The sequence below is a fragment of the Streptomyces sp. NPDC049954 genome (assembly GCF_040656295.1).
In the GTDB taxonomy this organism is placed as follows: domain Bacteria; phylum Actinomycetota; class Actinomycetes; order Streptomycetales; family Streptomycetaceae; genus Streptomyces.
Genome location: NZ_JBFALS010000008.1, coordinates 362209 through 417517 on the forward strand (window position 1 = coordinate 362209; position 55309 = coordinate 417517).

56 protein-coding genes and 1 riboswitch (2 of these 57 running past the window's edge) are annotated in these 55309 nt (G+C 73.4%); of the genes, 23 read left to right on the top strand and 33 right to left on the bottom strand.

The genetic code is table 11. The features are described from left to right. Window positions 1-156, bottom strand: partial view of an NAD(P)-dependent oxidoreductase gene (locus tag AB0J21_RS21080; protein ID WP_363147556.1) — the beginning only. 738 nt of this gene lie to the left of the window's left edge; 156 of the gene's 894 nt are visible here — the first part of the coding sequence; the start codon lies at window positions 154-156; the stop codon falls past the left edge of the window. 341 nt (window positions 157-497) lie between these two features. Between AB0J21_RS21080 and AB0J21_RS21085 the strand changes: the two genes are divergently transcribed. Continuing rightward, on the top strand, window positions 498-716 hold the full coding sequence (locus tag AB0J21_RS21085) for a hypothetical protein (protein ID WP_363147557.1): 219 nt from the start codon (window positions 498-500) through the stop codon (window positions 714-716). After that, entirely contained in the window at window positions 713-1339 is a 627-nt protein-coding gene (locus AB0J21_RS21090; RefSeq protein ID WP_363147558.1) for a DNA-3-methyladenine glycosylase I, read from the top strand. Before AB0J21_RS21085 ends, AB0J21_RS21090 begins: the two co-directional genes overlap by 4 nt. Window positions 1340-1366: 27 nt before the next feature. Here the strand turns inward: AB0J21_RS21090 and AB0J21_RS21095 are convergent, their stop codons facing one another. Next, entirely contained in the window at window positions 1367-3271 is a 1905-nt protein-coding gene (locus AB0J21_RS21095; RefSeq protein ID WP_363147559.1) for a discoidin domain-containing protein, read from the bottom strand. Between the two features lie 454 nt (window positions 3272-3725). On the opposite strand from AB0J21_RS21095, the gene AB0J21_RS21100 reads away from it, so the two are divergent. Next, window positions 3726-5243, top strand: coding sequence for an MFS transporter (locus AB0J21_RS21100; RefSeq protein WP_363147560.1), 1518 nt, complete (start codon window positions 3726-3728; stop codon window positions 5241-5243). A gap of 65 nt (window positions 5244-5308) precedes the next feature. Here the strand turns inward: AB0J21_RS21100 and AB0J21_RS21105 are convergent, their stop codons facing one another. The 15 genes from AB0J21_RS21105 to AB0J21_RS21175 form a co-directional block, all read right to left on the bottom strand. Further along, a complete protein-coding gene (locus AB0J21_RS21105) occupies window positions 5309-5614 on the bottom strand; it encodes a YciI family protein (protein ID WP_363147561.1) in 306 nt (101 codons plus the stop codon). A 375-nt stretch (window positions 5615-5989) separates the two neighbouring features. After that, window positions 5990-6517 (bottom strand): hypothetical protein, encoded by a 528-nt coding sequence (locus AB0J21_RS21110; RefSeq protein WP_363147562.1) that lies wholly within the window; start codon window positions 6515-6517, stop codon window positions 5990-5992. Window positions 6518-6748: 231 nt separating this feature from the next. Next, window positions 6749-7411 carry a methyltransferase domain-containing protein gene (locus tag AB0J21_RS21115; RefSeq protein ID WP_363147643.1) on the bottom strand — a complete coding sequence of 221 codons (663 nt, stop codon included), beginning with the start codon at window positions 7409-7411 and terminating at the stop codon, window positions 6749-6751. Between the two features lie 71 nt (window positions 7412-7482). Further along, window positions 7483-8190, bottom strand: coding sequence for a TIGR04282 family arsenosugar biosynthesis glycosyltransferase (locus tag AB0J21_RS21120; protein ID WP_363147563.1), 708 nt, complete (start codon window positions 8188-8190; stop codon window positions 7483-7485). Beyond that, window positions 8187-8921, bottom strand: coding sequence for a glycosyltransferase family 2 protein (locus AB0J21_RS21125; RefSeq protein ID WP_363147564.1), 735 nt, complete (start codon window positions 8919-8921; stop codon window positions 8187-8189). The genes AB0J21_RS21120 and AB0J21_RS21125 overlap by 4 nt, the downstream gene beginning before the upstream one ends. Before the next feature lie 101 nt (window positions 8922-9022). After that, window positions 9023-10090 carry an NAD-dependent epimerase/dehydratase family protein gene (locus AB0J21_RS21130; RefSeq protein WP_363147565.1) on the bottom strand — a complete coding sequence of 356 codons (1068 nt, stop codon included), beginning with the start codon at window positions 10088-10090 and terminating at the stop codon, window positions 9023-9025. Between the two features lie 119 nt (window positions 10091-10209). Further along, on the bottom strand, window positions 10210-11070 hold the full coding sequence (locus tag AB0J21_RS21135; protein ID WP_363147566.1) for an ABC transporter substrate-binding protein: 861 nt from the start codon (window positions 11068-11070) through the stop codon (window positions 10210-10212). A gap of 184 nt (window positions 11071-11254) precedes the next feature. After that, entirely contained in the window at window positions 11255-11812 is a 558-nt protein-coding gene (ssuE, locus tag AB0J21_RS21140) for an NADPH-dependent FMN reductase (RefSeq protein WP_363147567.1), read from the bottom strand. Window positions 11813-12027: 215 nt separating this feature from the next. Continuing rightward, window positions 12028-12111: a putative leader peptide gene (locus tag AB0J21_RS21145; protein WP_363147644.1), complete on the bottom strand. Its 84-nt coding sequence runs from the start codon at window positions 12109-12111 to the stop codon at window positions 12028-12030. 130 nt (window positions 12112-12241) lie between these two features. Continuing rightward, window positions 12242-13255 carry a zinc-dependent alcohol dehydrogenase gene (locus tag AB0J21_RS21150; protein ID WP_363147645.1) on the bottom strand — a complete coding sequence of 338 codons (1014 nt, stop codon included), beginning with the start codon at window positions 13253-13255 and terminating at the stop codon, window positions 12242-12244. A 196-nt stretch (window positions 13256-13451) separates the two neighbouring features. Next, entirely contained in the window at window positions 13452-13727 is a 276-nt protein-coding gene (locus tag AB0J21_RS21155) for a type B 50S ribosomal protein L31 (protein WP_363147568.1), read from the bottom strand. A 66-nt stretch (window positions 13728-13793) separates the two neighbouring features. Then, entirely contained in the window at window positions 13794-14282 is a 489-nt protein-coding gene (locus tag AB0J21_RS21160) for a DUF5709 domain-containing protein (protein ID WP_363147569.1), read from the bottom strand. Between the two features lie 541 nt (window positions 14283-14823). Then, window positions 14824-15051: a hypothetical protein gene (locus AB0J21_RS21165; RefSeq protein WP_363147571.1), complete on the bottom strand. Its 228-nt coding sequence runs from the start codon at window positions 15049-15051 to the stop codon at window positions 14824-14826. A 525-nt stretch (window positions 15052-15576) separates the two neighbouring features. Beyond that, entirely contained in the window at window positions 15577-16761 is a 1185-nt protein-coding gene (locus AB0J21_RS21170; protein WP_363147572.1) for a helix-turn-helix transcriptional regulator, read from the bottom strand. Between the two features lie 1236 nt (window positions 16762-17997). Then, window positions 17998-19224, bottom strand: coding sequence for an acyl-CoA dehydrogenase family protein (locus tag AB0J21_RS21175; RefSeq protein ID WP_363147573.1), 1227 nt, complete (start codon window positions 19222-19224; stop codon window positions 17998-18000). A 150-nt stretch (window positions 19225-19374) separates the two neighbouring features. Between AB0J21_RS21175 and AB0J21_RS21180 the strand changes: the two genes are divergently transcribed. After that, on the top strand, window positions 19375-20046 hold the full coding sequence (locus AB0J21_RS21180; RefSeq protein ID WP_363147574.1) for a TetR family transcriptional regulator: 672 nt from the start codon (window positions 19375-19377) through the stop codon (window positions 20044-20046). Window positions 20047-20060: 14 nt separating this feature from the next. On the opposite strand, the gene def is transcribed toward AB0J21_RS21180, so the two are convergent. Beyond that, window positions 20061-20612 carry a peptide deformylase gene (gene def / locus AB0J21_RS21185; RefSeq protein WP_363147575.1) on the bottom strand — a complete coding sequence of 184 codons (552 nt, stop codon included), beginning with the start codon at window positions 20610-20612 and terminating at the stop codon, window positions 20061-20063. A gap of 204 nt (window positions 20613-20816) precedes the next feature. Between def and AB0J21_RS21190 the strand changes: the two genes are divergently transcribed. The 5 genes from AB0J21_RS21190 to AB0J21_RS21210 all read left to right on the top strand — a co-directional run bounded on the left by AB0J21_RS21190 (window position 20817) and on the right by AB0J21_RS21210 (window position 25459). Next, a complete protein-coding gene (locus AB0J21_RS21190; protein WP_363147576.1) occupies window positions 20817-22055 on the top strand; it encodes a MurT ligase domain-containing protein in 1239 nt (412 codons plus the stop codon). 26 nt (window positions 22056-22081) lie between these two features. Further along, window positions 22082-22810 carry a glutamine amidotransferase gene (locus tag AB0J21_RS21195; RefSeq protein WP_363147577.1) on the top strand — a complete coding sequence of 243 codons (729 nt, stop codon included), beginning with the start codon at window positions 22082-22084 and terminating at the stop codon, window positions 22808-22810. A 311-nt stretch (window positions 22811-23121) separates the two neighbouring features. Beyond that, on the top strand, window positions 23122-24147 hold the full coding sequence (locus tag AB0J21_RS21200) for a 6-phosphofructokinase (RefSeq protein ID WP_363147578.1): 1026 nt from the start codon (window positions 23122-23124) through the stop codon (window positions 24145-24147). A gap of 119 nt (window positions 24148-24266) precedes the next feature. Beyond that, on the top strand, window positions 24267-25214 hold the full coding sequence (locus AB0J21_RS21205) for a cytochrome c oxidase assembly protein (protein ID WP_363147579.1): 948 nt from the start codon (window positions 24267-24269) through the stop codon (window positions 25212-25214). Between the two features lie 86 nt (window positions 25215-25300). Beyond that, complete coding sequence (locus tag AB0J21_RS21210; protein ID WP_363147580.1) at window positions 25301-25459, top strand: hypothetical protein; 159 nt, start codon at window positions 25301-25303, stop codon at window positions 25457-25459. 118 nt (window positions 25460-25577) lie between these two features. Here AB0J21_RS21210 and AB0J21_RS21215 read toward each other — a convergent pair whose 3' ends face one another. Beyond that, window positions 25578-26093, bottom strand: a complete 516-nt coding sequence (locus tag AB0J21_RS21215) for an SSI family serine proteinase inhibitor (protein WP_363147581.1) — start codon at window positions 26091-26093, stop codon at window positions 25578-25580. A 741-nt stretch (window positions 26094-26834) separates the two neighbouring features. On the opposite strand from AB0J21_RS21215, the gene AB0J21_RS21220 reads away from it, so the two are divergent. Together AB0J21_RS21220 and AB0J21_RS21225 are read left to right on the top strand one after the other, a co-directional pair. Continuing rightward, window positions 26835-28886, top strand: a complete 2052-nt coding sequence (locus tag AB0J21_RS21220) for an ABC transporter ATP-binding protein (RefSeq protein WP_363147583.1) — start codon at window positions 26835-26837, stop codon at window positions 28884-28886. Between the two features lie 127 nt (window positions 28887-29013). Next, window positions 29014-29526, top strand: a complete 513-nt coding sequence (locus AB0J21_RS21225) for a DUF3592 domain-containing protein (RefSeq protein ID WP_363147584.1) — start codon at window positions 29014-29016, stop codon at window positions 29524-29526. A gap of 90 nt (window positions 29527-29616) precedes the next feature. Here the strand turns inward: AB0J21_RS21225 and AB0J21_RS21230 are convergent, their stop codons facing one another. Together AB0J21_RS21230 and AB0J21_RS21235 are read right to left on the bottom strand one after the other, a co-directional pair. After that, a complete protein-coding gene (locus AB0J21_RS21230) occupies window positions 29617-29982 on the bottom strand; it encodes a hypothetical protein (RefSeq protein WP_363147585.1) in 366 nt (121 codons plus the stop codon). A 121-nt stretch (window positions 29983-30103) separates the two neighbouring features. After that, window positions 30104-31891, bottom strand: coding sequence for a hypothetical protein (locus AB0J21_RS21235; RefSeq protein WP_363147586.1), 1788 nt, complete (start codon window positions 31889-31891; stop codon window positions 30104-30106). A gap of 321 nt (window positions 31892-32212) precedes the next feature. Between AB0J21_RS21235 and AB0J21_RS21240 the strand changes: the two genes are divergently transcribed. Continuing rightward, window positions 32213-32476 carry a DUF4190 domain-containing protein gene (locus AB0J21_RS21240; RefSeq protein ID WP_363147587.1) on the top strand — a complete coding sequence of 88 codons (264 nt, stop codon included), beginning with the start codon at window positions 32213-32215 and terminating at the stop codon, window positions 32474-32476. A 22-nt stretch (window positions 32477-32498) separates the two neighbouring features. On the opposite strand, the gene AB0J21_RS21245 is transcribed toward AB0J21_RS21240, so the two are convergent. From AB0J21_RS21245 to AB0J21_RS21280, 8 genes are all read right to left on the bottom strand, one after another. Next, the gene (locus tag AB0J21_RS21245; RefSeq protein ID WP_363147588.1) at window positions 32499-33314 is read right to left on the bottom strand and encodes an urease accessory protein UreD; all 816 of its coding nucleotides are present in this window, start codon (window positions 33312-33314) and stop codon (window positions 32499-32501) included. Beyond that, on the bottom strand, window positions 33311-33994 hold the full coding sequence (gene ureG, locus AB0J21_RS21250; protein ID WP_363147590.1) for an urease accessory protein UreG: 684 nt from the start codon (window positions 33992-33994) through the stop codon (window positions 33311-33313). The genes AB0J21_RS21245 and ureG overlap by 4 nt, the downstream gene beginning before the upstream one ends. A 61-nt stretch (window positions 33995-34055) precedes the next feature. After that, a complete protein-coding gene (locus tag AB0J21_RS21255; RefSeq protein ID WP_363147591.1) occupies window positions 34056-34730 on the bottom strand; it encodes an urease accessory UreF family protein in 675 nt (224 codons plus the stop codon). 73 nt (window positions 34731-34803) lie between these two features. Then, window positions 34804-36546 carry an urease subunit alpha gene (locus tag AB0J21_RS21260; RefSeq protein ID WP_363147592.1) on the bottom strand — a complete coding sequence of 581 codons (1743 nt, stop codon included), beginning with the start codon at window positions 36544-36546 and terminating at the stop codon, window positions 34804-34806. Next, entirely contained in the window at window positions 36539-36898 is a 360-nt protein-coding gene (locus AB0J21_RS21265) for an urease subunit beta (protein ID WP_363147593.1), read from the bottom strand. Before AB0J21_RS21265 ends, AB0J21_RS21260 begins: the two co-directional genes overlap by 8 nt. A gap of 11 nt (window positions 36899-36909) precedes the next feature. Beyond that, entirely contained in the window at window positions 36910-37212 is a 303-nt protein-coding gene (locus AB0J21_RS21270; protein ID WP_363147594.1) for an urease subunit gamma, read from the bottom strand. 470 nt (window positions 37213-37682) lie between these two features. Continuing rightward, window positions 37683-37958, bottom strand: a complete 276-nt coding sequence (locus tag AB0J21_RS21275) for a type II toxin-antitoxin system Phd/YefM family antitoxin (RefSeq protein ID WP_363147595.1) — start codon at window positions 37956-37958, stop codon at window positions 37683-37685. Window positions 37959-37979: 21 nt separating this feature from the next. Further along, window positions 37980-39176 carry a Rieske 2Fe-2S domain-containing protein gene (locus AB0J21_RS21280; protein ID WP_363147597.1) on the bottom strand — a complete coding sequence of 399 codons (1197 nt, stop codon included), beginning with the start codon at window positions 39174-39176 and terminating at the stop codon, window positions 37980-37982. A gap of 1097 nt (window positions 39177-40273) precedes the next feature. Here AB0J21_RS21280 and AB0J21_RS21285 point away from each other — a divergent pair. The 4 genes from AB0J21_RS21285 to AB0J21_RS21300 all read left to right on the top strand — a co-directional run bounded on the left by AB0J21_RS21285 (window position 40274) and on the right by AB0J21_RS21300 (window position 43222). After that, the gene (locus AB0J21_RS21285; RefSeq protein ID WP_363147599.1) at window positions 40274-41029 is read left to right on the top strand and encodes a hypothetical protein; all 756 of its coding nucleotides are present in this window, start codon (window positions 40274-40276) and stop codon (window positions 41027-41029) included. 222 nt (window positions 41030-41251) lie between these two features. Further along, window positions 41252-41884, top strand: coding sequence for an ATP-dependent Clp protease proteolytic subunit (locus AB0J21_RS21290; RefSeq protein WP_363147600.1), 633 nt, complete (start codon window positions 41252-41254; stop codon window positions 41882-41884). Window positions 41885-41891: 7 nt separating this feature from the next. Further along, window positions 41892-42206: a hypothetical protein gene (locus AB0J21_RS21295; RefSeq protein WP_363147601.1), complete on the top strand. Its 315-nt coding sequence runs from the start codon at window positions 41892-41894 to the stop codon at window positions 42204-42206. 339 nt (window positions 42207-42545) lie between these two features. Next, a riboswitch (cyclic di-AMP (ydaO/yuaA leader) is annotated at window positions 42546-42739 on the top strand. Window positions 42740-42742: 3 nt separating this feature from the next. Further along, entirely contained in the window at window positions 42743-43222 is a 480-nt protein-coding gene (locus tag AB0J21_RS21300) for a C40 family peptidase (protein ID WP_363147603.1), read from the top strand. Window positions 43223-43408: 186 nt separating this feature from the next. Here the strand turns inward: AB0J21_RS21300 and AB0J21_RS21305 are convergent, their stop codons facing one another. Next, a complete protein-coding gene (locus tag AB0J21_RS21305) occupies window positions 43409-43846 on the bottom strand; it encodes an ATP-binding protein (protein ID WP_363147605.1) in 438 nt (145 codons plus the stop codon). Window positions 43847-44208: 362 nt separating this feature from the next. Here AB0J21_RS21305 and AB0J21_RS21310 point away from each other — a divergent pair, with 362 nt between their 5' ends. Both AB0J21_RS21310 and AB0J21_RS21315 read left to right on the top strand, forming a co-directional pair. Then, on the top strand, window positions 44209-45108 hold the full coding sequence (locus tag AB0J21_RS21310) for an LLM class F420-dependent oxidoreductase (protein ID WP_363147606.1): 900 nt from the start codon (window positions 44209-44211) through the stop codon (window positions 45106-45108). 214 nt (window positions 45109-45322) lie between these two features. Beyond that, window positions 45323-46300, top strand: a complete 978-nt coding sequence (locus AB0J21_RS21315) for an amidohydrolase family protein (protein ID WP_363147607.1) — start codon at window positions 45323-45325, stop codon at window positions 46298-46300. A 33-nt stretch (window positions 46301-46333) separates the two neighbouring features. Here AB0J21_RS21315 and AB0J21_RS21320 read toward each other — a convergent pair whose 3' ends face one another. Then, the gene (locus AB0J21_RS21320) at window positions 46334-46906 is read right to left on the bottom strand and encodes a flavin reductase family protein (RefSeq protein ID WP_363147608.1); all 573 of its coding nucleotides are present in this window, start codon (window positions 46904-46906) and stop codon (window positions 46334-46336) included. A gap of 334 nt (window positions 46907-47240) precedes the next feature. Here AB0J21_RS21320 and AB0J21_RS21325 point away from each other — a divergent pair, with 334 nt between their 5' ends. Next, on the top strand, window positions 47241-48440 hold the full coding sequence (locus tag AB0J21_RS21325; protein ID WP_363147609.1) for an acyl-CoA dehydrogenase family protein: 1200 nt from the start codon (window positions 47241-47243) through the stop codon (window positions 48438-48440). Here AB0J21_RS21325 and AB0J21_RS21330 read toward each other — a convergent pair. Further along, window positions 48424-49833, bottom strand: coding sequence for a helix-turn-helix domain-containing protein (locus tag AB0J21_RS21330; RefSeq protein ID WP_363147610.1), 1410 nt, complete (start codon window positions 49831-49833; stop codon window positions 48424-48426). The two genes, AB0J21_RS21325 and AB0J21_RS21330, sit on opposite strands and share 17 nt — an antisense overlap. Window positions 49834-49866: 33 nt before the next feature. Continuing rightward, on the bottom strand, window positions 49867-50550 hold the full coding sequence (locus tag AB0J21_RS21335; protein WP_363147611.1) for a GntR family transcriptional regulator: 684 nt from the start codon (window positions 50548-50550) through the stop codon (window positions 49867-49869). Between the two features lie 183 nt (window positions 50551-50733). Between AB0J21_RS21335 and AB0J21_RS21340 the strand changes: the two genes are divergently transcribed. The 4 genes from AB0J21_RS21340 to AB0J21_RS21355 all read left to right on the top strand — a co-directional run. Next, window positions 50734-51705: a VOC family protein gene (locus tag AB0J21_RS21340; RefSeq protein ID WP_363147612.1), complete on the top strand. Its 972-nt coding sequence runs from the start codon at window positions 50734-50736 to the stop codon at window positions 51703-51705. Window positions 51706-51714: 9 nt separating this feature from the next. After that, window positions 51715-53724, top strand: a complete 2010-nt coding sequence (locus AB0J21_RS21345; RefSeq protein WP_363147613.1) for an acetoacetate--CoA ligase — start codon at window positions 51715-51717, stop codon at window positions 53722-53724. Window positions 53725-53823: 99 nt separating this feature from the next. Then, window positions 53824-54276, top strand: coding sequence for a GNAT family N-acetyltransferase (locus AB0J21_RS21350; RefSeq protein ID WP_363147614.1), 453 nt, complete (start codon window positions 53824-53826; stop codon window positions 54274-54276). Window positions 54277-54522: 246 nt separating this feature from the next. Continuing rightward, a protein-coding gene (locus AB0J21_RS21355) for a hemolysin family protein (RefSeq protein ID WP_363147646.1) crosses the window boundary here: on the top strand, window positions 54523-55309 show its 5' portion. Its footprint extends 569 nt past the window's final position; only the first 787 of its 1356 coding nucleotides appear in the window; it begins with the start codon at window positions 54523-54525; the stop codon falls past the right edge of the window.

Sequence of the window (55309 nt, forward strand, 5' to 3'; positions counted from 1 at the left end):
GGCGACCTCGGCGCCGTCGCCGGCCAGGGCTTCGGCCTTGGCCCGGGTGCGGTTCCACACGCGGACCGGGAGCCCGGCGCGCAGCAGGCTGCGGGCCATGCCGGATCCCATGATTCCGGTGCCGAGCACGGCGACGACGGGGGTGGTGGCGGTCATCAGGGCCTCCGTGGGGTGGGAACGGCGAGGGGAGCGCCCAGGGGGGCGTCTCCTGCCCCCACCCTGCCACCGCAGGCGCGGGCACGGCGCAGAGGCGCGGGCACGGCGCAGGGGCGGGGCGTGCCCTCTCACCGTGTCGGCGCCGCCCGGCACCCCGGGCCCGCGGACCCGGGACCGGAGCCTCAGCTCCCCCGGGCGGACGCGGCGCCGCCGGTGGTGTGCGGCCGTTGTCAGTGGCGTACGGCAGGCTGGGACGCGGCCCGTCGATGACGGGCTGTCAGGCGTGGCCCGTCCGGGTCGCGCGCGGCCGGGACCACCGAGGACGGGGAGCGGAGCACGTGATGACGGTGCACGGAGTGACGGAGGCGAGGACGGAGGCGGCGCGGGCCTGCCTGCGGCTGCGGCAGGCGGCCCGGGCGGTGCTCGACGACCCGGGGACCGCGCCTCTGGCGGCGGCGCTGCTCGCGGGCCCGATGGCGGAGGCGGACGCCGCGCTGCGGTCCGCCGGCCTTTCGGGGAACGAGGGCGAACTGTGCGAGCTGCTGGGGCTGCCCGGATGAGCGGCGCGGGAGCGGGGCGCGTCGCCGCCACCGGTGCGGCGCCGCTGGAGCCGCCGCCGGGAGCGGGGCGCTGCGGCTGGGCGAGTGGCACCTCGGAGCTGATGACGGCGTACCACGACCGGGAGTGGGGCAGACCCGCGCACGACGACGCCTACCTGTTCGAACTGCTGGTCCTGGAAGGCGCGCAGGCGGGCCTGTCCTGGTCGACGGTGCTCAACAAGAGGGAGAACTACCGTCGGCTGCTGGACGGTTTCGACGTGCGCCGGGTGGCTGAGTACGGGCAGCCGAAGCTGGACGCGCTGCTCACCGATCCGGGGATCGTGCGCAACCGGCTGAAGGTCGCCTCGCTCGTGAAGAACGCGCGGGCCTTCCTCGCCGTGCGCGAGGAGCGCGGTTCCTTCGACGCGTATCTGTGGCAGTGGGTGGGCGGGAGACCGGTGGTGAACACGCGTGCCTCGGGCACCTTCCCGCCGGCGCGCACGGAGTTGTCCGACCGGATCAGCAAGGATCTGAAGAAGCGGGGGTTCACCTTCGTCGGGACGACGATCACCTACGCCTTCCTCCAGGCGGTCGGCGTGGTGGACGACCACGCGGAGGACTGCTGGGTGCGCCGGGGGAACTGACCGCTCCCCCGGCGCGGCGGGGCGGGGTCAGTCCTTCTGCTCGACGCGGACCCAGTCGATCTCGGCCTGCACCCCGCCCTGGGCGACCCGGTCCACGCTGGACTGGGGCAGCCCCCAGTAGGGCTCGGTGACCTTGTTCCAGCCCGCCGGGTAGGCGCCGCCCAGCGCCATGTTGAGGATGACGTACTGGTCGTGGTCGAAGACCCACTGGCCGCGCGTGGACTCCAGCTTGTTGCGGCTGGTCTCCTGCACCACGCGGTCGTCGACCGTGAAGGTCATCCCGGTCGGTTTCCACTCGACGCCGTAGGTGTGCCAGGCGTCGGACCGGGTGTCGGGGTAGGTCTGCTGGGCGCCGATGTTGCCGTCCGCCGAGTAGCCCGGCCCGTGCAGGGCGCTGGAGGTCCAGTCGCCGTAACCGATGTTCTCCATGATGTCGGTCTCGCCGGAGGCGGGCCAGGAGACCTTCGGGTCGTCGACGTTGCTGCCGAGCATCCAGAAGGCGGGCCAGAAGCCGTCGCCGACCGGCAGCTTCATGCGGGCGCTGACCTTGCCGTAGGTGAAGTCGAACGTCGTGTTGGTGTCGATGCGGCCGGAGGTGAAGTCGTAGGTGGTGCCGCCGGCCTCGGTGCAGCCCTTGCAGTACTTGGTCTTGAGCTGGAGCACCCCGTCCTGGGTGGAGATGTTGTCGGGCGAGTCGACGTACGCCTGGGACTCGCCGTTGACCGGGCCCATTTCGGTGCCCGTGCGCACGACGCGCCACTTGGAGCGGTCGAGGCCGTCCCCGGTGAAGTCGTCGAAGAAGGTGGTGCGGTAGTCCCCGCTTTGCTCGCCGGGGAGCGCCGGGTAGGCGGCGTCGGCGCTGCCGCCGGTTCCCCACACCTCGAACTCGTAGAGGGAGTAGCCGAACTGGGCGGTGGCGGGCGCCGGGTTGTAGAAGGAGCGGCGTTCCTTGCCGAGCATCCTGACGTACCGCCCGGTGGCGGGGGTGGGCAGCTGGACGGTGTCGTGCTTCCCGGCCGACTGGCCCGGGGTGCCGATGTCGGCGCGGCGGGCCTCGACCTCGGCGGCGGACAGCTCGTGCACGGTGCGCCAGTTCTCGTTGTCGTCGGAGACCTGGATCGCGTAGTCGACGGCGAAGGCGGACTCCCAGTAGAGGTCGACGCTGTCGATCGTGGAGGACGCGCCGAGGTCGACGGAGACCCAGCGGTCCGCGTTCCAGTCGCTGGACCAGCGGGTGGCGTCGCCCGTGAGGCCGTCCGGTTTCCCGCCGTCGGTGACGAAGGCCGGCGAGTTGCCCGCGCTCTGGTAGACGTCGCTGTAGGCCGGGTGGTGCAGCGCGAGGTTGGCGCGGGTGGTGGTCGCGGGGGCGGGTTCCCCGCCGTACACCTTGAGGGCGGACAGCGCGTAGCCGCCCCCCGCGGACCGCTCGACCCCGCGCATCCGGACATAGCGGCCGCGCACCTCCTGCGGGTAGGTGTGGGCGGTGACGCTCTCGCCGGTGCCCTGGTCCTCGGTGAAGAAGGGTTTCCAGTCGCTGCCGTCGTCGGAGGTCTCCACGACGTACTTCTTGCCGAAGTCGGCGCCCCAGTCCAGGACGACGCGCTCGATGCGCAGTCTGCTGCCGAGGTCGACGCTGATCCACGCGTCGTCGGCGGCGTCACTGGTCCAGGTCGTGGCGTCGTTCCCGTCGAAGGCCGCCTGGGCGCTGCCGCCGGAGGCGGAGACAGCGGCCGGATCGGCGCTGTACGCGGCGGCGGCGAGGTCGGTGTCCCAGGCCGCGGCGGCGCGGGCGGCGCCGGCTCTCGGGGTGGCGGCCGGGTCCGCGACGGCGGGCACCGCGAGCAGACAGGCCGCCGACAGGGTCGCGAGGGCGACGGTCAGCGTACGGGAGGTGCGTGCGGAGCGAGGGGTACGGCTCGTGCGGGATGGCATGCGGCTCTCCTAGCGGGAGGTGGGGGGCGCCTCTCCATCGGTACGCGTGCGGTGCGCGGGTGCGGTCGGCAGGTGGGGGTGCCGTTCGGCCCGTGGTGGTACGGATCGGCTGTGCGCGGCCGTTTCGGGGTGTCGTCGTGCCGGCCACGACGCAAGCGCACGCGACACGGGTACAGGCGTTGGAGCGTGAGTAAACACAGCCCCCGAGAAACCGTCAATACTTCACACCGGGATGGCGCGATCCTGAACTGGAGGCCTAACAAAGCCTGTTGACCGTTCACTTCCTGAATGCGGGGCTGCGAGGGGGCCGGAGCCCGGCAGCGGCCCTGCGGGGCGTGCGGTCACGGCTCGGCGGACACGGCGGCCGCCCTCTCCCGTCCGGCCCCTCCCCGCTCGCCGCGTCACCGCGCCGCGCCTAGCGTGGGCAGCTCTGAGCTTCGAAGGGCTGACCAGCATGGATAGCGGACCTGAAGACACGGGCAGGGCAGCGGGCCCCTCCGGGCCGGAAGCCTCCGACGGCGACCCGGGCAGGGGCGGATCGCACGAGCACCGCTGGCTGATCCTGAGCGTCATCGGCATCGCCCAGCTCATGGTGGTCCTCGACGCGACCATCGTGAACATCGCGCTGCCCTCCGCCCAGCGGGAGCTGGGGTTCAGCAACGGCAACCGGCAGTGGGTCATCACGGCGTACGCGCTCGCCTTCGGCAGCCTCCTGCTGCTCGGCGGGCGGATCGCCGACCTGGTCGGCCGCAAGCGGGTCTTCCTGATCGGGCTGGCCGGTTTCGCGGCGGCCTCGGCGGTCGGCGGGGCCTCGCAGAGTTTCCTGATGCTCGTCGTGGCACGCGCCGCGCAAGGCGTGTTCGGGGCGCTCCTCGCGCCCGCCGCGCTGTCCCTGCTGACGACGACGTTCACGGACGGCAAGGAACGCGCGAAGGCCTTCGGCATCTACGGGGCCATCGCCGGTGCGGGTGGTGCGGTGGGTCTGCTGCTGGGCGGGGTGCTGACCGAGTACCTGGACTGGCGCTGGTGCCTCTACGTCAACCTGCTGTTCGCCGTGGGCGCGATGCTGGGCGGGGCCCGGCTGCTGTACTCGGGCAAGCCGACCGGGCGCCCGAGCCTCGACCTGCCGGGCAGTCTGCTGGCCTCGGGCGGCCTGTTCTGCATCGTCTACGGCTTCTCCAACGCCGAGCGTCACCACTGGGGCTCTCCGCTGACCTGGGGGTTCCTCGCGGCGGGCGGGGTCCTGCTGCTCGCCTTCGCGTGGTGGGAGAAGCGGGTGGCGCATCCGTTGCTGCCGCTGCGCGTGGTGCTGCACCGCAATCGCGGCGCCTCGTTCCTCGCGATGTTCATCTCGGGCGCCGGCATGTTCGGGGTGTTCCTGTTCCTGACGTACTACCTCCAGCAGATCCTGCACTACTCCCCGATCCGGACCGGGTTCGCGTTCCTGCCGATGGTCGCGGTGCTGATCGTCACCTCGGTGACGGTGACCAACTTCGTCCTGCCACGCGTGGGACCGAAGCCGCTGGTGCCGACCGGGATGGGGCTCGCGGGCGCCGGGATGGCGTGGCTGACGGGGCTGAACCTGTCCAGTTCCTACGCCGCGCACGTGCTGCCGCCGCTGCTGGTGGCGGGCCTGGGGCTCGGGCTCGTCTTCGCCCCGGCGATGAACACGGCGACCTCCGGGATCGCCTCCAGGGACGCCGGGGTGGCCTCGGCGATGGTCAACACCTGCCAGCAGGTAGGCGGTTCGGTCGGCACCTCGCTGCTGAACACGCTCGCCACGACCGCCGCCGCCAACTACGTCGTCGGCAAACGGCCCAGCCGTCTGCTCCCGCTCCAGGCCCAGATGCACAGCTACACGACGGCGTTCTGGTGGTCGGCGGGCTTCTTCGCCCTGGGGCTGCTGATCACCGTGTTCCTGTACCGCTGGGGGAGGCTGCCCGCCGGTGACCAGACGGTGCCGAGCGCCTGAGCACGGCCGCACCCCGCGACCACCGCGTGTCGGCGGCAGCGGGGCACGGCTGTGCCGGACGTCCCTCAGTTCGCGACGTCGAAGGCCCCGGCGAGCGGTCCGTTGACCGGCTTCCACTCCTCGACCCGGACCTCGGCCACCAGGCCCTCCAGCCGGAAGGGGTCCTGCTCGGTGTGGGCGCGGGCCTCCTCGGCCGATGCGGCGCGCAACAGCAGCAGAGCGCCGTCCTGGGGGCCGCCCGCGAGCGGCCCCGAGACGAGGTTGACGCCCTTCTCGGCGAGTTCCGTCAGGTAGGCGCGGTGTGCGGGACGCGTCTCGTCACGCCCCGCGCTGTTGTCGGTGTACGTGTAGAAGACGGCGAAGACTGCCATCGGTGATCGTTCCTCTCGCTGAAGCCTGCGTACGCGCGGCGGCCTCCTTCGAAGCGGCTCGCCCGGCGTCGTCGTCCATGATCCCAGTCGCCGCTCCTGCGTCCCGGTCCGGGTGGAACAGGCGCAGCAGGGCGCCGACGAGGACGGCGGCGGCCGCCAGCGCGTACGCCGTCGCGGCGATCGGGTCGGGACCGGGCACCGTACGCGAGGTGACGTAGGCGGCGGCTCCCGCGACGGCGACGCCCAGCCAACTCCCAGCGGCCGTCGAGCGCGACGAGACCGACGACGAGCAACGCGTACCAGGGGTGGCCGGGGGTGAGCAGCAGGAAGGCGCCACCGGTCACGAGCAGCGCCCCGCGCCAGGGGCGCAGCGGGTCACCGCGCCACAGGACGTACCCGGCCAGGGCGAGCAGGACGAGGACGACGGCGAGGGGCGCCCAGTCGGCGGGCAGCACGCGCCGGGTCCTCGGGGGCGGCGAGGCCGGGCCGTTCGTGGTCCGCGCACGCGGGGCCGACCGGGAACAGCCAGGGGTCGCGCAGCGCGGCGAGGGCGGGGTCGGCGGGGGTGTGGTCGTACGGGGAGATCCCGGCCGCCTGCACGCGTCCGTCCCACGCGTACCGGGAGGAGTCGGTGCTGGTGGTGGGCGGGGAGACGAGTCCGGTCACGGCGACGGCGATCCCTCCGGTGAGCACGACGGCGGCGACCGCGCGGACCGGGACCTTGCGCAGGGCCAGGGCGGCGCCGCCGAACAGCAGCCAGCAGGCCCCGTACTGGTACGAGAGGAGTGCGGCGTCCTCGGGGAAGGTGTCGCCGCCGAGCGTCACGACGAGGGTGACGCACAGGGCCGCGAGTACGGCGGTGGTGGCGGCCAGGGCGGGAGCCGGGGTACGGAACGCGGTCACGGGGCCAGACTGGCAGCGGCACGGCGGCGTGCGGTGGCCCACCGGGCCGGTGTCCGCGATTGGCCGGGGGTTCCTGCCCCGGTGGAGCAGCCCGGGTGGTGTCCTCGCGCGTCCGCCCTTTCGCTGCGCCTCCCTGCGTGTCGACTCGCCCGGTGTGGTGGCGGCGGGCGCGCTGTTCACGCGGGCGGCGCGGAGTGGGCCTCCCCGGGGACAGCGCGCCCGCCGCAGCCGTCAGGGAGCGGCCGGATCAGCCGCCGGGGCGCGGCGCAGCGCCACGAAATGGCGGCCGGCCGCCGTCCACCGCTCCGCCTCGGCCCAGCCCGCCTCCCGCGCGTACCGCAGCAGCGCGGGAGTGCCGACGCGGGCCCAGGGGAAGGGCGCGCCGTGCTGGTCGCTGCCGTTGCCCACCCGGACCAGGACACGCTCGTCGAGGTCGAGCGGTGCCGTCTCGACGATGAGGAGACCCTGCGGTGCGACGAGTTCGGCGCTGCGTCCGAGCAGGGCCACGGGGTCGCCGCCGATGCCGATGTTGCCGTCGATGAGCAGCGCGGTGTCCCAGCGGCCGGTGCCGGGCAGCGGGCCGAAGACGGAGCGGCACACGGCCCCCGCCCCGGCGTCGAGGGCGCGGGCGACCGCGTCGCGGCACAGGTCGACGCCGAGCGCGGTCCGCTTGCGTTCGGCGAGGGCGACGAGGAAGCGGCCCGGTCCGCAGCCGATGTCCAGGACCGTGCCGTGGCAGCGGTCGAGGACGGTGGTGTCGGCGGCGTCCGGGGCTGCGCACCAGCGTTCGACGTCGAGCGGCAGCAGCCAGCCGTCCTCGCGGCGCAGGAAGAGCGGCCCGCGCCCGGTGCGCACGGCTTCTCCCCACGGGTCGTCACTGCCGCTCCAGGGCAGTCCGGCGGGCGCGTCGACGAGGCCGGTGCGGGAGCCGGGCAAGGCGGTCTCGCGCGAGCGGGCGGGGGCGCTCACCGGTTCGACTCCCGCCGGGCGGCGGCCGCGCGGCCGGGTGCGGGGACGGCGTACGCGGCGTGCCGCGCGGCGAAGGCGGTCCACGGCGCCTGTGCGGCGACCTGGTCGGCGTCGGCCGCCGTGTCCACGTCGCTGAGGGCGGGCAGCCGGCCGACGCGCAGCCCGGCCGCTGTCAGCCGCTCGTACTGGCGGGCTCCGGTGTCGGCGCGCGACATGGGTACTCCGCGCAGCAGCGCCGGGTCGGGGTCGGCGAGGCCGAGGGCCCAGAAACCGCCGTCCTCGGCGGGCCCGAACCAGGCGTCGTGGTGGGTCCAGGCGTCCGGGGCGAGGGCCGGGGCGAGCAGGTCCGGGGTGATCTGCGGGGTGTCCATGCCGACGAGGAGCGTCGGCCCGGTACACGCGCCGAAGACGGCGGCCAGCCGCTCGTCGAGGCCGCCCGCGCACTGCGGGACGACGGTGAAACCGGGCGGCAGCCAGGGCCCGGGGGCGCCGTCGAGGGCGAGGACGCGGCGCGCGGCGGGCAGCGCGGCGACGCAGTCGAGCGTGTCGCGCAGCGCGGCCTCGGCGAGCGCGGCGGCCTGCCGCGGCGTGTAGGGCGGGGTCAGCCGGGTCTTGACGCGGCCGGGCACGGGTTCTTTGGCGATGACGACGAGGGTCGTCCCGGCCCGCCGCGCGGGGCGGGGGACGTGGGGGGCGGTGCTCACGGGGTACGGGCCTCCTCGGCGGTCGGTGCCCGGCGCGGGGCGGGCGGTTCCACGGCGTTCAGCACGGCGCGCATGTCGTGGACGGCCTGCCAGGTGCCGCGCCAGGTGCCGGTGACCTTGGAGGTCCCGGTGCGCGGCAGGTAGGGCACGTCCTGTTCGAGGACCCGCCAGCCGGCGTCGGCGGCGCGCACGACCATCTGGAGCGGGTAGCCGCTGCGCCGGTCGCTGAGGCCGAGGGAGAGCAGGTCGGTGCGGCGCGCGATCCGCATCGGTCCGAGGTCGCGCAGCCGCAGCCCGGTTCTGGAGCGCAGCATCCGGGCCAGGGCGGCGTTCCCGAGGCGGGCGTGCAGGGGCCAGCTGCCGCGTTCGGGACGGCGTCGGCCGAGGACGAGATCGGCCCGGCCCTCCGTCACCTGCCGGGCGAGGGCGGGCAGCAGCGCCGGATCGAGCGAGGCGTCGCAGTCGCAGAACGCCACCAGCTCGGCGGTCGCGGCCTGAAGCCCGGCGTGGCAGGCGGCGCCGAAGCCCTTCCGGGACTCCCGGACGACGTGGGCGCCGAGCCGCGCGGCGATCTCGCCCGAGCCGTCGTCGGAACCGTTGTCCACGACGACGGCCCGCCAGCCGCGCGGTACCCGGCCCAGCACCCAGGGCAGGGCGCCGGCCTCGTTGAGACAGGGCAGGACGAGGTCTACGGAGCCGGCCTGGGGCCCCGGTGCTGTCGAGTCGTTCACCCCGACACCGTACGAAGCGGAATCCGACATTTCCGGCTCCCGCTCCTGACGAAACGAGGACGGCACACCGTTGGGGGTGCGGCGGCCTTCGGTCGCGCCCCTCAGCCGGGCACGGCCTCGCGCATGGGCTCGGCGGCGAACTCCGCGACGCCGTCGGCGAAGGAGACCTCGGGGCGCCAGCCCAGTTCGGTGCGCAGCCGGCCGGAGTCGGCGGTGATGTGCCGTACGTCGCCGAGGCGGTACTCGCCGGTCACGACGGGGGCGGGGCCGCCGTGCGCGAGGGCGAGGGCGCCGGCCATGTCGGCGATGGTGCGCGGGGTGCCGCTGCCGGTGTTGTAGGCGGTGAGGCTTCCGGGCGGGCGCTGCTCCAGCGCCTCCAGGGCCGTGACGTTGGCGCTCGCGACGTCCCGTACGTGGACGAAGTCCCGGCGCTGGGCCCCGTCCTCGAAGACGCGCGGGGCCTCGCCCCGGGCCAGCGCCGAGCGGAAGAACGAGGCGACGCCCGCGTACGGGGTGTCGCGGGGCATCCCGGGCCCGTAGACGTTGTGGTAGCGCAGCGACACGGAACGGCCGCCGGTGGCGCGGGCCCACGCGGAGGTGAGGTGTTCCTGGGCGAGTTTCGTCGCGGCGTACACGTTGCGCGGGTCGGCGGGGGCGTCCTCGGGCACGAGTCCGGGCACCAGGGGCGCGGCGCACCGGGGGCAGCGGGGTTCGAAGCGGCCGGCGCGCAGGTCGTCCTCGGCGCGCGGTCCGGGGCGTACGGTGCCGTGCCGGGCGCAGTCGTAGCGGCCCTCGCCGTACACGACCATCGAGCCGGCGAGGACGAGGCGGCGCACCCCGGCCTCGGCGGCGGCGGACAGCAGCACGGCGGTTCCGAGGTCGTTGCAGCCGACGTAGTCCGCGGCGTCGGCGACCCCGTTGCCCAGGCCCACCATCGCGGCCTGGTGGCACACGGCGTCGACGCCGCGCAGGACGAGCGCGACGGCCTCGGGGTCGCGGACGTCGGCGTGGTGGAAGGTCGCGCCGCGCGGGGCCGGTACGGCGGCGGCGTGGGGGTGGACGGCCGGCAGGAGGGCGTCGAGCACGACGGGCTCGTGCCCTCGGGCGGTGAGTTCCGTGACGATGTGCCGGCCGATGAAGCCGGCGCCTCCGGTGACTAGTACGCGCATGCCGCCCGACCTTAGGGTCCCGCATGGGGCGTCGGCCGCAGGACGCGCGGGCGTCTTCGCGGGCCGGAGGAGGCCGGTCCGCCGTCCGGGAGCGGACCGGCCTCCTCTCGTTCGCGCGCTCAGACCGCCGACAGCCCGTCCGCGACCTCCTGGAGGAAGGTGGCGCACGCGCCGGCCGCCGGGGCCAGTTCGGGGTTCCAGGGCAGGACGGGCCTGTCGTGGGTGAGGGACCGCCAGTCGGTCACCCCGGTCAGTTCGGCGGCTGGGACGGCGTTGCCGCGCGCGTCGGCCAGGATCAGGTCGGCGCCGAGGCGCGCGGCGTGGTCCCAGCCCGCCGTGAGCCAGTTGACGCCGGGGCCGGGCCCCGGGTCGACCAGACGGACGCCCAGTTCGCTCAGATGACGCAGTTCCGGCCAGGCTTCCGGCCGGGCGAGGTGCACCTGCTGGGGCCCGGCCGCGGACAGGACGAGGACCCGTGGCGCCCGGGGCCGGCCCGCCGCGCGGCGTACCGCCTCGCGCGCGGCGTCGAGAGCGGCCTGCCCGCTCGTGTCGGGCACCGCGCCGAGGGAGGCGGCGAGTTCGGCGAAGCGGTCCACGATGCGGGACAGGGAGGTCTGCCCCGCGACCGAGAGGGCGACGACCGGGACGCCGAGGGAGCCGGCCGTCCCGTCGTCCACGGCGTACGCGAAGTGCTCGTCGTACGTGACGTCCACGATCAGCTCGGGTGCGACGGCGCCGAGCGTCTCCGCGTCGAGGGTCTTTCCCGCGCCCAGGTAGGGCACGTCGGCCGGGAGCCGGCCGGCCTTGACCGGGTCGACGCTGTCACCGTCGTGTCCCGAACCGTAGACACCGGCCGGGGTGATGCCGTGTTCCCACAGACCGGCGCCGGCCCGCAGGTACGCCACGATCCGCTCCGGACGCCGCCCGGCCGTCGAACGGACCCCCCGGTCGTCGGTGAACTCCCATATCGTCGCGGACATTCGCTCCACCCCCTCCTGGCCCCTCGGACGGGGCCGAGGGCCGGACATCGGCCCGGCTCCCAGCGTCCGCCGTATCCCCCGGCGCTTCAAGGGGCCCGAAGACGCGGCGGCAGGAACTCGCCCCCGCGGTGACTTGTTCCCACCATCGCGCCGGACCGGCCGCCCTCATCGGGGCAGGCGTCGGCTACCCGGCGGGGGTGAAGAGGTGGGCGCGGCCGTGCAGCGCGACCGAGAAGGCGTCCACGACCTGTTCCAGCGCCTCGGAGGCCGCGGGGGCGACCGTCACCGTCCCGTCGGGACCGGTCGCGATGTCCTTGTCGAGGGTGAACCAGCCGGGCACGACGTGGGTCGCCCCCATTGAGGTGAGCACGGGCCGCAGCGCGTAGTCGATGGCCAGGACGTGGGCGACGGAACCGCCGGTGGCGAGCGGCAGTACGGTCTTCCCCGTCAGCGCGTACTGCGGGAGGACGTCCAGCAGGGCCTTGAGCAGCCCCGAGTAGGCGGCCTTGTAGACGGGCGTGGCGACGACCACCCCTTCGGCCGCCTCGACCAGGGCGGCCAGTTCCCGCAGCGCGGGGTGGCCGAGGTCGCCGCCCAGGAGCGCTTCGGGGGGCACGGTGCGGGCGTCGAGGGGTATCACCTCGTGCCCCTGGTCGCGCAGCCGCGCGTCGAGCAGGCGCAGCAGACGGGCGGTGCGGGAGACCGGGGACGGACTGCCGGAGACGGACAGGACGGTGGCCATGGGGGCAACCCTTCGGTTCACGGAGAAGCGCACGGTGGCGGCCCGCGGTACGGCGCGAGCCGTCTGGGCAGGGCGGCGCAGACGCACGGGGGCGGCGGTCGACGGTGACGGTCGCCCGCACGGACGCCGGTACGCGCCGGCCCGGGAGAGCGGGCCCTGCGGAGGCGGGGCGGGGAAGAGAGGAGGACGCCGGGGAGAGGGGCGCGGCGGCGCCGTCAGCGGGAAGGGCGACAGCCCGCGCTGGAGACCCGCGCGAGGTCGACGTGACGTCGTCGCGTGAGGTCCCGTCCGGTGGTCATGTTCTCGACTAAAGCAGCAGGGTGCGCCGCCGGTCAAGGACACCTTCCCGGGGGCTGGACGCGCGGGGCGGTCGCACGCCACGCCAATCGACCGCGCCACAAGGCGAGTTGTGCGCACGGAGAACACGCTTCAGCGCAGATCGAAGACGATTCTCGCCGTCATCCGGCCCGACATCAGCTCGTCGATCGCGAGGTTGACGTCCTCCAGCCGCCGGGTCTCCCGGAGCACCCGGGTCCGGCCGAGCCGGTGCAGCCGGAACACCTCGGCGAGGTCCTGCCGGGTGCCGACGACGGAGCCGGTCACCGTCCTGGCGTCCAGAACCGTCTCGGACACGGGCCGTTCGAGGGAGCCCCCGGCGGGCAGGGCGACCAGGACGAGGGTGCCGTTGCGGCGCAGCGCCCGGCAGGCGGCGAGGAAGGACTCGTCGCTGACGGCGAGGCAGATCGCGGCGTCGGCGCCGCCGAGCCTGCGCACCTCGTCGGCGACGTCCTGGGTCCGTGCGTCCAGGACGTGGCCGGCGCCCAGTTCGCGGGCGAGCGCGAGCTTCTCGTCGGTGATGTCGACGGCGACGGTCTCGGCGCCGGAGATCCTCGCGTACTGGAGCGCGAGGTGACCGAGGCCGCCGATGCCGGACACCAGGACCCGCGAGCCGGGGCACGCTCCGGAGACCTTGACGGCCTGGTACGTGGTGAGACCGGCGCAGGTGAGGGGCGCGGCGTCGAGCGGGTCGATGCCCTCGGGCACCGGCATCACGTAGTCGCCGTCCGCGAGGGCGTACTCGGCGTGGGTGCCGTCCACCGAGTAGCCGGTGTTGGCCTGCTCAAGGCAGAGCGTCTCCCGGCCGCTGACGCAGAAGTCGCAGCGTCCGCAGGCGGAGCCGAGCCAGGGTACGGCGATCCGGTCGCCGACCGAGAGGTGCCGCACCCGCTCACCGGCCGCCTCGACGATGCCGACGCCCTCGTGTCCGGGGACGAAGGGCGGACCCGGTTTCACCGGCCAGTCGCCGTGCGCCGCGTGGACGTCGGTGTGGCACAGCCCGGAGGTCTCCATCCGTACGAGCACCTGGCGCCCCGCCGGCTCCGGCACCGGACGGTCCTCGACGACGAGGGGGGCGGTGAAGCTCTCGACCACGGCGGCCTTCATGGTGCTCCCCTCCCGGCGCGCCGCGGTCTCCGGGACGTCCGCCGTGCGCCCCGGTCCGGGGGCGGTGCGGGCGAGGTGGAGCGCGCGGGCAGGGTCCACCGCCCGCAGCGCCGCTCTCAGTCCCGGGACAGACATGGGAAACACCTCTGTCCGTACCGGCCGGACGGGCCAGGGGCCCTCTCCGTCCGGGCCGGCCCTAGATGGTGGGGTCCTCGCCCGTGTCCCGGCCGCCCGCGCCGTAGCGCCGCTCGTACTTGGCGACCTGGCCCTCGGAGTCCACGACGCGGGCCTTGCCCGTGTAGAAGGGGTGGCTCTCCGAGGAGATCTCCACGTCGATCACGGGATAGGTCTCGCCGTCGTCCCACGCCAGCGTCTCGGCGCTGTCGGCGGTGGAGCGGGTCAGGAAGGCGTAGCCGGCCGCACGGTCCCGGAAGATCACGGGGTGGTAGTCGGGCTGCTTGTCCTTCTGCATCGCTGCGGCTCCTTCGGTGGGTACGTGGCGCTCCGGGTGGCGGGCGGCGGATCGGTCCGGGCGGAGTCAGTCGAGCCCTTCCGGCTCCTCGTCGTCGACGAGGTGGACGGCGGCCTCCTCGGCACCGGCCGCCGCGCCGTCGATGCCCACGTCGGAGGCGATCATGTCCTTCTCCGCATCCTCCCGCGCCCCTTCGTCGGGCGCCACCAGACGGCCGGAGCGGCCCTCGCCGACCTCGTCGTCCCGGACCTCGCCGTCGGTGTCCCAGGTGTCGCCGAGGCCGTCCCCCTCGGGAACGGTGACGTCGGGCACCTCTTCGGCGAGCCGTTCGTCGAGGCTCTCGCCCTCTTCCTGCTCCTCCTGGGTGGTGCCGTCCTTGTCCACGGCGAGCGGGCGTTCGTTGGGCGAGTAGCCCTCGTCCAGCGGGTCCTTGACATCGGGGTCGAACAGGGTGTCCTCGTAATCGAGCTGGACGGCCTCGTCCTGGTCCATGGCCTGTTCGTCCGAGCCGTCCGGCTGGTACACGTCGTCGCCCCGCGCGTCGTCACTGTCCACGAGCGGTACCTCCCACTGTTCGGTTCACGCCGCCGGCGCCTGCTTCCTCGGTCCCTGGCCAGCCTGGTCCGCCCGGGGCGGCGCGGCGAGCGCTTCGGGACCGAACGGGTGAGCGCACCGGTCGGCCGTACGCCCCGCCGGTACCCGCACATCCGCAGCTCACGCGTCCGCTCCGGCCGCGAGAGGACAGCCCCTCCCTGCGACACGCGTCACAAGGAGGGGGCACGGTTCGAGGGAACAGTCCGAAATGGTTTAGCGTTCATGCATAAGTGCCGGGAACGGAGACTCCTCCCCTCCTGGCCACCCCAGAGCGGCCCCTGCCGGTTCCCCCCGTCCGGCAGGGGCCTTTTACTGCCTGGTCGCTGGTGCTCTTGCCGTCCACTGCCGCTCGGGCGCGGGTCGGGCAGTGAGGCGCGTGGTCGTTATCTCGACAAAATCCCGGTGCCCGGTGCGTGGCACGTGCCGCCACGCGCGTGCGTCGCCCGGCCCGGCCCGCCGGTCTCGTCCACGGGGGCCGAGATGGTTTACGCGGTGCGGCGGATCAGACTTCGAGCCATGACGTCCCCGGCTTCGGCAGGCTGTCCTTGGCGGCGGCGATCTCCTCGCGCGAGGCCGGGGCCAGGTCCTGTCGACGGCAGACGGCACCGAGGTGGGCGAACTGGACGTACCGCTTGCCGTCCCCGAGGTCCTTGGTGACGATGCCCGTGCCCCAGGCCCAGGCGGTGTGCCGGTAGTACTGGCCGACGGGCTCGGTGAGGATGATCTTCATGGCGCCTCCAGCGTGCGATTCCTGTACGGGCTGTCGAGGTGGCCGGGGAAACGGGACGGCGCGCCGTCCCGGCCGAGCGGGGGTATCGGCAGGTCGCCCGCGTCAGTCACGTGGGCGACGGAGGGCCGTACTCGGCTTCGGTCCCCGCGACGTCGGAGCGCGGCCACCGCTTCAGCCGCCTTACGAGGCCGAGCCCGCGCACGGCGGACAGGCCCGTGGGTACCAGAGGGCGAAGTGGGTGGCGCTCGGCCGCTGCCGAACGCCGAGGTCGACCTCGGCGCCGGGCTTCAGAGGTCCGGCACACCAGACGCAGGCGGCGCCCCGTGATTGCGACTCGCTGAGAGCGTCGATATGTGGGAGTTCCCGGGGCGACGGGTCCGGTGCATAAGCATGATCCGGCCGGTCAGCCGCGTGTCGAGTCATGGTCGGCTCCATGTCGAGGGGCTGGTGACGACATGGTGGAGCACGCACAAGGCCCCAACTATCCGCAATTGCGGATAATTGGGGCCAAGGGGTTACGTGCCGTCAAACTCCCAGCCAGGACCCGTAGGAGAGAAAGCTGTCGGGCAGCTGCCTCTTCGCCGCTTCCAGCCCCGCGTAGGTCTCCCGAACGGTCGGGTGGTAACGGGCCTGCTGCGGGGCCGTCTTCCTGGCGGACAGCAAGTTCGCGAATGCGGCGGGCAGGTCGCCCGTCCACATCTGGGCGCGGGCCAACTCGGCGTAGTGGTGAGAGCGGCGGGACGCCGGCCACTCGCGGGGGAACTGGATGCCGCGTCCCGCCTGGGCGGCGGTCGCGTACTCGTCCAGTTCGGCAGCCACCGACACCCGGTGCACGTGGACGTTCGTCGGCCCGAAGGACAGCCAGTGCACCTTGACCGCTTCCCCGGTGTGCGTGGCGATCCGCTCGGCCTCGCCGAGGTGAAGTTCGGCGCGCTGCTTGTCCTGTCCGCGACCGGCCATGACCGCCGCGCCGAGATGCAGTTGCCCACTGAGGACGTCGCGCTCCCGCCCCGGATCGGCCTGCTCCAGAGTGGACAGGCCGAGGGAGATGAGCCGGTCACCGGTGCGGTACCGGCCCTCACGCAGATAGGTGAGGGCGCGCATGTAGCGGTACATTCCCCCGACCACCGCGTCGCCGCCACGCTGCGCGGCCCAGCCCATGCGCTCAAGGGCGATCGCCGCGAGATCGCCGAAGCCCAACTTGCTCGCCACGTCGTAGGCGGTGCGATATGTGGAGGCGAGGAGCAGCCACCCTTCGGTGCTGCGTGTGGTGTGCGCTGCGGTCGTGGCTTCCTGAATGAGTCCTGCGACCTGACCGGCGGCCCTCTTGATTTCCCCGGCACGGACTATGGCGAGCAGACCCTCGGCGTCTTCGGCGAGGAGCCGGTGCGGGCGGGGCGTGATGTCGGGGTCGACACCGAGGTCGTAGACGTCGAGCGCCTCCCGGATCGGGCGGATCAGAACATCCAGCTCGTCTTGCCGGAGCTCGGCGGTGTAGGGCTGGCCGGTGACGGTGGCAACCTCGACCCGGAGGGCGCGCGCGACGCTGGCGATGATGTGCGGGCTGGCCGCCGTCACGCCTTGCTCGACCTTCGCGAGGGTGGAGTAAGGGACGGTGGACAGGTCGGCGAGGGCTCTCTGGGTGAGGTGCCTCTCCAGGCGGAGACGCTTGATGCGTGCGCCGGTGTGGTCATGAGGGAGAGCGTGCATACTGGCTCCAGTTCTGACTCGACACCAGAACGGTACCCGCTGCTGGCGCGGCAGGTGCCATCCGAAAGCCTCCTCGCCCAGGGACCGTTGAGGCCTCGCGCTGCCCGGCGTCGGTGCGGCTCCTTCCGGCCTCGCCCCTCCCCGTTTATCGCTTCGCCGTGCCCTACCGCGCTGGTGCACGCCGAGAACCACGGCTTGGCCGCGAGGGGGGTCGTCGGCGGCGGAGCGGGTCCGGTACGCACTACCCGCCGAGGGAGGGGCCAGCGGACCCAGTCGACCGGACAGTGCGCTCAGGCGGATCGAGCAGCCCGGAGCACCGACTCACGTGAGTCGGTGCTCCGGGCTCGGACTGCCACCGGGCCATGGGAGCCGGCGACAGGAGCACCCCTGAACGTTGAGGTATGCGCTCGGAGGAGAACCGCTAGTCGACTCACGGTCCTCGCCTCACCTACCCCCTTGACCTGCACTTTCGCGGCCGCGCGAAGCGTGCATCGCCTTGCGGGCCTCGCGAGAAATTTTATTATGCGCACATGTTCTCCTGCGCGAGTGACTCACGCTGGTCTACCGTGAAGCACGGATACCCAAGGCTTGGACTCTTGCACTTGGGGAAGAGGCAGGGGGCGCGCTCAGCGCACCCCCTGCGGTCGAGTTGGCTCCGGAGTGGCCTCCGGTGCGTGTCAGTGCCTGAGCAGATCGAGTACGAGTCGAACTGCTGACATCAGGAATGACCCGAGCGCCAGGCCCCTCCGGGCCCAGCGCCGCCACGACGGCGCCCGCAGCTTCCGCAGCGGCCGCTTCCAGCGCGGCGGTTCCTTCGCTTCTTCCACGCTCACCTCCGATTCGTGATCACGTGTGCGATCAGAGGTGTGCTTGCAGCAACGAATCACCGCCTGGAAGCGAGCCTAGAACGGGTGGCTCGGGCGTGTCCTGGGAATGATGAGGAATCCTCGAACAGATTCGCCACCGGCATATGCCAGTTGCATCACGCGGACTCGCCTCGCTCGTCTGCTCCGCGGTCCGCTTCTGGGCCAACTTGCAGGCAGGGCCCCCTGGACGGTCCTACCGCGCGGCGTCTCGGCGCGAGGCACAGGGGGGTGGACACGACGTAGACGGCGTCCTCGCGCGGCCGCCGCTCCCGTCGCTCGACTCCTTCAACTTCTTGACACGCAGTGGCAGGCGTCAACGGCTGGCGTGCGCGGCGCCGTTGAGTAAGCAGCGTCCACAGCCCGCCCTGTCCTACCGGATCGGGACCCCCGCCAGGGTGCGGGCGATGACCAGGCGCTGGATCTCGCTCGTGCCCTCGAAGATCGTGTAGATGGCGGCGTCGCGGTGCATGCGCTCGACCGGGTACTCGCGGGTGTAGCCGTTGCCGCCGAGGATCTGTATCGCCTGGGCGGTGACCTTCTTCGCGGTCTCGCTGGCGAAGAGTTTCGACATCGAGCCCTCGGCCGAGGTGAAGGGGCGTCCCGCGCTCGCCATCCAGGAGGCGCGCCACACCAGGAGGCGGGCCGCGTCGACCTGGGTGCGCATGTCGGCGAGCTGGAAGGCGACGCCCTGGTTGTCGATGATCGGGCGGCCGAACTGGGTGCGCGTCCTCGCGTACTCCAGCGCCTCCTCGTAGGCGGCGCGGGCGGTGCCGACGGCCATCGCGCCGACCGCCGGCCTGGACGCCTCGAAGGTCGCCATCGCGGCGTTCTTGATGCGCTCGCCGCCCGCCCTCGCGCGCTCCCGGGCCCGGGCCAGGCGCTCGTCCAGCTTCTCCTTGCCGCCCAGCAGGCAGTCGCCGGGGACGCGGACGTCCTCCAGGACCACCTCGGCGGTGTGCGAGGCGCGGATGCCGTGCTTCTTGAACTTCTGGCCCTGCGACAGGCCCGGCGTCCCCGGCGGCACGATGAACGAGGCGTGGCCCTTGGAACCCAGCTCGGGATCGACGACGGCGACGACGACGTGCACGTTGGCGATGCCGCCGTTGGTGGCCCAGGTCTTGGTGCCGCTCAGCACCCACTCGTCCTTGGCCTCGTCGTACACGGCGCGGGTACGCATGCCGGAGACGTCGGAACCGGCGTCCGGCTCGGAGGAGCAGAAGGCCGCGACCTTGACGTCGTTCGCGTCCCCGTACATCTGCGGGACCCAGGTCCCGATCTGCTCCTCGGTGCCGTTGGCGAGCACCCCGACGGCGGCGAGACCGGTGCCGACGATCGACAGGGCGATACCGGCGTCACCCCAGAACAACTCCTCCATCGTCATCGGGATGCCGAGCCCGGTCGGGTCGAAGAACTGCTGGGCGTAGAAGTCCAGGGAGTAGATCCCGAGTTCGGCGGCCTCCTGGATGACCGGCCAGGGGGTCTCCTCCCGCTCGTCCCACTCGGCGGCGGCGGGACGGATCACATCGGCGGCGAAGCCGTGCAGCCAGTCCCGGATCTCCCGCTGTTCCTCGTTCAGCTCCATGGTGAACTCGGCCATGACCCCTCCCACAGCTTGTTACTTAAGGTAACCCGAGTCTGTTACCGACAAGTACGCATGTCAACCGCCCTCCGGCCCGCCGACACCCCTCCCGCGCACGGTGTTAGGTTGCGCGTGCGCCACCTATATCGCACGGGCGGGGAGAGAGTCTTGGAGAGCAGCGGCACCACACACCGCGCGCAGCAGCAGCGGTCCGCCGCGTCGCGCCGACGGGAGCTGCTGGAGGCCGCCGACCGAGTGGTCCTGCGGGACGGCCCGGGCGCCTCGATGAACGCGATCGCCTCCGAGGCGGGCATCACCAAGCCCATCCTCTACCGGCACTTCGGCGACAAGAGCGGCCTGTACCGGGCGCTCGCGACCCGCCACACGGACGCCCTCCTGGCCTCCCTGCGCAAGGCCCTGGACGCCCCCGCCCCCAGCCGCAGGCAGCGCGTCGAGGCCACCCTCGACACCTACCTCGCGGCGATCGAGGCCCGTCCGAAGGTCTACCGCTTCCTCATGCACCCCGCCGAGGGCGCCTCCGCCGCCGAGAGCGAACCGGACTCCGGTTTCGACGTGGGCCTGCACTCGGCCCCGCTGCTGCGCCGGCTCGGCGAGGAGCTGGCCGAGGTCATCGCGGAGCGGGTGGACCTGGGGCCGGGCGGCGAGCGCCGGGCCCGTGCCTGGGGCCACGGCATCGTCGGCATGATGCACGCCGCCGGGGACTGGTGGCTCGGCGAGCACCCGTGCGAGCGCGCCGAGCTGGTGCGCGACCTCGCCGATCTGCTGTGGGGCCGGCTGGGCGAGTTCCCCGACCGCGCGGAGAGCGGACTGCCCTTCTAAGGGCCCCGCGCCCGTCAGGCCCCCGCCGCCCGCCCCCACTCGGTACGGCCCGCCTGCCGCAGCACCCGGCGCCGGCGCCACCCGTCGAGCCGGTCCACGTAGAGGCGGCCCTCCAGATGGTCGTACTCGTGCTGGAGGCAGCGCGCGAAGAAGCCGGTGCCGCTGACCCGGCGCGGCCGGCCGTCGACGTCCTGCCCTTCGAGCACCGCGTGGTCGAAACGTTCGGTGCCGGCTTCGAGACCGGGCAGGGACAGGCAGCCCTCGGGGCCGCGCACGGCAGGGCCGTCCACGTCGACGAGCCGGGGGTTGACGAGGTGTCCGAGATGGCGCCGGTCCTCGTCGTCGGGACAGTCGTAGACGAAGACCCGCAGCCCCTCCCCGATCTGGTTCGCCGCCAGGCCCACTCCCCGTGCGGCGTACATGGTGGCGAACAAGTCCTCGACGAGCCGGGCGAGCAGCGGGCCGAAGCCGGTCACCTCGCGGGCGGGCGTGGCCAGCAGGGGATCGCCGAGGAGGGTGAGGGGCCGGACGTGTCCGGAACTGCCCGGGATGGGACCGTGTCGCATGGTCGTCAACCTTACGATCCGTCTCCCGAGCGGCCGTTCCGGCGGTGCCGCGGTACGGGGCCGGGAGTGGATCTCGGTAGGCTGCACTCGACCGATGCCTCCCCGCCGGCGTGCGGCGCCAGGGGGGCGCCACCGCACCACCCCCGAAGGGCTCGCCCGGGCAGGAGACAGGCGCGGCGCCGTATGCAAGGAGGATCTAGGACGATGGCAGGCAACTCGGACCCGCTGTCGCCGCGGGCCAAGCTGGCCGTGACGGCAGGCAAGGCGGCCGCGGCGGTGTCCCGCGCGGCGGGCCGGGGCAGCGGATCGGTGATCGGCGGCAAGGTCGCGCTCCGGCTCGACCCCGATCTGCTGGCGCGGCTCGCGACCCATCTCGACGTGGTCCTGGTCTCCGCCACCAACGGGAAAACCACGACGACCCGGCTCATCGCGGAGGCTCTGCGCGCGGCCGGGCCCGTGGTGTCCAACGCGCTGGGCGCCAACATGCCGGCCGGTATCACCTCGGCGCTCGCGGGCGGTTCCGACGCGCGTTTCGGGGTCATCGAGGTCGACGAGAAGTACCTCGCGGGGGTGGCCAGGGACGTCTCCCCGAAGGCGATCGCCCTGCTCAACCTCTCGCGCGACCAGCTCGACCGGGCGGCGGAGACCCGCATGCTCGCCGAGCACTGGCGCGAGGGGCTCGCGGGTTCCAAGGCCGTCGTCATCGCCAACGCGGACGACCCGCTCGTGGTGTGGGCGGCCTCCTCCTCACCGAACGTGATCTGGGTCGCGGCCGGTCAGGAGTGGAAGGACGACGCGTGGTCCTGCCCGTCCTGCGGCGGCGTCATGCAGCGTCCGGGCGACGACTGGTTCTGCGCCGAGTGCGGTTTCCGCCGTCCCGCCGCGAGCTGGGCCCTGTCCGGTGAGCACGTGCTCGACCCGAACGGCTCGGCCTGGCCCATCCACCTCCAGCTGCCCGGCCGCGCCAACCGCGCCAACGCGGCGACCTCGGCCGCCGTCGCCGCTGTGTTCGGGGTCCCCCCGCAGGTCGCGCTGGAGCGCATGTACCAGGTGCAGGCGGTGGCCGGCCGCTACGACGTCGTGCAGTTCCTCGGCCGGGACCTGCGCCTGCTCCTCGCGAAGAACCCGGCGGGCTGGCTGGAGACCTTCTCGCTCATCGACCCGCCGCCCACCCCGGTCCTGCTCGCGGTCAACGCGCGCGGCGCCGACGGGACGGACACCTCGTGGCTGTGGGACGTGGACTACACGCGTCTGGCCGGTCACCCGATCTTCGTCCTGGGCGACCGCAAGCTCGACCTCGCGGTCCGGCTGGAGGTGGCGGGCCTGGACTTCCGGGTGTGCCAGACGGTGGACGAGGCGGTCAACATGGCCCCGCCCGGCCGCATCGAGGCCATCGCCAACTACACGGCGTTCCAGGACCTGCGCCGTCGCGTCGGGAACTGACCAGGCAGTTGAGGAAGGACAGAGATATGAGCGAGAGCAGTCTGCGCCTGGTCTGGGTCTACCCGGACCTGCTCAGCACCTACGGCGACCAGGGCAACGCGCTGGTCGTGGAACGGCGGGCCCGGCAGCGCGGTCTCGGGGTGTCGCGCGTCGACGTGCGCAGCGACCAGCCGATCCCCACCTCGGGGGACATCTACCTGATCGGTGGCGGCGAGGACCGGCCGCAGCGACTGGCCGCCGAGCGGCTGCGCCGGGACGGCGGCCTGGAGCGGGCCGTGGGCAACGGCGCGATCCTCTTCTCGGTGTGCGCGGGCTACCAGATCCTCGGCCACGAGTTCGTCAACGACCTCGGTCAGCGCGAGCCGGGCCTGGGCCTGCTCGACGTCGTGTCGGTGCGCGGGGAGGGCGAGCGCTGCGTGGGCGACGTCCTCGCCGACATCGACCCGCGCCTGGGGCTGCCTCCGCTGACCGGCTTCGAGAACCACCAGGGCGTCACCCATCTGGGCCCGACCGCCCGCCCCTTCGCCCGCACCCGGATCGGCCGGGGCAACGGCACCGGGGACGGTACCGAGGGCGCCTTCAACGACACCGTGTTCGGTACGTACATGCACGGTCCCGTGATGGCGCGCAACCCGCTCATCGCGGACCTGCTGCTCAAGCTGGCGCTGGACGTCAACGCCCTGCCGCCGGCCGACGACCGCTGGTACGAGGCGCTGCGCAACGAGCGCATCGCGGCGGCCACCCAGCCGGCCTGAGCCCGCCAGGACCGGCCGCGCGCCGCGTCAAGCAGCCGTACGGAGCCCGTACGGGAGCCCGCTCGCACCGCTCGCCCGAGCGCGTTCGAGCGGGCTCCCGCACGTCTGGGCGGGCCATTCGTATACGGCTGCACCCAGGTCGCCGCGAGTGCGGACGAATCGAGGAAAGCGCAGCTCACAGCCCATTTCGCGAGGAGCTGTCCAGGTGTCGGACCGGGTTCGGAACCGCTCCCGCGCGCCGGTAGGGTGACGACACCCCACCGGACGCCGCGGTCCGGTGATCCTCACAGGTTGCAAAGGTGTTTCGGGCCATGCGCATTGGTGTCCTCACTTCCGGCGGTGACTGCCCCGGGCTGAACGCGGTCATCCGCTCCGTCGTCCACCGCGCCACCGTCGACCACGGCGACGAGGTCATCGGTTTCCACGACGGCTGGCGGGGCCTGCTGGAGTGCGACTACCGCAGGCTCGACCTGGACGCGGTCGGCGGGATCCTGGCGCAGGGCGGCACGATCCTCGGCTCCTCCCGGGTGCAGCCGGCCCATCTGCGCGGCGGGGTGGAGCGGGCCCGCGGGCATCTGCGCGACCTCGGCCTGGACGCGGTCGTCCCGATCGGCGGCGAGGGCACCCTCAAGGCGGCCCGGCTGCTGTCGGACGCGGGTCTGCCCGTCGTCGGGGTGCCGAAGACCATCGACAACGACATCGAGTCGACCGACGTGACCTTCGGCTTCGACACGGCGGTGGGGGTCGCGACGGAGGCCCTGGACCGGCTGAAGACGACCGCGGAGTCCCATCAGCGGGTGCTGATCGTCGAGGTCATGGGGCGGCACACCGGCTGGATCGCGCTCCACTCGGGCATGGCCGCCGGGGCCCACGCGATCCTCGTGCCCGAGCGTCCCTTCGACATCGACGAGGTCGCCGCACGGGTCGGCGAACGGTTCACGGCCGGCAAGAAGTTCGCGATCGTCGTGGTGGCGGAGGGCGCGAAGCCGCGCCCTGACACGATGAAGTTCGAGGAGGGCGCGCGCGACGTCTACGGCCACGAGCGCTTCTCGGGGATCGCCCGGCAGCTGTCCCTGGAGCTGGAGAGCAGGCTCGGCAAGGAGGCCCGCCCGGTGATCCTCGGGCATGTGCAGCGCGGCGGCACCCCGACGGCGTACGACCGGGTCCTGGCCACCCGCTTCGGCTGGCACGCGGTGGAGGCGGTGCACCGCGGCGAGTTCGGGCGGATGACCGCGCTGCGGGGTACGGACATCACGATGGTGCCGCTCTCGGCGGCCGTCGAGACGCTGAAGACGGTGCCTGCCGCGCGGTACGAGGAGTGCGGCGCCGTGCTGTGAGAAGCCGGCCCCTCGGGGCCGCATGCGTCGTCGACGCGCTGACCGCCCCCGGCCGAGGTCCTGGCCGGGGGCGGTTCTAGTCTGGTGCGGACAACCGGTACGAAATCAGGAGTCAGCGGATGGATCACAGCGGGCACGGCATGATGTCCGATCTGCCGCCGTTCACGCTGGGACGGGGACTGGAGCCGTCGGCCGACGTCTTCTTCCTGGCCGGGTGCCTGCTGGCGCTCGTGCTCTACGGCTGGGGGGTGGCGCGGCTGCGGCGGCGCGGGGACGCGTGGCCCTGGGGCCGGGTCGTCGCCTTCGTCCTCGGTGTGCTGACCATCGCCCTGGTGACCTGCACGAAGCTGAACGACTACGGCATGGTCATGTTCAGTGTGCACATGGTGCAGCACATGGTCATCAGCATGCTCTCGCCGATCCTGCTACTCCTGGGGGCGCCCACCACGCTGGCCCTGCGGGCGCTGCCGGTGGCGGGGAAGGGCCGCAAGGGGCCCCGGGAATGGCTGCTGTGGCTGCTGCACAGCGTGTACATGCGGGTCGTGACCCATCCCGGGTTCACGATCCCGCTGTTCATCGCGAGTCTCTACGCGCTGTACTTCACGCCGTTGTTCGACTTCCTGATGGGCTCCACGACGGGGCACATCGTGATGATGGTGCACTTCCTCGCGGTCGGCGTCGTGTTCTTCTGGCCGATCATGGGCATCGACCCGGGCCCGCACCGTCCCGGTTATCTCATGCGGATGCTGGAGCTGTTCGCGGGGATGCCCTTCCACGCGTTCTTCGGCATCGCGCTCATGATGGGCTCGACCCCGATGGTGGGGACCTTCCAGCACCCGCCGGCCTCGCTCGGCATCGACGCCCTGTCCGACCAGACGGCGGCGGGCGGGATCGCCTGGGCGTTCAGCGAGGTGCCCTCGGTCATGGTGCTGCTGGCGCTGCTGTTCCAGTGGCACCGCTCCGAGGAGCGGCAGGCGCGCCGCACGGACCGGGCGGCGGACCGGGACGGCGACGCCGAGCTGAAGGCGTACAACGCGTATCTCGCTTCCCTGGACGCCCGGCGCTAGCGCGGGGTGGGGCTGCCGGGTGAGGATGGAGCCCAGGCCGCGGCCACGTGTCGCGGCACCCCGGCTGTCCGGAGGAGGGTGTCTCGATGCCCGGTACTACGAAGACGATGGGGGTCCTCACCATCGCAGGACTGGTCGTGGTCACGGCCTACACCGTGGCGCTCGGCAGCAACGGCTGGCTGTGGTTCGGCTGGGTGGTGATCGGGCTGATCACGCTCGCGATGACGATGACGCGAGACGCCTGACCGGCTTGCGCACACCGCGCTCACCACGGCGCTCGCCCCCGTCCCCTCGCGAGGGGACGGGGGCGAGCGCGTTCCGCCGGGTTCTGCGGGAGGACGCGACGGGCGCGGACCGGGCTCGTCAGAACCGGAAGACGGCCCCGGTCTGCGCCCGCAGTACGCAGCGGTTGGCGTAGGTGCGCCGCCAGCTCACGGGGCGCCCCCGGTAGCGGCCGTACGCGGTGGCGGTGACGGGCGCCCAGCGGCGGGTGCACGCGCGCGACGTGCCGGGGAGCTGGTCCGGCTCTCCCCCGGCCGCGGCGAGGTCGGCGCACGCGCGGCCCGGGTGCGGATGCGAGCCGTCGGGCGGCGTCGCGGCACAGTTCAGGCTCACCGTGCGCACCCAGGTGACCGCCTCGTCCGTGACGATCAGGGTGAGCCCGTGCGCGGGCAGGTCCGGCCGGTTCGGGCGCCACGGTCCGTCCTCGGGCCCCCGGTCGGCCCGCGGGTCGCCGGACAGGCCGGTGTCGTGCGGGCCGCCGGGCGCGGGGCGCTGGAGCGCGGGTCGCTCGGCGGGCGGCGGCGGGGGCGCCGCCTGGGCCGGCAGGGCGGTGGCGGAGGCCATGAGGGCCGCCGCAAGGACCGTGACGAGACGCATTCCGGAACCTCTCGGGGACGTACGCGGGGCAGGGGTCTCCCACGGCATCCCCACGCGAAGCCCCCGGTCCGTGCGGCGCGCCGGGCAAGTCGCCCGGACGAGTGAACGAGGGTGACCGATCGGGGGCTCCCGACACGGAGCGCGGCCGGACGAGGTGGCCGCGACCCGGCCGGCCGGCGCGTTCGCCTCCCCGTCCCTGCCAGGCGTCCGGCGGACCGCCCCGCCGCCGGGCCGCCGTGACGCGCGCGACACCGTTGGCATATGTCAAGGCGATACCCCACGGGGCACCTACGCCTTCGCAAGGACGCAGCCGCACCGGCCCCGCAATGGCGGGGAGGGAGCCTCTCGGGTCTCTTCGCGCCCGCAACGCAATCCCTCGTCCGAGTGAGCCCACACCACACGGGTGATTCGAACACGCGGCGAGACGACGGGAGCCCCGGAGAGCGCGGAGTGTCGGCCGACGAATCGAACATCCGGGCGAGAGATCGCCCGTTCCCGGCCGTGACACCCGCTTGATCAGCTCCGTTGTGTCCAGCGTCCGCATCCGGCGGGCCCCGATCCCGGAGGAACCATGCATCCTGTCCCGCTCATCACCCCTGCCCTCGCCGCCCGTCCCGTGTTCGATCGCGACACGGGCGCCCCGCACTTCCCGGGGCACCGTGTTGACGCCGACCGGCGGCTGCTGGGCAGCGCGTCCGGTGCGACGGCCCACCGTTCACTCGCCTCACCCGGGAGGGCCGCATGAGCCGCACGACCCCCACGCCGCCCGCCGCTCCGCAGCCGGCTACCGCCACCGCGGAGGACCGCGGCGTCTCCGAGTCGGAACGGCGCCTGTTCGGCGGTCCGCTCCGCTACGACCAGGGCTGGAACAGCCACGAGAACGCCTTCCTGCAGCTCGGTCTGCGCGCGATGGTCACGCGGCTGCCCCGGCTGCTCGCCGACACCGCGCGCATGGCCTGGGAGGCGGACCGCAAGGCGCTGCGCGCGGTGACTCTCGCGGAGACCGGGAGGGGCGCCGCACAGGCCGTCGGTCTCGTCGCCGTCAACCGTGTGCTCGCCCATCTCCTGGAGGACGGAGCGGTCGGTGAACGCCTGACGCACGGCGTCCCGGCGCTCGTGGTGGCGGGCGGCGCCGCGGCGGCGGGCGCGGTGCTGCGCTCGGTGTCGACGGCCGCCACCGGGCAGTTGGAGCCCAAGGTGGAGCGGGTCGCGACGGAGCGGTACCTGTCGCACACGGTCCGGGTCGAACTGGAGGCGGTCGAGGACGACGAGTTCCACAAGCTGCTCGACAGCGCGCAGTACGGGGCGGGTTCGGCGCGCCGGCTCGTGAAGTACTGCCAGAACGTCCTGGCCTCCCTCATGTCGCTGTGCGCCGCGGCCGGGGTGCTCACCTCGCTGCATCCGGCGCTGCTGCCGCTGCTGGTCGCGATGACGCTGCCGAGCGCGTGGGCGGCGCTGTCGGTGGCGCGCCGCAGGTACGCCTCCTTCCAGGTGTGGGTGCAGCACTCGCGGGCGGGTCAGCTGATCAGCAGGCTGCTGATCTCGCAGGAGGCGGCCGCCGAGATCCGGGTGCACGAGGTGGGGCCGTTCCTGCTGCACCACTTCCGTCTGATGTCGCAGTCGCAGGAGGAGGAGCAGCGCAGGCTGTCCCGGCTCGCGGCCCGCACCGGGCTGGTCGCAGCGACCTGGACGGGGCTGGCCACGGCGGCGGCGTACGCGACGCTCGGCGGGCTGCTGTGGTCGGGGACGATGGCCCTGGCGGTCGGCGGCACGGCGGTGCTCGCGATCCGCAGCGGGGCGGCCGGGCTCGACTCCCTCGTCCTCCAGATCAACTACATGCACGAGGAGAGCCTGTTCGTCGGTGACCTGCACCGTCTGTGCGCCGAGGCGGAGAAGCGGGCCGTTCCGCGGGGCGGCCCCGCGCTGCCGAAGGCGCCCGCGCGGATCGTCTTCGAGGACGTCGTCTTCTCCTACCCGGGGACCGAGGGGGCCCCGGAGGGTACGGAGAGCAGGCAGCGGGCCCTGGACGGGGTGAGCCTGACCATCCCGACGGGCAGGATCGTGGCCCTCGTCGGCGAGAACGGCAGCGGCAAGAGCACGCTGGTGAAGCTGCTCGCCGGTCTGTACCGGCCGGAGTCGGGCCGGGTCCTGTGGGACGACGTGGACACCGCGCTCGCCGACCGGCAGCAGCTCGTGTCCCGGATCGCGATGGTGGGCCAGGACTTCCAGCGCTGGCCGTTCACCGCGGCCACCAACGTGGACATCGGCCGCTCCGCGCTGCCCGAGGACGCGGAGCGCCGGCAGCGCGCGGTGCGGTACGCGGGCGCCGAGGACCTGGTCGAGGAGCTGCCGCGCGGCTGGGACACCCTGCTGGCGCGCGGGTACAAGGGCGGCCACCAGTTGTCCGGCGGGCAGTGGCAGCGTCTGGGGCTGGCCCGGGCGCACTACCGGGGCGGCGAGATCCTGATCGTGGACGAGCCCACCTCCGCGCTCGACGCACGGGCCGAGCAGCGCCTGTTCGAGCAGATCAGGCTGCTGGCGGACGCGGGCCAGACGGTCGTGCTCATCACGCACCGGCTCGGCAGCGTCCGGGCCGCCGACCTGATCCACGTCCTGGAGCACGGGCGGCTCGTGGAGAGCGGCACCTTCGAGGAGCTGCTCTCGGGCACCGGCTCGGGCCCGGGCACCTTCCGTGAGCTGTACCGCATCCAGGCGGCGCAGTACGGGCTGGCGGCCGCGGTGCCGGAGCCGCGCGCCGCACGCCGCGACGCGGAGGCCGGACTGAGCGACTGAGCACGGCGGCAGCGGTCCCGGCCCGGTCACCGGCGGGCCGGGACCGCTGACGGCGGAACCCCCGTGTTCGTGCGGACGTCTCCCTGTGCAGCCGGCCGCTGAGGACGGCACACATGGGGGGGCATCGATGGAGGACGACGGATTCGGGCTTGTCTTCGGCTTGCTCGGAGGGCTCTTCGCGGCTCTCGGCGCGGGCGGGATCATCGGCGTTCTGGTCCGCCTGCGCCGACGCCGCACGACCCTGGCCACGGGGCGGACGGCGGAGGCGACGGTGGTGGACACCTATGTGACGCGGCGCGAGAGCGCGGCCTTCTCGGAGACGGACACGGCGACCAGGACCGAGCGGCGGGCGCTGCTGGAGTTCTCCGCCGCGGACGGCACGCGGGTCCGGTTCGAGGAGACGTCGGGCAAGCGGGTCAGGGGCGACCTCGTGCCCGTCCGCTACCCGGTCGAGCACCCGGAGCGCGCCGTGTGCGTGGACTCCGGTGCGGGCGGCCGGGTGGGGGCGGCGTTCCTGATCGCCTTCCTCGTCGTGTTCACCGCGCTCGGGCTGTACTTCGCCTCGCTGGGCTTCGGCGGGTTCGACGGCTTCGGCGGGTCCGAGGCGCCCGACGGCTTCGACGGGTTCGACGGGTTCTGAGTCCGGGTGCGACAGACGGGGCGGGCCGGTTCCGGCGGGAGCCGGCCCCGTCCGGTCGAGCCGTCTCCACGGCGGGGCCGGGAGCCCGGATCAGCCTCCCGCCACCCGCGCCCCGGTACCGCCCTCGGGGTCCCAGCCGAGGGCGATCAGCCCGCGGTGCACGGCCTCCCGGCGGTGGGGGTCCACGGCGCCCATCTTCACGTCGGCACGGGCCCGTTCGTCCACCGCGAAGGCGAGATCCGCGTCGAGATGGCCGGTCGCGCGCCAGGCGCGCAGCCGGGCCTCCTCGGCCGTTCGGTAGCCGAGTGTCTCCTCGTACTCCTTGGTGCCCTCGGTGGCCGCGCCGAGCTGCCCGTCCCACTCGGAGAGCCGTCGGCTCAGATAGACGTCGACGGCCTCCCTGGCCAGGTCGGCGTCGCTGGGCGGCCTGGTCGCGTCCTGTGCGGAATCAGTCATTTTCGTACCGTATTACCGTTCGCGGCCGACCGCACCGGCGTACTCACCAGCCGTGTGAACGAGCCCCGCGTCCCGAGCCCGTGCGCACCCTCGGCGCGCGGGCCGGGCCGAGGGCGCACGGTCAGCCGGCGATGTCCGAGGGATTGATGCCGGGCCCCCGGGTGACGTAGGCGCATTCGGTGTACAGGTAGTTCGGCCGGAGCTTGGCGGTGTCGGTGCCGGGGCTGGAGGGCGCTCCCCCGCCGAGCGGCTTGTGCAGGAAGTACGTCGTCCCGGCGGGGAGGCTGATCGTCCGCTTGGGGTAGTTCCGGCCCGCCGAGCACGGCTTGAAGGACGGGGAGAGGGTGTCGGTCCAGTCGTAGCGCTTGCAGCCGTGGCAGGCGGCGAGGGTGACCCGGCCGGTGACCGGTCCGGTGTACAGGACCTCGACCGGGTCGGGGCTGTCGTTGGTCAGGGTCACGGAGATGGAGCCGCCGGAGGCGAGGGTGGGGAGCTTGCGGCCGGCCGCCGGTTCCTCCCCGGCGATCTCGGCCGCCGTCACGATCTTCTTGGCCAGGGGGACGTGCCGGTCGTTCTCGTAGGTCTTGACGAAGTCGGTGAGCCGTTCTCCGGCGGTGTCGAAGTCCTTGTCCCGGTAGGCGTCCACCCCGCAGGCATAGGCGCCGCCGGGGATCTCACCGCGCGCCCGGGCGGCGTCCTTGTCGAGGGCCGTCGCCACCGCGCCGGGCCCGCCTTCGAGCGCGGCGGCCTGCGCGGCGAGGAGCTTGAGCCGGTCGGTGGCCTCGCACGGGTCGTCCGCGACGTCCTTGACGGCGGCGGAGATCGAGCGGCCGAGAGCCGGTTCGACCCGCGCGGCCTGCGGTGACCGGGGGAAGTCCGCGAGCAGTTCGTTGAACTGGGCGCGCGGCGCGCCGTACGCCGTGCCCGCGCTGCCGACGGCGGCGGCCCCGCACTCGTACAGCGCGGTCGGCAGCCGCTGTTCGGGCCAGTCGGCGAGGGAGCCGACGCGCTTCTCGCCCAGGGTGGCGGGCACCGTCCGCAGGTACTTCAGCGGGGCGAGGGCCTCGCAGTACTTCTTCTGGGCGTAGGGCTCGCCCACGGCCTCGTAATAGGCGCGCAGCCGATCGGGCACCCGGGCCGCGGCGGCCGACTCCGGGTGTTTCTCGGCCAGTTCGCGGTACGTGCCGAGGGCCTGGCGGAACCGCGGCTGGCTCGTGGCGAACGGGGTTCCCTGCGCGCTCGCGACGGTCCGGTCGGCCGCGTCGAGCCGGCCCAGCAGCATGCGTTCGACCGCGGCGTGGTGCGCGTCGTCCTGGGCGCGGTCGTAGAGCAGCGTCCCGCCGGCCGGGACGAGGAGCAGCGCGAGGGCCAGGGCCAGCGCCACCGCAGGTGAGGGCGGCCAGAACAGCGGGGTGCGCAGCCCCTTGGCCGCGCCGTGCGCCGCGACGGCGAGCAGGACGAGGAGGTAGCCGACGACCAGGGCGCCCGGCACCCCGTCGGCGTCGGCGGGCAGGGCGACCACGAGCAGGACGCCGGTCGCGATGCAGCACACGGCGAGTCCGGTCCAGGCGCGCAGTGCGGCGTAACCAAGGCCGAGACCAGTGAGGTTGAGCAGTCCCACCGCGAGGGCCCGCAGCGGCTGGGCGGGGGCCGGCGGGCGCGGCGGGACGGTCGGCGGGTACGCGGGCGGCGCGGGCGGGCCGAATCCCGGTCCGCCCACCTCGCCCGTCCCGCCGTGAACGCCGGCGGACGGGCCCGAGGCCAGCGGGCCCGGGCCCGCCGCGACGCCGCCCGGTTCCTCCGGCCGCCCGGGCCAGGGGGGCGGCGGCGGCCCGAAGCCCGCGCCCTCCGTGTCTCTGTTCTCCTCGTGCCGCCCGCCCTGCGGCGGGTTCGTGTTCTCCCCCGGCATCACGACCCCCAGTCGTCCTCGGACGCCCTGTGAGCGCCCGTTCTCCGGATGACTCCCCCGAAAGGTGTCGGGGGTGACTTACCACCAGGAACCACCCCCTGAACCCTCGGCACGTGACCGGCGGGGACCGGGCGCTCACCTCCCGACCCGCCCGCCTCTCTTCTCACGGGCCCTTCCGCGGAGCACAGTTCACCGATGCACCGCCCTCGCGGGATTTCCGGTCCGCGCTTCACCGGCCGAGGCATGAGTGCGCGGCTTCGGGTAACTCGGCGTGTACACAACCGACGGACGGCGCAGCCGCCTCTGGACGAAGGAGTTCACATGACTGGGTACGGCACGAGTTCGTCGCGGGCCCGTGGCAACGCGGGCGGGATGGCCATCGCGTCGCTGGTCCTCGGCATCGTCGGGCTGTTCTTCCTCGGCATCATCCTCGGCATCCTCGCCATCGTCTTCGGCTACCTCGCGCTGAAGCAGGCGAGCCGCAACGGAATGGCCAAGGCGGGCCTGATCCTCGGCGTCGTCGACGTCGTCTTCGCGGTCGTCATGATGTTCGTGAGCGGGTTCGGACTGTACGTGGGCGCATGACACCCCCGGGTGCCGCCGGTCCTCACCGCGGCACGTCTCCCCCACGGGGAGCAGCCCCCAGCGCCTGCGCCGCTTCGTCGAGAAGCCGGCGCAGGCGCAGTGCGTCGGGGGCCAGCGCGGTGACCAGGACGGCCGGTCCCGCGAGCGGCATGAGGGCCGCGTAGGGTCCCAGTTGCCGCGCCGCCACCGGATTGTCCTCGAACTCCGGCGCCACGACCACGAGTTGTCCGAGGGTCCGCAGTCCTGCCAGTACGGCGGGTCCGTCCCAGCCGCCGGGCGCCCCGGGCCCGCAGTGTGTCTCCTGGTCGAGCAGGGCGCTCCCGTCGTGGTGCACGGTGAGGCGGCTGGCGAGCCGGCCCGGTTCCTCGGCGCTGCGTCCGAGGACCTGCTCCTCCCGCAGGACGAGGCGCGCGCCGCGCTCCAGCCGCACCCGGGTCGTGACGCGCAGGTCGCTGCCCTTCGCGGCGATCAACTGCTCGGGCAGCCAGCGCAGTTCGGCACCCTGCGCCACATCGAGGCGTACGTCGTAGCGCGCGTGCCCCTTCGCCTGACCGGGCAGGGCGAGGGTCGCGGCGACGGAGCCGACGGTGAGCCGGGCCCCGGGCCGCACCCGCGCCCGTACGGTGAAGTGGTCGCCGCCCAGCGGGCCGCTCATCGCCCCGACCGTGAGGACCCGCGCACCGCCGTCGCCGGCCCTGGTCCTGCGCAGGGCGAGCGGGCCCTCGCCGCTGAGCAGTGGCAGTGCGGTACCGCCCCGGCCGTCGGGGGCGGCGTTGATCCGCGCCGTGGCGACGACCCCGGAGTACCGCTCCCCCGCCGGGCCGGAGGTTCCCGTCATGCCCGGCCCCGCCAGGCGGCGGACTGGCCGCGCACCCAGTCGGCGACCGGCTTGACGCCGTCGCCGGTGCGCAGGGACTGGAGGATCACCGGGAGCGCACCGCGCTGCGCTGCGGCGTCGGCGGCCATCCGGTCGAGGTCGGAGCCCACGTACGGGGCGAGGTCGGTCTTGTTGACGACGAGAAGGTCGGCGGTGGTGACCCCGGGGCCGCCCTTGCGGGGGATGTCGTCGCCGCCGGCCACGTCGATGACGAAGACCTGCGCGTCCACCAGCCCCCGCGAGAAGGTCGCGGTGAGGTTGTCGCCGCCGGACTCGACGAGGATCAGGTCGAGCGGCCCGCTCGTGTCCTCCAGGTCCTCGACCGCTTCGAGGTTGGCGGAGATGTCGTCGCGGATCGCGGTGTGCGGGCAGGCCCCGGTCTCGACAGCGGTGATCCGCTCGGGCGGCAGGACCGCCTCGCGCAGGAGGAACTCGGCGTCCTCCCGCGTGTAGATGTCGTTGGTGACGACGGCCAGGGAGAGTTCGGCGCGCAGTTCCCGGCACAGGGCGGCGACCGTCGCGGTCTTCCCCGAGCCGACGGGCCCGCCCAGGCCGATCCGCAGCGCCCGCCTGCTGCCGTCGGGGCGGTGGGCGTCGGCGCTGACGGCGGCGGGGCCGGAGTGGGAGTGGTCGAGGTGCACGGGGCGGCTCCAGTCGGGGGTGCGAGGGGATCGTAGGAGGATGCGGGAGGGGCCGTAGGGATCAGGAGGCGAAGAGGCGGGCGGGGCGGGCCGCGTGGTGTTCGGCGCCGATCTCCAGCAGCGGAGCCGAGTGGGCGGGCAGCGCGTCGACGCCTTCGGCACGGGCCCGGTGGGCGTGTTCGACGGACTCGGCGGCGAGCCGGTCGAGTTCGGGGGCGAGCCGGGCGAGCAGGGCGGTGGCGTCGAGCGGGTCCAGGCTCAGCAGCCGGACGGTCGCGGTGGCCGGTCCGCCCACCGTCTCGTAGAGGCAGGCGTACGCGGCGTCCTCGGGGCCCAGGCCGGCGGCGCGGGCGGTCAGGCCGAGGACGACCGGCTGGTGCGCCCCGCGCGGCCTGGCCCGGGCCAGGGCTTCGAGTTCGGGGTGCGGCCAGGCCGCGCGGGCGGCGCGCAGCAGTTGCCTGCCGAGGCGGCGGGCGGCGGTGCGCAGGGCGGGTGAGGGGGTGCGTGCGTCGGCCGCGGCGTCGAGGGCGAGCGGGTCGAGGCCCAGGGCGGCGCTCGCGGCGAGGCTCGCGGCGACGCGCCCGGTGGTGTGCAGCCGGCCCCGGCAGAAGCTCTCCAGCTCCGCCGGGCCGGTGAGGCGGCCCGAGTTGACGGCCTCCTCGGCGCCCCCCGAGTGGGCGTGGCCCCCTGCGGGGAGGCGGCCGTCGGCGAGAACGAGCAGCGCGGCGCGGGTCATTCGGGTCACCTCCCGGACAGGGCGGACGGACTGGTGCGGCGGCGGATCGCCGGAAGCGTCGTACGGGGATGGCTCAGAACAGGAAGTAGCGCTGGGCCATGGGCAGTTCCGCGACGGGAGCGGGCTCGACGAGTTCGCCGTCGATGGTGACGGCGAAGCTGTCGGGGGCGACCTCGACGTGGGGCAGCGCGTCGTTGAGCCGCATGTCGGCCTTGCCCAGCCCCCGGGTGGAGTTGATCGCGGTGAACGCACGGCTCAGGCAGAGGCGTTCGGGCAGGCCGTCGTCAAGGGCGGCCTGGGTGACGAAGTTGAGGGAGAGCGCGGCGGGTGCCTTGCCGAGGGCGCCGAACATGGGCCGGGGCAGGACGGGTTGCGGAGTGGGGATGGACGCGTTGGCGTCACCCATCTGCGCGTAGGCGATCTGCCCGCCCTTGATGACGAGTTGCGGGCTGACGCCGAAGAAGGCGGGCTCCCACAGCACGAGGTCGGCGAGTTTGCCCGGTTCCACCGAGCCGATCTCGGCGTCGAGGCCCTGCGCGATCGCCGCGTTGATCGTGTACTTGGCGACGTAGCGGCGGGCGCGCAGGTTGTCGGCCCGGGTGTCGCCCGGGAGCGGTCCCCGCCGGTTCTTCATGACGTGCGCGGTCTGCCAGGTCCGCAGGATCACCTCGCCGATGCGGCCCATGGCCTGGGAGTCCGAGGACATGATCGAGATGGCGCCGAGGTCGTGCAGGATGTCCTCGGCGGCGATGGTCGAGGGCCGGATCCTTGATTCGGCGAAGGCCAGGTCCTCGGGGACGGCGGCGTTGAGGTGGTGGCAGACCATCAGCATGTCGAGGTGCTCCTCGACGGTGTTGACGGTGTGCGGGCGGGTCGGGTTCGTGGAGCTGGGCAGCATGTGCGGCAGCGACACGGCGGTGATCATGTCGGGCGCGTGCCCGCCTCCGGCGCCCTCGACGTGGAAGGCGTGCACGGTGCGGCCGTTGATCGCGGCGAAGGTGTCGCCGACGAATCCGGCCTCGTTGAGGGTGTCGGTGTGGATCGCGAGCTGGGCGCCGGACTCCTCGCACACGTCGAGGCAGGCGTCGAGCACGGCGGGCGTCGAGCCCCAGTCCTCGTGGATCTTGAACCCGACCGCACCGGCGCGCAGTTGGTCGCGCATCGAGCGTTTCGAGGTGGTGTTGCCCTTGCCGAGGAAGCCGATGTTGACGGGGCTGTTCTCCATCGCCTCGAACATGCGGGCCAGGTGCCAGCGGCCGGGGGTGATGGTGGTGGCCTTGGTGCCCTCGGCGGGTCCGGTGCCGCCGCCGACGAGAGTCGTCACCCCGGAGGCGAGCGCCTCGTCGACGAGTCCGGGCGAGATGAAGTGGACGTGGGTGTCGATGCCGCCCGCGGTGAGGATCTTGCCGTTCCCGGCGATGATCTCGGTCTCGGGGCCGATCACGAGGTCCGGGTGGACGCCGTCCATCGTGTCGGGGTTGCCCGCCTTGCCGAGCGCGACGACGCGGCCGTCCCGGATGCCGACGTCGGCCTTGACGACGCCCCAGTGGTCGAGGACCACGGCCCCGGTGACGACCGTGTCGGGGGTGCCTTCGGCGCGCGCGGCCGGGGACTGCCCCATGGACTCGCGGATGACCTTGCCGCCGCCGAAGACGGCCTCGTCGCCGGAGCGGCCCGGGCCGCCGCAGCGGTCCTCCTCGATCTCGACGGTCAGCGCGGTGTCGGCGAGCCGGAGCCGGTCGCCGGTCGTGGGACCGAAGAGGTCGGCGTAGGCGGCGCGCGAGAGCCGGGCGGCCCGCGGATCGTACTCAGACATGTGCGGCTCCCTCTCCGGGGGCGGCCGGTTGGCCGGTGGGCGCGGGGTCGAGCGGGCCCGCCGTCTGTCCGCGCAGCCCCGGGACGCGGCGCGCTCCGGCCAGCGGGACGAGGGCGACCTCGACGGGGATGCCGGGTTCGAAGCGCACGGCCGTACCGGCGGCGATGTGCAGGCGGGTGCCGTGGGCGGCGGCGCGGTCGAACTCCAGGCCGGGGTTGGCCTCGGCGAAATGGTAGTGGGAGCCGACCTGGACGGGCCGGTCGGCGGCGTTGAGCACGGTCAGCACGGTGACCTCGCGGCCCTCGTTGAAGGCGACGGGCTCCTCGGCGTACAGGATCTCTCCGGGAATCACGCTGCTCCCCCTCAGACGATCGGGTCGTGGACGGTGACGAGTTTGGTGCCGTCCGGGAAGGTCGCCTCGACCTGCACGTCGTGGATCATCTCGGCGATGCCGTCCATGACGTCCTGACGGGTGAGCACCGTCCGCCCCGAGGCCATGAGTTCGGCGACGGTCCGGCCGTCCCTGGCGCCTTCGAGGAGGTGCGAGGTGATGAGCGCGACAGCCTCGGGATGGTTGAGCTTCAGGCCCCTGTCCCGGCGCCGCCGCGCCACGTCGGCCGCTACGTGGATGAGCAGCCGTTCCTGTTCGTGCGGGGTCAGGTGCACGCGTACCGCCTTCCGGTCCTCGCTCGGCCGGGGCGGCCGGGCTCTGGCGCGTCCGGGCAGGGGCGGTGCCCGACCGGTCGCCCCACGGCGTCCGGGGGGCGCCGGACAGTGGCTGATCCGGTGGCGCCGGGCCGAGGCTAATCCCGCGGGGTTTCGGCCGCGTTAACTGCCGCCCGACGGCCTGCGGGAGCGGCGACGAGACGCGGGGGCCCGGCGGCCGACCGGGCCTGACGCGCGGTCGGCGGGGTGCGCGAACGGTCTCAGCTCCTGCCGGAGCCGGCCCGCGACCCCGCGGACCAGGGACCACCGCCCCGGCCGGACCTCCCCGGCCCCCGGGTCGGCCCGACCGCACAGGGCTCGTGACCGTATACGGGGAGGACGCGCTCGCCGGGCGCTGCGGAGCGGGCGTGCACCGCCGGCCGGGCCGTGCCGGTGAGGTCGGGAGGCGAGGCCGCTGTCGGGGCCGGACCTCAGCCCGCCCCCGGCCCCCGGTACTGGGCCGCGATACCGAAGCGGTGCGGTTCGGGGGCGGGGGAGACCGGGTGCACCGGGGCGACGGAACCGGCGACGGACTGCTCCCCGGCCTCCGCGAGCGCTTCGAGCCGTTCCAGGTCGGCGGCGGAGACGAGGGCGACGAGTGGCTTTCCGTGGCGGGTGAGGACCACCCGTTCCTCACCGTAGACGACCCGGTTGATCAGGTCGGCCAGCTCGGCGCGGGCTTGCGTCACCGGAATCTCGTGGGCCATGCCCTCCAGCTTACTGACCGCTCAGAAAGTGTCCTGGTGCGATCCGGGGTTCGCGTGGGTGTGGCGGGCGGGAGGGGTCGTCTGACGGGGGTGGCGCACGCCGTCGTGCGCGTGCGGGGGGACGGGGGTGCCGGACGTGCGGTGCCGGTCGCCGTCCGTGGTCCCGCCGGTGCCCTCGCCGCGCTCCGCCGGTGCCGGGTAGAAGTCGCGGGCCCACTGCCGGAAGGCCCCGATGGGCCCGTCGCCCTGCGCGAGGCGGGGCGGCTTGCGGTACTGCTTGTGGTGCCAGACGGGGAAGTCGGCCTCGGTGAACTCGCAGCTCGCGCGGAAGACGGCGCGGCTCAGCACCCGCTCGGCGGTGCGGCTCGCCAGCCGGGCGGCCGGGGCCGGCAGGAAGCCGGGTCCGGCGAACTCCAGCCGGTTGAGCTGCCGGAACTGCATCCGGTGGGGGCCGATCGCGGTGGGCATCACCGTCGTGCACATGCGCAGGCCGAGGCGGGGCGTGTACGCGTCGGCGTGCAGGCAGCCCAGCCCGTAGCCGTCGACCTCCACCTCGACCGTGAAGTCCCCGAGCAGCGGCGCCGACTCGTGGGCGACGAGCGACACGTGGAACCTCGCCCCGTCGTAGACGACCGGTCCGCCGGTCTCCGCCTTCTTCCAGCCGTGCAGGGTGGCGAAGTGCCCGACGTCCACCGAGTTCTCGATGACCTCCTGCACCTGGCCGCACAGCTCCCAGGCCGTGTGCCGGGCCGGGCGGCTGCCGATCACGTGCCAGGCGGGGATCGTCCAGTCCGGGGCCCGGCCGTCGTGGTGACGCCACACGAACACGGCGCCGTTGACCTCGCACACCGGGAACGCGTCGAGCGGGGACCGGGGCGGCGCGGTGCCGTACCCCGTGCGCACGCACGCCCCGTCCGGGCCGAAGGCGAAGAGGTGGAAGGGGCAGACCAGGTCCTCCCCCTCCACCGTGGCGAGGCCGAGGTGCGCGCCGAGATGCGGGCAGTAGGGACGCACCGCCCGCAGGGCCCCGGTCGGCAGCCGGTACAGCACCACGTCCTGACCGGCGAGCGGCCTCGTCAGCACCTTGCGGGGCGGGAGTTCGTCCGAGAAGGCCAGCGCGGACCAGCCGCTCGGATACGGCAGGGCGGGCTGCCCCGCCAGGTCGGCCGGGGTCGGCCCCTCGGTGATTCCTCGCCCGTGCGCACGTGACAGTCCCACGCCTTCTCCCTCAGCTCGGTTGTGTGGAGGCTGCCCGGCCGCCTCCCTGGCCCCTCCGCGAGGAGTCGCTCTCACCCCTTGGAGGGGCCAAACCACACGGCGGGACGGTCCGTGGGCTCGGGTTCGAATCCCGTCACGGCAGCACGAATTGGACGGAATGGACCCGGTATCCACCTGCCGGTCCGGGAGTGTATGTCCGTGTACGTGACGGGCTGAACCGGGCGGCCGACACCGGCCCGGCGACCTTCGGGCCGTACAGGGCCGCACCACCCCGTGTCCCCCTCCCCCTCCGGTCGTTGCTCCTGTCGCCGGTGCCGCCACCGGCCCTTCGGGCGGGGCCCGTTGACGCACACCGGGCGGTGCGGCGAGGGCGGCGAACACGCCGCCGCGGAACGACGTGTGACGAGGAGGGCCTGTGAGCGGCTGGATCACCGCGGGCATAGCGGCCGCGGCCGTGCTCTGCCCGGTGCCCCATCACTCCGGTACGTCCGTGCTCATCGAGCACGGTCCGGCCGGGGGCCATCTCGTGGTGTGCACGGGTGAGGCGTGGGTGGAGATCGGGGGCACCCACCCGACTCCTCCGCCGCCCGAACCGACGCCGCCGCCTTCGCCTTCACCTTCACCTTCGCCGAGCCCCCCTCCGCCCAGCCCCACCCCTTCACCCTCGCCCCCACCGACACCCACACCGAGCCCGCCTCCCTCGGCGACGGTGCCACGGCCCTCGTCTCCTCCGCCGTCCGTCGCCGCGCCCGCCCCCGGCCCGGCCCCCTCCCGGAGCCCGGCCCCGGCGGCGGCCCCTCCGAGGCCCGAGCCGCCCTCCCCGCGCCCGACCCGGCGGCCGCCCCCGCCGGCGAGCCCGGCCCCGGCTCCGCCCGAGGCGCCCGCGGCCTTCCACTGGGTGCCGCGCTCCCACTACGCGGGCGGTTCCCGACGCCCACCGCCGGCGGCGCTGTCGACCGTCACCACGACCGTCGTGATCATGTGTCCCGCGATCCTGGCGGCGGCCGCCCTGCGGCCCGGTTCCCGCCGTCGCGGGCGCGGCTGACCCCCGCCTCCCCTCTCCCACCACTTCTCGCCGGCATTCTTGGAGCCCCGCTGTGCCCGAATGGCTGATCTACACCCTGGCCTCGGTGCTGGTCTGCACCCTGGTCGTCACCGCCACGCTGATGCGCAACCGCCGGGTGGTCGACGAGGACACCTCCGAGACCCCGGACGTCCTCGAATACCTCGTGATGATGGTCGGCGTCGTCTACGCCATCGTGCTGGGCCTCGCGATCGCCGGCGTGTGGGAGGCCAGGAACGCGGCCGACGACACCGTGCAGCGCGAGGCCCAGGCGCTCTACGAGATCGACCAGCGTCTGGACGTCTACCCGGCCGACTTCCGCGCCCAGGTCCGCGCACACATCGACACCTACGCCCGGCACACCGTCACCTCGGAATGGCGCGCCATGGAGGCGGACCGGGATCCGGGCACCAAGGGCGGGGACCTCCTGCGGCAGATCCGCACCGACATCGCCCGCCACACCCCGGCCGACGAACTCCAGGCCCAGGCGTACCAGCCGCTGCTCGACCAGGTCGCCGCCGCCGACGACGCGCGCCACCAGCGTCTGGAGAACGCCGGCACCACGCTTCCCGGGACCGTGTGGTTCGGCCTGGTGGCCGGCGCCGTGGTCACCCTCGGCCTCATGTACACCCTTCAGATCCGCCGTTCGGCCCGCGAGCTGCTGCTCGCCACGACGTTCAGCGCCCTGATCGTCTTCCTGCTGTTCCTGGTCTGGAGCTTCGACGCGCCCTTCGGGCACGAGGGCCTCGACTCGGCCCAGCCGTTCGTGGACCTGTACAGCAGCACCTGACCCGCAGGGGCGCACCATGAGCCCAACGCCCGCGCCACACCCTCCCCCTGCGCCGACGTCAACACCGTACGTACTGCCGACCGGGCCCCCCGCCGCTTCTCGCCGAGAGCGAAACGGGGGCCCTTGTCGTTGTCCCCGGCTGCCTCCTGAGCGATGCTCACCTCAAGAGTCTGTACGTCCTGTACATTTTTTACAGGGCACCTCACAGAGGAGACGTGTGCCGTGATCCGTCCGTCCGCTCGTTACGTCCTGCCCGAGTTCACCGAACGCACCAGCTCCGGGCACCGCACCCTGGACCCGTACGCGAAGCTGCTGGAGAATCGGATCGTGTTTCTCGGCACCCCGCTCGACGACACCGCGGCCGGCGACCTGGTGGCCCAGTTCATGTACCTGGAGCACGCCGCGCCCGACCAGGACATCTCCCTCTACCTCAACTGCCCGGGCGGTACCTTCACCGCGATGACCGCCGTGTACGACACCGTCCGCTTCCTGGCCTGCGACGTGTCGACGTACTGCCTCGGCCAGGCCGTCTCGGTGGGCGCCGTGCTCCTGGCGGCCGGGACCGAGGGGAAACGGGCGGCGCTGCCGGGCGCCCGCATCGTCATCGGCCAGCCGGCCCTGACCGAACCCGCCCAGGGGCAGCCGAGCGACCTGGAGATCCAGGCCGCCGAGGTGCAGCGCATGCGGGAGGTGACGGAGCGACTGCTCGCCCGGCACACGGGCCGCGATCCGCGGGACGTCGGCGCGGACATCGAACGGGACAAGGTACTGACCGCCACCGAGGCGCGCGCGTACGGGATCGTGGACGCCGTGGTGGGCGACCGGGGCCCCCTGCCGGGCACCTGGAACCAGTGAGGACGCGATGCTGCCGCCGGAGCTGCCACCCCTGCCCGCCCTGACCAGGGCCGAGGGCGAACTGATCGACAGTTACCTGGCCGCCGCCGACCTGCTCGGCCGCGCCAATCCCGGCCGGGGCGGCGACACGTACGCCGCGCTGCGGGCGGCTCAGGCGCTCGTCGCCCGGGCGGTGAGCCTGCGCGACGCGCTCGCCCGCATGCACGCGCGCGGCGAGACGGAGCTGCACGCACGGACCCTGGAACAGGCGCTGCGCGTACTCGACGGAGAGCGTCGTACCGCCCGGGTGGCAGTCCCCCCGCAGGAGGCCCCGGAGGCGTAGGACGCGCCGCGACACACGTCCGCGTGCGCGTTCCGCGACCACCCATGTCCGCAGCGCGACGCAAACCTACCAAACGAGGTACCCACCAACGGCGTACCTCCGGGCCCTGGGGGACCGGCTCGGGGTTGCGCTCCGCGTGGGCACTCTCGGCCCGGCGGATGACTGCGCCGCTGGTCGGGCGCTCGTCCGCTCTCGACGGAGGGTGCCGCCCGGGAGGCGGGACACCCGAACGGCACAAGGGTGAGGAAGCTCACATAGGGACGATTCTGCCCGGTTTCCGGCCCGGCCGTGCGTGAAGATCCTTGACGACGACAAGCCCCCGTCGCAGCGGCGGGGCGGTCCGGGCGGACGCCGAATCCCGCCGCCGTCCGGATGCCGGTCGACACATGGATCGGCGGGAGTGGAGGACCCAGCACGGCGGGTCGGCGCGTGTGGAGCGCGTCGGTCCTTGGGGTGAAGCCGCAATGCGGCCGGGCATCTTCGCCGGCCCGAACCCGACAGGTCATCCTTCACAGGCGGTTGACGAAGGGTTACGCATGTCTGTGCGGAATCGAGTTCCCGTTCTGCTGACCAGGGCCGGCACCGCCTCGGCTCTCACTCTCGCCGCCGTGGGCGGCACCCTGGCAGTGCCGGGCGGCGCCCCGGAGGCCCGGGCCGCCACCGCCGGTGTCCACGCCAAGGCGCTCAGGATCGCGGCTTCCAAGAAGGGCTCGCCCTATGGCTGGGGCGCCGCGGGCCCCCACCGCTTCGACTGTTCGGGGCTGACTGTCTACGCCTTCAAGAAGGCGGGGAAGGCCCTGCCGCGCACCGCCCAGGCGCAGTACAACAAGACCCGGCACATCTCCGCGGGCCACCGCACCAAGGGGGACCTGGTCTTCTTCCGCTCGGGCGGCAGCGTGTACCACGTGGCCATCTACGCGGGCGGCAACAAGGTGTGGCACGCGCCCAAGACGGGAGACGTCGTCAAACTCGAACGGATCTGGACGAGGTCGGTCAGTTACGGACGCGTGAGGTGAGGTGAGGGGCGGCGGGCGCGGCGGACACGTCCGTACGGCGGGTGGTGACGGCCCGCCAGGTGCCGCCGTGCCCGCTGCTCACCACGTGCCCTCCCCCGTCCGGCTCCGCGACCGCGCCCCGCTACGGACGGTGCGGACCGGGCGGGCAGAACGTTTTTGCAGGGGCCGGGGCCCGGGGACGGCCGTTCAGTCGAGTGCGGCCGCCCCGGCCTGCCACGGGAGTTCGACCCGGACGGTCTTCCCGCCCTCCTCGGTGGGCACGACCGACAGCCGCCCGCCGCACTCCGCGGCGAGCCACCGGATGATGACCAGGCCGCGTCCGTTGTCCTGCTGCACGGCGGCGGGCAGCCGCTGGGGCCAGCGGGGGTGGCTGTCGGTCACTCCGATACAGAGCCGTTCATCGCGTTCCAGCACGAGCTCCACCGTGAAGGTGGGTGACTGCCCGCAGGTGTGCTGGACGGCGTTGGTGGCGAGTTCCGAGACGATCAGCCGGATCGTGTCGGCCGATTCGGAGCCGGCGGGCAGTCCCCATTCGGCGAGGAGGGCGCCGACATGTCTGCGGGCCTCCGGAACCGAGGCCGGATCGCTCGGCAGCGTGACCGAGGCTTCCTGATGATCTGCCATGACGGCCTGTCCCTTCCCGCAGGGCCCGGTGAGGCGAGTCGTCGTGGAATGACACCGAGGGGCCGGGCCCTTACTGTGCGCCAGACTGCCACCGCGGGGGCTCGCGTGCGGTCCGATCCCGGAGGATCTGCGGGGTTCTGTCGCCCGAAGCGGTGAACCCTGCTACGGCCGAGCGGATTACGGCCTGCCGGACCCGGAACGGAGAGTGACGGCCGGTCCCGGCGAACGCGGCCCGGGCACCTCGACGGCATCGCCTTTCACTCCCTCCTCCGCCTTCCCGAGTCCGGTGCCCCCTTGCCTCTCCCGTGCGCGCAGGGATGAATGGCCGGACGGAACACACCGGCGAGGCAGAAGGAGACGTCATGGCCGAGGCATTCCGGTTCGGGGTCAACATGGTCACCGCCGCCCAGGGGGCGGAGTGGAGCGAGAGGTGCCGCAGGGCGGAGGAACTGGGCTACGACACGGTGCTCGTCGCCGATCACCTGGGCATGATGGCGCCCTTCCCGGCGCTGGTCGCCGCCGCCGGGGCGACCGAGCACGTCAGGATCGGCACCTTCGTCCTCAACGCCGGATTCTGGAACCCGGCCCTGCTCGCCCGGGAGGCGGCGACGGTCGACGCGCTCAGCGGGGGCCGGCTCGAACTGGGCCTCGGCACCGGTTACGTACCGGCCGAACACGAGGCGGCCGGCCTTCCGTGGGGGTCCGCGCGGGAGCGGGTCGACCATCTCCGGGACACGCTGGCCGAGTTGGGGCGGCTGTTCGGCTCGGCCGAGCACCGGCCCGCCGTGGTGCAGCGACCTCGGCCCACGCTGCTGGTGGGTGGCAACGGCGACCGGGTGCTGCGCCTGGCGGCACGGCACGCGGACGTCGTGGCGTTCAGCGGGGGGCGTACGACTCCGGAGGGCACCCCGAGGCCGCTCACGGCGGACCAGTTGGAGGAGCGCGTCGCGGCCTACCGGGGTTTCGCGGCCGGTCGCCCCCGGCCCGCCGAGCTGAATCTGCTGATCCAGGCCGTCGTCGTCACCGAGGACCGCGAGCGGGCGGCCGAGGAGTGGCGCACGCACCTGCCGCACCTCAGTACGGACGAGCTGCTGGAGGTGCCGATCCTCGCGCTGGGGACGGTACGGGAGATCGCGGACCGGATCGAGGCGCACCGGGAGCGATACGGCTTCTCGTACTTCACGGTGCTCGACCCCTCCATGGAGGCCTTCGCCCCCGTGCTGGCGGAGCTGCGGCGCCGGGACGCCGTGCGGCCGCGCTGACCCGTTCCGCCGGCCGGAGCGGTACACCGCGCTCCATACAGGACACGGTGTACCGTAAAGAGCAGCGAGCGAGCGGCGCGGGTCCTGCGCGGCCGGCCCGGTATCCGCCCGCCGGTCCCGGTCCACGGCTGTCGCGAGGCGGCGCCGCGTGCCACCGAGGGGCCCCGGGTGTCCCGCCCGAGGGCTCCCCGGACGTGAACGAGAGGAAAGCACCATGCAGGAACCGGCCCCCGAGCAGCAGCTCGTCGACGTGCACGCGCACTTCGTCACCGATCACTACGCGGAACTCGCCAAAGCCGCGGGGCACGAGCGGCCCGACGGGATGCCGGGCTGGCCGTCGTGGGACGTCGACAGTCATCTCGCGCTCATGGACGAGGGCGGCATCCGCACCTCGGTCCTGTCCATCTCCTCTCCCGGCGTGCACTTCGGCGACGACCGCGCGGCCCGGTCGCTGGCCCGGGAGGTCAACGAGTACGGCGCCGGGCTCAAGCGGGACCACCCCGGCCGCTTCGGGCACTTCGCCTCCCTGCCCCTGCCCGATGTCACGGGCGCGCTGGACGAACTGGCCCACGCCCTGGACACGCTGGGCAGTGACGGTGTGACCCTGGAGTCGAACGCCGGGGGCCGCTACCTCGGCCACCCCGACTTCGAGCCCCTGTGGGCGGAGCTGGACAGCCGCCGGGCCGTCGTCTTCGTCCACCCCACCTCGCCGTCCTGCGCCGAGGCCGTGTCGCTGGGGCGTCCCCGGCCGATGCTGGAGTTCATCTTCGACTCGACGCGGACCGTGAGCGACCTGGTCTTCAACGGGGTCCTCACCCGCTACCCGGGCATCCAGTGGCTGTTCACGCACGGCGCCGGGACGCTGCCGCTGCTCGCGGACCGCATGGAGTTGTTCCGCTCGGGGTTCATGGGCGGCTCCGCGGACGTGCCGCGTGTCCAGGAGCAGGTCGGCCGGCTGTGGTTCGACATCGCCGGCACGCCCTTCCCGAACCAGGTCCCCGCGCTGGTCTCGGCCTTCGGCAGTGCGCAGGTGCTGTACGGCAGCGACTACTGCTGGACCCCGGCGGCCGGCGCCCTCGCCCAGGTGAGGTCCGTCGACGCCGCCGTGCAGCCGGACGGCGACACGTGGCGCGCCCTGACCACGCGCAACGCCACGCGCCTGCTGCCGGGGCTCCTCGACGGGCCTCGCTGACCACCTCCCGCCGAAGCGGCGCCGCCGGGGCGGTCAGATCCCGGCGTCCCACCAGCCGAACGGTGCGGTCGGGGCGTGCCGCAGGGGCGCGGGGTCGAGCCGGCCGAGCCGGCCCCCGTAGAAGACCAGCGGTTTGTGCTCCGTCGTGGCCGCGCGCAGGCGCCGTACCCGGCCGAGGACCGCGATGTGGTCCCCGGCCGGGAAGGTGTTCTCGACCTCGCAGTCGATCCAGGCGAGGCAGCCCTCGATGTGCGGGGCCCCGTCCGCCCCGGTCTCCCAGGAGCAGGAGGCGAACCGGTCCCCGGTGCGGCTCGCGAAGGCCTGGCACTGCTGCCGCTGGTCCTCGGCCAGGACGTTGACGCAGAACCGGCCGGCCCGGGCGACGGCGGCGGCGCTGGTCGAGGCCAGGTCGCAGAAGAACATCACGAGCGGTGGTTGCAGGGACACCGAGGTGAAACTGCCGACGGTGACGCCGACGGGCCCGTCGGGGGTGGACGCGGTGACGACGCTGACGGCGGTGGGTACCCGGCCGAGCACCTTGCGGTACTCGGCGGGGCCGAAGCCGTGGGCGGGCTCCGCCGGCGCGGTGGTGGCGGGTGCGGGCATGACGGCCTCCGGGTGGCTCGCGTGCGGGTGAGGTGGGCGGTCCCGTCCCTGACCGCGGGCGGATGCCGCGGTGCGCGGCGGGCCCGGACGGGACCTGTGCGCACGAGTGAAGCCAGGGCCGGGGGCGGCCGGCCATGGTCCGGGCGGGCAGGAGCGGCGCCCGGATGTGGCCCCGGGGCCCAAACGGGCCGGTGTTTGGGCTGCGGGCCCAAGCACCGGTCGCGATCCTGCTGTCCGGGCACCACGACACCCGGTCGGCGGTGGCGTGGAATCCCTGGAACGGCACCCGCACCGTGAGCTGGGCCACAGCTCACGTCGCCCACTGGAGGAACCCATGAGCACCACCGTGACGGAATCCCCGCGAACGGCCCAGGACCCGGCCGGACGGGCCGCCGCCCTGGTTCCGTTGCTGCGCGCCAACGCCGCCCGTACCGAGGACGAGCGCAGGGTCGTGGAGGAGAACATCGCCGCGCTGACGGAGGCGGGGCTGTTCGGCCTCACCGTGCCGCGCCGGTTCGGCGGGGCGCAGGCGGACTTCCGTACGTTCCTCAAGGTCTCCTCGGAGCTGGGCCGGGGCTGCGGTTCGACGGCCTGGGTGGCGACGTTGATCAACGTGTGCAACTGGCTGACGGCCCTGTACCCCGAGCGGGCCCAGCAGGAGGTGTGGGGGGCCGATCCGCAGGCCCGGGTGTGCGGGGTCCTGGCGCCCACCGCGAAGAGCAGGGCCGTGGCGGGCGGTCTGGTGGTGACCGGCAAGTGGGGCTTCGCCTCCGGGTGTCTGCACGCGCAGTGGGCCACTCTCGGGGTGCCGGTCGTGGACGAGTCCGGTGAGCAGACCGACCAGGGCGTGGCGCTGATCCCGCTGTCCGAGCTGTCGGTCGAGGACACGTGGTACGTCGCGGGGATGCGCGGCACAGGCAGCAACACCCTGGTCGCCAACGAGGTGTTCGTGCCCGCGCACCGGATCATGTCGATGACGCGGGCCGTGCAGGGCGAGTACCCGACCGAGCACACGGGGGAGACGCTGTACCGCTCGGCCCTCGTCCCGGTGCTCGCCCTCGTGCTGGGCGGTCCGCAGGTGGGCCTGGCCCGCGCCGGTCTGGACATCGTGCGCGGCTCCCTCGCCAAGGGCAAGGGCATCTCGTACACCTTCTACGAGCGCGCCGACCACTCCCCCAGCACGCAGATCCAGTTCGCCGAGGCGACGCAGCTCGTCGACACGGCCGAGCTGCACCTGATGCGGGCGGCCGACGACATCGACAGGTGGGCCGCGGCCGAGGAGTACATGCCGCTCGTGACGCGGGCCCGGGTGCGGATGGACACCGGGTACGTGGCGCGGCGCTCGCGTGAGGCGCTCGATCTGCTGCTGAGTGTGCAGGGGGCGGGCAGCTTCGCCGAGGTGAGTCCGCTGCAGCGCGTGTGGCGTGATCAGGAGACCGGGAGCCGGCACGCGGTGATCAACCCGGCGATCGCCCAGGAGCTGTACGGGCGTGCGCTGCTGGGGATCGAGGAGCAGGTCACTCCGCTGATCTGAGCCTCGTGGCGGGCGGGCGGCCGGTGGTGTGCGGGGAGCCGGCCGCCGGCCGCAGCACCGCGGGGCCGAGCACGTGCGCGGCCGCGAGGGCGGCGTGCACCTCGAAGCGCCGGTGGGAGATGTCGTGTCCGAGCAGTTGCTGGGCTCTCTTGACCCGGTAGGTGACGGTGTTGCGGGCGACGTGCATGTGCGCGGCGGCCGTCAGCAGGCTGCGCTCTCCGGCCAGGTAGTGCCGCAGCGTCTCCCTGAGTTGTTCGGCGTGCGAGGTGTCCTCGGCCAGCGGGCCCAGTTCGCTGTGCACGAACTGCCGTACGGCGGGCAGGTCGTTGCTCATGAGGGCGACCACCTCCACTTCGCCGTAGTCGGTCACGCCGCCGCCCGGGCGGGGGTTGAGCCCGGCGACGCGGGCGGCGCGCAGGGCCTGTTCGTGGGACTGCCGGAATCCCGCGACCCCGAGTCCGGGTGCTCCGCAGGCGAGGTGGAACCACTCGGGTCCCGGGGCCGTCACGTCCGGGCTCGGGCCCTCGGCCGGCGGTGCGCCCCACGCCCACAGGCCGGTACGGCCCGTGGGTACCACAAGAGTCGTGGTGCAGCCGCGCCCGCGCAGGAACTCGACGGCGTGGTGCTGGAGTTCGCCGGTCTCCGGTCCGGCGGCCGGATCGCACCAGGCGGTGATCGCGAGGTGTTCCGCGGTGAGCGGGTAGCCGAGGACCCGGGCAGCGGCCTCGGCGTCCAGGGGGTCCCCGGCGAGGATCGAGCGGACGGTCTCCTGCCGGGCGGCGGCGCTGCTGGTGATCCAGCGGTCGTGCTCGGCGAGGTACTCCTCGGTCATCCGGGAGGAGAAGCCGTCGATGAAGTCGAAGAGGGTGTCGGAGAGTTGACGCATCTCCTCGGCGCGCCGGTCGGGTGGTGCGAGCCGTTCGCAGGCGGCCAGGAGGGCGTGGACCATCTCGGCATGACCGAGCCGGATGCCGCGCAGCACCTTGTCGAGGGCGATGCCGCGCCGTACGAAGTCGCGGTCGCCCTGGAGCGCCTCATCGGTGACGGGGCCCGCGGCGGCCGGGTCGTGCAGGAGCAGCAGGGCGCGCAGGGTCGCGGACTCGGTCCCCATCCGCAGGGTCTGGAACGGCCCTTCCCCGGGGCCGAGTTCGGGGACGCGGCGCATGATGTCGACGGCCATGGCGTGGCCGACTCCGACCGCCCAGGCGACGGGTTCCGGGCCGAGGCAGGCCGTGGTCGCGGCGATCGTTTCGGGGGAGCTGGCGGGGACCAGCTCGCGCGCGGCCCGGTCGGGCACGAGCCGCCTGAGCCAGTGGCCCCCGACCGCGCCCGGTGTCGTCCCGGGCGGCTGCGTACCGCCCGCTTCGCGGTGGCCTTCTCCCGCACCGTGCATGGCGTGCTCCTTCCGGTCCGTCCGCAGGAGGTCTCAGAGGCTGCCGAGCCCCGTCCCGTCCTCGACGACGGCCCGCAGGGCGGCCGAGGTCCGGTCGATGTGCCGGGTCAGTACGTGTGCGGCCCGGTCCGGTTCGCGCGCGAGGACGGCGTCGAGCAGCTCCTGGTGTTCGCGGGTCACGTCGCGGTCGTCGTCATGCCCGAGCGGGCGCGACCAGCGGCGGTACAGGGTCGCCGCGTCGCGCAGGGACATCGCGGTGGCCAGCAGCCGGTCGTTGCCGCAGCCTTCGAGCAGGGTGCGGTGGAAGTGCTCGTGGACGGTGAACCACGCACCGCTCAGGGTGCCGTCGGGCAGGACGGCCGGGGTACCGCCGAGCTGGTGGTGGGCGGCGACGGCCGCCGCCTCCCAGCGCAGGTCGCCCCGGGCTACGGCCAGGCGCAGCACCATGGCCTCGATCTCGACACGGGCCTCGGTGAGGTCGTTGAGGTCCTTGAGCGACAACGGGACCACGCTGAAGCCCTGTTGGGGGGTGGCCACCACGAGTCCCTGCGCGGAGAGCCGGGTGAGGGCCTCGCGGACGACGGACTGGCTGACCGTGAAGCGCCGGGCCAGTTCGACCAGGCGCAGCCGCTGCCCGGGGCACAGCACCCCCTGGAAGATGTCCTCCCGGACATGGGCGTAGACCGTGCCTGCTCGCGTCGCCTTCTCCTCCGCCATGGTGACGCAGAGTACCAGCGGAACGCTACCGCCGTTAAATATCGTTAATCTATTGCTTTCGCGATACCTCAGGTGAACACTGCGTTGCGGAGGGCAGCGCCGCCCCGGGCCGTTCCGGCACGCGTGGCGCACTCCTCCGACCTGTCGCCGCGGGAACCAGCCCGCCCGAGGAGAGCCAGAACCATGTCTCTGCATCGTTTGACCCAGATCGTCATGGGCGTGCCGAACGTCGAGCAGACCGCCTCCTACTACACGGACTTCGGCCTGACCGCGGGCGGGAGCGCGAGCCCCGCCCCGGAGGCAGCCGCGGCCCCGGGCCGGGGACCTGTCCTGTCCACAGTGGACGGCGGGGAGCAACTGCGCCTCGTACGCACGGCCCGGCGCCGGCTGGTGGAGCTGGGCGTCGGCGCCGACGACCCCGACGACCTGGACCGGGTGGCGGCCTCGCTCGCGCGGCTCGGGGTGCGCGCCGAGCGCACCGCGACGAGCGTCTCGGCCACCGACCCGGGCACCGAGGTGGTGGTGCGGGTCGAGATCGCCCCGAGGCTGCGGCCCGAGCCGGCCGCGGTCCCGGCGTACAACGGCCCGGGGGTGGACGCGCGCCGCGAGGCGCGCGCGCCCGGCATCCTGCGCCCGGGCCCGGTCCGCCCCCGCAAGCTGGGCCACGTCGTACTCGGCTCCACCGACCAGGAGTTCTCCCAGCGCTTCTTCCAGGCGGGTCTCGGCTTCAAGGTGAGCGACACGGTGCCGGGCCTGGCGGCGTTCATGCGCTGCTCGACGGACCACCACAACGTGCTGGTGCAGCAGGCGCCGGTGGCCTTCCTGCACCACACCTCCTGGCAGGTCGACGACGTGGACGAGGTGGGGCGCGGGGCGAGCGCGATGCTGGAGGCCGATCCCGGGCGGCATACCTGGGGGCTCGGCCGGCACTTCATCGGCTCCAACTTCTTCTGGTACCTGAAGGACCCGGCGGGCACGTTCTCGGAGTACTACTCCGACCTCGACTGCATCGTGGACGACGCGCTGTGGAAGCCGGGCGTGTGGGAGGGGGCGAAGGCGCTGTGGGCCTGGGGCCCGCCCCCGCCGCCCTCCTTCCTCGCCCCCGAGGACCTCGCCGAACTCATGACCGGCGCCCACTCCGGCCCGGTGAAGTAGGAGAACACCATGGATCTTCTTCCCTCCGAGGGATCTTCGACGACGGGCGCGGGGCCGGCCCCGCGGACGGACCCGGCTCCGGTCTGGTCCCCCGATCCGGACCGGGTGGCCGGCTCCCGGCTCGCCCGGTTCACGGAGTTCGTCGCCGCGCGCACCGGCGTCCGGCACGCCGACTACACCTCCCTGTGGGAGTGGTCGGTCGGTGACCTGCCGGGTTTCTGGTCGGCGGTGTGGGACTTCTTCGGCATCAGCTCGACGGGCGCGTACACCGAGGTCCTCGACGAGGCGCCGATGCCGGACACCCGGTGGTTCGCCGGGGCACGGCTCAACTACGCGGAGCACGCACTGCGGGCGGGTACGGGCGAGGAGCCCGCGATCGTGTCCGTGACCGAGGACGGCGCGACCGTGCGCACGAGCCGCGCGAGGCTGCGCGAGCAGGTGGGCGCGCTCGCCGCATGGCTGCGCCGGCAGGGAGTGGTGGAGGGCGACCGGGTCGTCGGCTACCTGCCCAACACCACGCACGCGGTCGTCGCCTTCCTCGCGACGGTCAGCATCGGCGCGGTGTGGTCGGCCTGCGGACAGGACTACGGGGCCTCGGGTGCGGCGGCGCGCTTCGGGCAGCTCGAACCGGTCGTCCTGTTCGCGGCGGACGGCTACCGGTGGAACGGCAGGGAGCACGACCGGCGCGCGGAGACGGAGGAGCTGCGCCAGGCCCTGCCGACGGTGCGTCACACGGTGCGGGTGTCGTGTCTCGGACTGCCGCAGGCCCCCCAGGAGACGGCCACGGACTGGGACCGGGCCGTGTCCGGGCACGAGGAGCCGGTCTTCGCCCAGGTGCCCTTCGACGCCCCGCTGTGGGTGCTGTTCTCCTCGGGCACCACGGGCACCCCGAAGGGCATCGTGCACGGGCACGGCGGGGTCCTGCTGGACCACCACAAGCTGCTGGGCCTGCACCTCGACCTCGGGCCCGACGAGCGGTTCCTCTGGTACACCACCACCAACTGGATGATGTGGAACATGGTGGTCTCGGGCCTGCTGGTCGGGGCGACCGTCGTCCTCTACGACGGCAGCCCCACCCACCCGGGCCCCGACCGCCTGTGGCAACTCGCCGCCGAGCACCGGGTGTCCGTGCTCGGGGTGAGCCCCGGCTTCCTGCTGGGCTCGGCCCGGGCGGGCCTCGAACCGGGCCGGGACCTCGACCTGTCCGCGCTGAAGGTGCTCGGCTCGACGGGCGCCCCGCTGCCGCCGCAGCCGTATCTGTGGGTGCGCGACCACGTGGGCCCCGCGGTCCAGGTCGCGTCCACGAGCGGCGGCACCGACATCGTCAGCGGGTTCGCGGGCGGCGCGCCCAGCACCCCGGTGTGGCCGGGCGAGATCTCCGCGCCGATGCTCGGGGTCGCCCTGGAGTCCTGGGACGGGGACGGGCGTCCGGTCGTCGACGAGGTGGGGGAACTCGTCGTGACCCGTCCGATGCCCTCGATGCCGGTCCGGTTCTGGAACGACCCCGAGGGCAGCCGCTACCGCGAGGCCTACTTCGGCGCGTATCCCGGCGTGTGGCGGCACGGGGACTGGATGACCCGCACCTCGCGGGGCAGCGTGATCGTGTCGGGGCGTTCGGACTCGACGCTCAACCGGCACGGCGTGCGCCTGGGCAGCGCCGACGTCTACGCCGTGGTCGACGAACTGCCCTTCGTCCGGGAGAGCCTCGTCATCGGCGCGGAACTCCCCGACGGCGGTTACTGGTTGCCGCTGTTCGTGGTCATGGAGCCCGGCCACGAACTGACCGACGAACTCCGCACGCGGATCAGCTCCGCGATCCGCACCCACGCCTCGCCGCGCCACGTGCCCGACACCATCCACGCGGTGCCGGCCCTGCCGCACACCAGGACCGGGAAGAAACTGGAGGTCCCGGTGAAACGGCTGCTCCAGGGGGCCTCGCTCGACGCGGTGGTGAGCCGCGAGGCGGTGGACGACTTCGAGGCGCTGCGGTACTTCGCGGGCCTCACCCCGCCCGCCTAGGAGCGGCGCCCTCTCCCGGTGGGGCGGTCTGCCCGCCCGGGCACCGCTCCACCGGAAATCCCTCGCGGCCGGGGCGCGCGCCGTGCTTGGCTGCGGGCCATGAGCGATCTTCACCTGCGCGCCGCGACCGGGTCCGACCTCGACGCCGTCCTGCGGTTCTGGCGCACGGCGGCCGAGGGGACGAGTATCAGCGACGACCGCGAGGGGCTGGAGCGGCTGCTTGCGCGGGACCCCGGCGCGCTGCTCCTCGCCGAGCGCGCGGGGGTGCTCGCGGGCACCCTGATAGCCGGTTTCGACGGATGGCGCTGCCACCTGTACCGCCTGGCCGTGGCGCCCGAGCAGCGGCGCCGGGGCGTGGCCACGGCCCTGCTGGCGGCGGCCGAGGAGCGGTTCGTCGCGCTCGGCGGGCGGCGCGGGGACGCGATGGTCCTGACCGGGAACGAACGGGCGCACCACGCGTGGCGAGCGGCCGGGTACGCACCGCAGCCGCAGTGGAACCGGTGGGTGAAGCCGCTCCGGGAGAGTCGCCCGGCAGACGGCGAGGTTCACTGACGGCCGGCGCGGGGGCGGGCCGCGTCAAGACGTCGGGCGCCGGGGCCGAGCCGGCCTGTCGGCACCGTAGCCGGGATCACAGCAGCGTCTGCTTTGCTTTTCCTTTACTCTGGGCTGACCATCGCTTTCCCCAGACGAAAGGTGTGAGCGTCCGCCCATGGGCGAGCCTCCCAGTCCGCGCCCCCGCGCGCATGTGCCCGTGTCCTGCGCTCCCTCCGCTTCCGAGCGCACGGAGCCGTCCCGATGATCACCGAACTCCTCCTGCTCGGCGCCGCCGTGCTGCTGGCCCTGGCCTGCGGTGCCTTCGTCGCCGCCGAGTTCTCCCTGACCACCGTCGAACGGGGTGACCTGGAGGCGGCCGTCGAGCGCGGCGACCGCGGCGCCGCCGGGGCGCTCAAGGCGGTCAGGAACCTCACCTTCCAGCTCTCCGGGGCACAGCTCGGCATCACCGTCACCAACCTGGTCATCGGGATGCTCGCGCAGCCCTCGGTCGCCCGCCTGCTCTCCGGCCCGCTCGGTGCGGCCGGGCTGTCCGGGGGCGCTTCCGCCACGATCGCCCTGGTCCTCGGTACGGCCCTGTCGACGCTGTTCCTGATGGTCGTGGGCGAACTGGTGCCGAAGAACCTGGCGATCTCCGCGCCGCTCCCGGTCGCCCTGCGGGTGGCCGGCCCCCTGCGGGTGTTCAGCCTGGCCCTCCACCCCTTCATCAAGCACCTCGACAACACGGCGAACAGGGTCGTACGCCGCTTCGGGCTGACCCCGGCCGAGGAGCTGGACTCCGCGCGCGGCCCGAGGGAACTGGCGGCGCTCGCCCGGCACTCCGCGCGGGAGGGCACGCTGGAGGCCGACACGGCCGAGCTGTTCGTGCGGACGCTGAGTCTCGCCGACCTGACGGCGCAGAACGTCATGACTCCGCGCGTGCGCGTCGTGGCCCTGGAGGCGGCGGCGAGCTGCGCGGATGTGGTGACGGCCGCCCGGCGCACCGGACTCTCCCGCTTCCCGGTGCACCGGAACGGCCTGGACTCGGTCGTCG

Coding starts and splice junctions, on each gene's coding strand:
- AB0J21_RS21325 (WP_363147609.1), top strand. CDS start 47,241: ATGAGCACCACCGTGACGGAATCCCCGCGAACGGCCCAGGACCCGGCC.
- AB0J21_RS21230 (WP_363147585.1), bottom strand. CDS start 29,982: ATGACTGATTCCGCACAGGACGCGACCAGGCCGCCCAGCGACGCCGAC.
- AB0J21_RS21220 (WP_363147583.1), top strand. CDS start 26,835: ATGAGCCGCACGACCCCCACGCCGCCCGCCGCTCCGCAGCCGGCTACC.
- AB0J21_RS21195 (WP_363147577.1), top strand. CDS start 22,082: ATGAGCGAGAGCAGTCTGCGCCTGGTCTGGGTCTACCCGGACCTGCTC.
- AB0J21_RS21320 (WP_363147608.1), bottom strand. CDS start 46,906: ATGCCCGCACCCGCCACCACCGCGCCGGCGGAGCCCGCCCACGGCTTC.
- AB0J21_RS21135 (WP_363147566.1), bottom strand. CDS start 11,070: ATGTCCGCGACGATATGGGAGTTCACCGACGACCGGGGGGTCCGTTCG.
- AB0J21_RS21210 (WP_363147580.1), top strand. CDS start 25,301: ATGCCCGGTACTACGAAGACGATGGGGGTCCTCACCATCGCAGGACTG.
- AB0J21_RS21155 (WP_363147568.1), bottom strand. CDS start 13,727: ATGCAGAAGGACAAGCAGCCCGACTACCACCCCGTGATCTTCCGGGAC.
- AB0J21_RS21215 (WP_363147581.1), bottom strand. CDS start 26,093: ATGCGTCTCGTCACGGTCCTTGCGGCGGCCCTCATGGCCTCCGCCACC.
- AB0J21_RS21175 (WP_363147573.1), bottom strand. CDS start 19,224: ATGGCCGAGTTCACCATGGAGCTGAACGAGGAACAGCGGGAGATCCGG.
- ssuE (WP_363147567.1), bottom strand. CDS start 11,812: ATGGCCACCGTCCTGTCCGTCTCCGGCAGTCCGTCCCCGGTCTCCCGC.
- AB0J21_RS21085 (WP_363147557.1), top strand. CDS start 498: ATGACGGTGCACGGAGTGACGGAGGCGAGGACGGAGGCGGCGCGGGCC.
- AB0J21_RS21240 (WP_363147587.1), top strand. CDS start 32,213: ATGACTGGGTACGGCACGAGTTCGTCGCGGGCCCGTGGCAACGCGGGC.
- AB0J21_RS21170 (WP_363147572.1), bottom strand. CDS start 16,761: ATGCACGCTCTCCCTCATGACCACACCGGCGCACGCATCAAGCGTCTC.
- AB0J21_RS21310 (WP_363147606.1), top strand. CDS start 44,209: ATGGCCGAGGCATTCCGGTTCGGGGTCAACATGGTCACCGCCGCCCAG.
- AB0J21_RS21350 (WP_363147614.1), top strand. CDS start 53,824: ATGAGCGATCTTCACCTGCGCGCCGCGACCGGGTCCGACCTCGACGCC.
- AB0J21_RS21315 (WP_363147607.1), top strand. CDS start 45,323: ATGCAGGAACCGGCCCCCGAGCAGCAGCTCGTCGACGTGCACGCGCAC.
- AB0J21_RS21295 (WP_363147601.1), top strand. CDS start 41,892: ATGCTGCCGCCGGAGCTGCCACCCCTGCCCGCCCTGACCAGGGCCGAG.
- AB0J21_RS21165 (WP_363147571.1), bottom strand. CDS start 15,051: ATGAAGATCATCCTCACCGAGCCCGTCGGCCAGTACTACCGGCACACC.
- AB0J21_RS21205 (WP_363147579.1), top strand. CDS start 24,267: ATGGATCACAGCGGGCACGGCATGATGTCCGATCTGCCGCCGTTCACG.
- AB0J21_RS21235 (WP_363147586.1), bottom strand. CDS start 31,891: ATGCCGGGGGAGAACACGAACCCGCCGCAGGGCGGGCGGCACGAGGAG.
- AB0J21_RS21340 (WP_363147612.1), top strand. CDS start 50,734: ATGTCTCTGCATCGTTTGACCCAGATCGTCATGGGCGTGCCGAACGTC.
- AB0J21_RS21330 (WP_363147610.1), bottom strand. CDS start 49,833: ATGCACGGTGCGGGAGAAGGCCACCGCGAAGCGGGCGGTACGCAGCCG.
- AB0J21_RS21225 (WP_363147584.1), top strand. CDS start 29,014: ATGGAGGACGACGGATTCGGGCTTGTCTTCGGCTTGCTCGGAGGGCTC.
- AB0J21_RS21300 (WP_363147603.1), top strand. CDS start 42,743: ATGTCTGTGCGGAATCGAGTTCCCGTTCTGCTGACCAGGGCCGGCACC.
- AB0J21_RS21145 (WP_363147644.1), bottom strand. CDS start 12,111: ATGACCACCGGACGGGACCTCACGCGACGACGTCACGTCGACCTCGCG.
- AB0J21_RS21190 (WP_363147576.1), top strand. CDS start 20,817: ATGGCAGGCAACTCGGACCCGCTGTCGCCGCGGGCCAAGCTGGCCGTG.
- AB0J21_RS21090 (WP_363147558.1), top strand. CDS start 713: ATGAGCGGCGCGGGAGCGGGGCGCGTCGCCGCCACCGGTGCGGCGCCG.
- AB0J21_RS21255 (WP_363147591.1), bottom strand. CDS start 34,730: ATGACCCGCGCCGCGCTGCTCGTTCTCGCCGACGGCCGCCTCCCCGCA.
- AB0J21_RS21095 (WP_363147559.1), bottom strand. CDS start 3,271: ATGCCATCCCGCACGAGCCGTACCCCTCGCTCCGCACGCACCTCCCGT.
- AB0J21_RS21275 (WP_363147595.1), bottom strand. CDS start 37,958: ATGGCCCACGAGATTCCGGTGACGCAAGCCCGCGCCGAGCTGGCCGAC.
- AB0J21_RS21245 (WP_363147588.1), bottom strand. CDS start 33,314: ATGACGGGAACCTCCGGCCCGGCGGGGGAGCGGTACTCCGGGGTCGTC.
- AB0J21_RS21105 (WP_363147561.1), bottom strand. CDS start 5,614: ATGGCAGTCTTCGCCGTCTTCTACACGTACACCGACAACAGCGCGGGG.
- AB0J21_RS21150 (WP_363147645.1), bottom strand. CDS start 13,255: ATGAAGGCCGCCGTGGTCGAGAGCTTCACCGCCCCCCTCGTCGTCGAG.
- AB0J21_RS21335 (WP_363147611.1), bottom strand. CDS start 50,550: ATGGCGGAGGAGAAGGCGACGCGAGCAGGCACGGTCTACGCCCATGTC.
- AB0J21_RS21200 (WP_363147578.1), top strand. CDS start 23,122: ATGCGCATTGGTGTCCTCACTTCCGGCGGTGACTGCCCCGGGCTGAAC.
- AB0J21_RS21345 (WP_363147613.1), top strand. CDS start 51,715: ATGGATCTTCTTCCCTCCGAGGGATCTTCGACGACGGGCGCGGGGCCG.
- AB0J21_RS21260 (WP_363147592.1), bottom strand. CDS start 36,546: ATGTCTGAGTACGATCCGCGGGCCGCCCGGCTCTCGCGCGCCGCCTAC.
- AB0J21_RS21100 (WP_363147560.1), top strand. CDS start 3,726: ATGGATAGCGGACCTGAAGACACGGGCAGGGCAGCGGGCCCCTCCGGG.
- AB0J21_RS21305 (WP_363147605.1), bottom strand. CDS start 43,846: ATGGCAGATCATCAGGAAGCCTCGGTCACGCTGCCGAGCGATCCGGCC.
- AB0J21_RS21130 (WP_363147565.1), bottom strand. CDS start 10,090: ATGCGCGTACTAGTCACCGGAGGCGCCGGCTTCATCGGCCGGCACATC.
- def (WP_363147575.1), bottom strand. CDS start 20,612: ATGCGACACGGTCCCATCCCGGGCAGTTCCGGACACGTCCGGCCCCTC.